The 55134-nt window shown below is 63.0% G+C and carries 54 protein-coding genes, 2 tRNA genes and 2 pseudogenes; 34 read left to right on the top strand and 24 right to left on the bottom strand.

Translation table 11 applies throughout. The annotated features are described in order from the left end of the window. Positions 1 to 276: 276 nt before the first annotated feature. Both AC1D05_RS06305 and AC1D05_RS06300 read right to left on the bottom strand, forming a co-directional pair. Positions 277 to 345, bottom strand: a tRNA-Asn gene (locus AC1D05_RS06305). A 2-nt stretch (positions 346 to 347) separates the two neighbouring features. After that, positions 348 to 422, bottom strand: a tRNA-OTHER gene (locus tag AC1D05_RS06300). 254 nt (positions 423 to 676) lie between these two features. Between AC1D05_RS06300 and AC1D05_RS06295 the strand changes: the two genes are divergently transcribed. Together AC1D05_RS06295 and AC1D05_RS06290 are read left to right on the top strand one after the other, a co-directional pair. Then, positions 677 to 928 carry a hypothetical protein gene (locus AC1D05_RS06295; RefSeq protein ID WP_477439242.1) on the top strand — a complete coding sequence of 84 codons (252 nt, stop codon included), beginning with the start codon at positions 677 to 679 and terminating at the stop codon, positions 926 to 928. A gap of 16 nt (positions 929 to 944) precedes the next feature. Further along, positions 945 to 1415: a hypothetical protein gene (locus AC1D05_RS06290; protein ID WP_477439240.1), complete on the top strand. Its 471-nt coding sequence runs from the start codon at positions 945 to 947 to the stop codon at positions 1413 to 1415. Here AC1D05_RS06290 and AC1D05_RS06285 read toward each other — a convergent pair. Then, entirely contained in the window at positions 1412 to 1960 is a 549-nt protein-coding gene (locus AC1D05_RS06285) for a histidine phosphatase family protein (protein WP_477439238.1), read from the bottom strand. The two genes, AC1D05_RS06290 and AC1D05_RS06285, sit on opposite strands and share 4 nt — an antisense overlap. Before the next feature lie 101 nt (positions 1961 to 2061). Then, positions 2062 to 5082 (bottom strand): caspase family protein, encoded by a 3021-nt coding sequence (locus AC1D05_RS06280; protein ID WP_477439236.1) that lies wholly within the window; start codon positions 5080 to 5082, stop codon positions 2062 to 2064. A 111-nt stretch (positions 5083 to 5193) separates the two neighbouring features. On the opposite strand from AC1D05_RS06280, the gene AC1D05_RS06275 reads away from it, so the two are divergent. From AC1D05_RS06275 to AC1D05_RS06265, 3 genes are all read left to right on the top strand, one after another. After that, positions 5194 to 6144, top strand: coding sequence for an AEC family transporter (locus AC1D05_RS06275; RefSeq protein WP_477439234.1), 951 nt, complete (start codon positions 5194 to 5196; stop codon positions 6142 to 6144). A gap of 304 nt (positions 6145 to 6448) precedes the next feature. After that, positions 6449 to 7906 (top strand): NAD-dependent succinate-semialdehyde dehydrogenase, encoded by a 1458-nt coding sequence (locus AC1D05_RS06270; RefSeq protein WP_477439233.1) that lies wholly within the window; start codon positions 6449 to 6451, stop codon positions 7904 to 7906. 92 nt (positions 7907 to 7998) lie between these two features. Beyond that, entirely contained in the window at positions 7999 to 9021 is a 1023-nt protein-coding gene (locus tag AC1D05_RS06265; protein WP_477439231.1) for an aldose epimerase family protein, read from the top strand. A gap of 12 nt (positions 9022 to 9033) precedes the next feature. Here AC1D05_RS06265 and AC1D05_RS06260 read toward each other — a convergent pair whose 3' ends face one another. Continuing rightward, a complete protein-coding gene (locus tag AC1D05_RS06260) occupies positions 9034 to 9954 on the bottom strand; it encodes a sugar kinase (RefSeq protein ID WP_477439229.1) in 921 nt (306 codons plus the stop codon). A 151-nt stretch (positions 9955 to 10105) separates the two neighbouring features. On the opposite strand from AC1D05_RS06260, the gene AC1D05_RS06255 reads away from it, so the two are divergent. Both AC1D05_RS06255 and AC1D05_RS06250 read left to right on the top strand, forming a co-directional pair. Continuing rightward, positions 10106 to 10555, top strand: coding sequence for a FixH family protein (locus AC1D05_RS06255; RefSeq protein WP_477439926.1), 450 nt, complete (start codon positions 10106 to 10108; stop codon positions 10553 to 10555). Between the two features lie 7 nt (positions 10556 to 10562). Then, positions 10563 to 11762, top strand: a complete 1200-nt coding sequence (locus AC1D05_RS06250; RefSeq protein ID WP_477439227.1) for a cytochrome-c peroxidase — start codon at positions 10563 to 10565, stop codon at positions 11760 to 11762. A gap of 1 nt (position 11763) precedes the next feature. Here the strand turns inward: AC1D05_RS06250 and AC1D05_RS06245 are convergent, their stop codons facing one another. After that, the gene (locus tag AC1D05_RS06245) at positions 11764 to 12216 is read right to left on the bottom strand and encodes an Lrp/AsnC family transcriptional regulator (protein ID WP_477439225.1); all 453 of its coding nucleotides are present in this window, start codon (positions 12214 to 12216) and stop codon (positions 11764 to 11766) included. A 164-nt stretch (positions 12217 to 12380) separates the two neighbouring features. Between AC1D05_RS06245 and putA the strand changes: the two genes are divergently transcribed. Next, positions 12381 to 15989, top strand: a complete 3609-nt coding sequence (gene putA, locus AC1D05_RS06240; RefSeq protein ID WP_477439924.1) for a bifunctional proline dehydrogenase/L-glutamate gamma-semialdehyde dehydrogenase PutA — start codon at positions 12381 to 12383, stop codon at positions 15987 to 15989. 81 nt (positions 15990 to 16070) lie between these two features. Beyond that, the gene (locus AC1D05_RS06235) at positions 16071 to 17138 is read left to right on the top strand and encodes a glycosyltransferase (protein ID WP_477439223.1); all 1068 of its coding nucleotides are present in this window, start codon (positions 16071 to 16073) and stop codon (positions 17136 to 17138) included. Between the two features lie 43 nt (positions 17139 to 17181). On the opposite strand, the gene hmuQ is transcribed toward AC1D05_RS06235, so the two are convergent. The 3 genes from hmuQ to AC1D05_RS06220 all read right to left on the bottom strand — a co-directional run bounded on the left by hmuQ (position 17182) and on the right by AC1D05_RS06220 (position 20358). Beyond that, entirely contained in the window at positions 17182 to 17496 is a 315-nt protein-coding gene (hmuQ, locus tag AC1D05_RS06230) for a heme-degrading protein HmuQ (protein WP_477439221.1), read from the bottom strand. Between the two features lie 220 nt (positions 17497 to 17716). After that, a complete protein-coding gene (locus tag AC1D05_RS06225; protein ID WP_477439219.1) occupies positions 17717 to 18160 on the bottom strand; it encodes a hypothetical protein in 444 nt (147 codons plus the stop codon). 5 nt (positions 18161 to 18165) lie between these two features. Continuing rightward, positions 18166 to 20358, bottom strand: coding sequence for a TonB-dependent hemoglobin/transferrin/lactoferrin family receptor (locus AC1D05_RS06220; RefSeq protein ID WP_477439217.1), 2193 nt, complete (start codon positions 20356 to 20358; stop codon positions 18166 to 18168). 199 nt (positions 20359 to 20557) lie between these two features. Here AC1D05_RS06220 and hemP point away from each other — a divergent pair, with 199 nt between their 5' ends. The 5 genes and pseudogenes from hemP (at position 20558) to AC1D05_RS06195 (ending at position 24663) form a co-directional block, all read left to right on the top strand. Continuing rightward, positions 20558 to 20767, top strand: a complete 210-nt coding sequence (gene hemP, locus AC1D05_RS06215) for a hemin uptake protein HemP (RefSeq protein WP_477439216.1) — start codon at positions 20558 to 20560, stop codon at positions 20765 to 20767. A gap of 22 nt (positions 20768 to 20789) precedes the next feature. Further along, positions 20790 to 21851 (top strand): hemin-degrading factor, encoded by a 1062-nt coding sequence (locus AC1D05_RS06210; RefSeq protein WP_477439214.1) that lies wholly within the window; start codon positions 20790 to 20792, stop codon positions 21849 to 21851. 11 nt (positions 21852 to 21862) lie between these two features. After that, positions 21863 to 22759: a heme/hemin ABC transporter substrate-binding protein gene (locus tag AC1D05_RS06205; RefSeq protein ID WP_477439212.1), complete on the top strand. Its 897-nt coding sequence runs from the start codon at positions 21863 to 21865 to the stop codon at positions 22757 to 22759. 5 nt (positions 22760 to 22764) lie between these two features. After that, positions 22765 to 23865 carry a FecCD family ABC transporter permease gene (locus AC1D05_RS06200; RefSeq protein WP_477439210.1) on the top strand — a complete coding sequence of 367 codons (1101 nt, stop codon included), beginning with the start codon at positions 22765 to 22767 and terminating at the stop codon, positions 23863 to 23865. A 7-nt stretch (positions 23866 to 23872) separates the two neighbouring features. Continuing rightward, positions 23873 to 24663 (top strand): annotated as a pseudogene (locus tag AC1D05_RS06195) (heme ABC transporter ATP-binding protein). A 27-nt stretch (positions 24664 to 24690) separates the two neighbouring features. On the opposite strand, the gene rirA reads toward AC1D05_RS06195, so the two are convergent. Then, complete coding sequence (gene rirA / locus AC1D05_RS06190; RefSeq protein ID WP_477439209.1) at positions 24691 to 25152, bottom strand: iron-responsive transcriptional regulator RirA; 462 nt, start codon at positions 25150 to 25152, stop codon at positions 24691 to 24693. 291 nt (positions 25153 to 25443) lie between these two features. On the opposite strand from rirA, the gene AC1D05_RS06185 reads away from it, so the two are divergent. The 3 genes from AC1D05_RS06185 (at position 25444) to AC1D05_RS06175 (ending at position 28012) form a co-directional block, all read left to right on the top strand. After that, positions 25444 to 26739: a DUF445 domain-containing protein gene (locus tag AC1D05_RS06185; RefSeq protein ID WP_477439207.1), complete on the top strand. Its 1296-nt coding sequence runs from the start codon at positions 25444 to 25446 to the stop codon at positions 26737 to 26739. Between the two features lie 98 nt (positions 26740 to 26837). Further along, positions 26838 to 27266 (top strand): phasin family protein, encoded by a 429-nt coding sequence (locus tag AC1D05_RS06180; RefSeq protein WP_477439205.1) that lies wholly within the window; start codon positions 26838 to 26840, stop codon positions 27264 to 27266. 248 nt (positions 27267 to 27514) lie between these two features. Then, positions 27515 to 28012, top strand: coding sequence for a MaoC family dehydratase (locus tag AC1D05_RS06175; protein ID WP_027043813.1), 498 nt, complete (start codon positions 27515 to 27517; stop codon positions 28010 to 28012). Between the two features lie 192 nt (positions 28013 to 28204). Here AC1D05_RS06175 and AC1D05_RS06170 read toward each other — a convergent pair whose 3' ends face one another. Then, on the bottom strand, positions 28205 to 29665 hold the full coding sequence (locus tag AC1D05_RS06170) for an MFS transporter (protein WP_477439203.1): 1461 nt from the start codon (positions 29663 to 29665) through the stop codon (positions 28205 to 28207). A gap of 124 nt (positions 29666 to 29789) precedes the next feature. On the opposite strand from AC1D05_RS06170, the gene AC1D05_RS06165 reads away from it, so the two are divergent. Then, complete coding sequence (locus AC1D05_RS06165) at positions 29790 to 30680, top strand: LysR family transcriptional regulator (RefSeq protein ID WP_477439201.1); 891 nt, start codon at positions 29790 to 29792, stop codon at positions 30678 to 30680. Positions 30681 to 30682: 2 nt separating this feature from the next. Here the strand turns inward: AC1D05_RS06165 and AC1D05_RS06160 are convergent, their stop codons facing one another. After that, positions 30683 to 32101 carry an aminotransferase-like domain-containing protein gene (locus tag AC1D05_RS06160; RefSeq protein WP_477439199.1) on the bottom strand — a complete coding sequence of 473 codons (1419 nt, stop codon included), beginning with the start codon at positions 32099 to 32101 and terminating at the stop codon, positions 30683 to 30685. Between the two features lie 105 nt (positions 32102 to 32206). Between AC1D05_RS06160 and AC1D05_RS06155 the strand changes: the two genes are divergently transcribed. Then, positions 32207 to 33070 carry a DMT family transporter gene (locus AC1D05_RS06155; RefSeq protein ID WP_477439197.1) on the top strand — a complete coding sequence of 288 codons (864 nt, stop codon included), beginning with the start codon at positions 32207 to 32209 and terminating at the stop codon, positions 33068 to 33070. Between the two features lie 22 nt (positions 33071 to 33092). Here AC1D05_RS06155 and AC1D05_RS06150 read toward each other — a convergent pair whose 3' ends face one another. Next, a complete protein-coding gene (locus AC1D05_RS06150; protein ID WP_477439195.1) occupies positions 33093 to 34133 on the bottom strand; it encodes a zinc-dependent alcohol dehydrogenase family protein in 1041 nt (346 codons plus the stop codon). 98 nt (positions 34134 to 34231) lie between these two features. Then, positions 34232 to 34693, bottom strand: coding sequence for a winged helix-turn-helix transcriptional regulator (locus AC1D05_RS06145; protein ID WP_477439194.1), 462 nt, complete (start codon positions 34691 to 34693; stop codon positions 34232 to 34234). Positions 34694 to 34792: 99 nt separating this feature from the next. On the opposite strand from AC1D05_RS06145, the gene AC1D05_RS06140 reads away from it, so the two are divergent. Continuing rightward, positions 34793 to 36037 carry an MFS transporter gene (locus tag AC1D05_RS06140; RefSeq protein ID WP_477439192.1) on the top strand — a complete coding sequence of 415 codons (1245 nt, stop codon included), beginning with the start codon at positions 34793 to 34795 and terminating at the stop codon, positions 36035 to 36037. A gap of 4 nt (positions 36038 to 36041) precedes the next feature. Here the strand turns inward: AC1D05_RS06140 and maiA are convergent, their stop codons facing one another. Both maiA and AC1D05_RS06130 read right to left on the bottom strand, forming a co-directional pair. Then, complete coding sequence (maiA, locus tag AC1D05_RS06135) at positions 36042 to 36692, bottom strand: maleylacetoacetate isomerase (RefSeq protein ID WP_477439190.1); 651 nt, start codon at positions 36690 to 36692, stop codon at positions 36042 to 36044. A 4-nt stretch (positions 36693 to 36696) separates the two neighbouring features. Next, complete coding sequence (locus AC1D05_RS06130; RefSeq protein ID WP_477439188.1) at positions 36697 to 37392, bottom strand: fumarylacetoacetate hydrolase family protein; 696 nt, start codon at positions 37390 to 37392, stop codon at positions 36697 to 36699. Between the two features lie 226 nt (positions 37393 to 37618). On the opposite strand from AC1D05_RS06130, the gene AC1D05_RS06125 reads away from it, so the two are divergent. Beyond that, positions 37619 to 38302, top strand: a complete 684-nt coding sequence (locus AC1D05_RS06125) for a response regulator (protein ID WP_027043803.1) — start codon at positions 37619 to 37621, stop codon at positions 38300 to 38302. Between the two features lie 99 nt (positions 38303 to 38401). Here the strand turns inward: AC1D05_RS06125 and AC1D05_RS06120 are convergent, their stop codons facing one another. Next, the gene (locus tag AC1D05_RS06120; RefSeq protein ID WP_477439186.1) at positions 38402 to 39742 is read right to left on the bottom strand and encodes a hybrid sensor histidine kinase/response regulator; all 1341 of its coding nucleotides are present in this window, start codon (positions 39740 to 39742) and stop codon (positions 38402 to 38404) included. A gap of 18 nt (positions 39743 to 39760) precedes the next feature. After that, the gene (locus AC1D05_RS06115; RefSeq protein ID WP_477439184.1) at positions 39761 to 40897 is read right to left on the bottom strand and encodes an FIST N-terminal domain-containing protein; all 1137 of its coding nucleotides are present in this window, start codon (positions 40895 to 40897) and stop codon (positions 39761 to 39763) included. A gap of 310 nt (positions 40898 to 41207) precedes the next feature. Here AC1D05_RS06115 and AC1D05_RS06110 point away from each other — a divergent pair, with 310 nt between their 5' ends. The 4 genes from AC1D05_RS06110 (at position 41208) to AC1D05_RS06095 (ending at position 46273) form a co-directional block, all read left to right on the top strand. Continuing rightward, complete coding sequence (locus tag AC1D05_RS06110; RefSeq protein WP_477439182.1) at positions 41208 to 41708, top strand: (2Fe-2S)-binding protein; 501 nt, start codon at positions 41208 to 41210, stop codon at positions 41706 to 41708. Between the two features lie 105 nt (positions 41709 to 41813). Continuing rightward, on the top strand, positions 41814 to 44165 hold the full coding sequence (locus AC1D05_RS06105; protein WP_477439180.1) for a xanthine dehydrogenase family protein molybdopterin-binding subunit: 2352 nt from the start codon (positions 41814 to 41816) through the stop codon (positions 44163 to 44165). 12 nt (positions 44166 to 44177) lie between these two features. Beyond that, complete coding sequence (locus AC1D05_RS06100; protein WP_477439179.1) at positions 44178 to 44975, top strand: FAD binding domain-containing protein; 798 nt, start codon at positions 44178 to 44180, stop codon at positions 44973 to 44975. A 275-nt stretch (positions 44976 to 45250) separates the two neighbouring features. Further along, on the top strand, positions 45251 to 46273 hold the full coding sequence (locus tag AC1D05_RS06095; RefSeq protein ID WP_477439177.1) for an acyltransferase family protein: 1023 nt from the start codon (positions 45251 to 45253) through the stop codon (positions 46271 to 46273). Position 46274: 1 nt separating this feature from the next. Here AC1D05_RS06095 and AC1D05_RS06090 read toward each other — a convergent pair whose 3' ends face one another. The 3 genes from AC1D05_RS06090 to AC1D05_RS06080 form a co-directional block, all read right to left on the bottom strand. Then, on the bottom strand, positions 46275 to 46772 hold the full coding sequence (locus tag AC1D05_RS06090) for an SRPBCC family protein (protein WP_477439175.1): 498 nt from the start codon (positions 46770 to 46772) through the stop codon (positions 46275 to 46277). Between the two features lie 61 nt (positions 46773 to 46833). Then, positions 46834 to 47322 (bottom strand): GNAT family N-acetyltransferase, encoded by a 489-nt coding sequence (locus AC1D05_RS06085; protein ID WP_477439174.1) that lies wholly within the window; start codon positions 47320 to 47322, stop codon positions 46834 to 46836. Beyond that, positions 47319 to 48077 carry a copper homeostasis protein CutC gene (locus AC1D05_RS06080; RefSeq protein ID WP_477439172.1) on the bottom strand — a complete coding sequence of 253 codons (759 nt, stop codon included), beginning with the start codon at positions 48075 to 48077 and terminating at the stop codon, positions 47319 to 47321. The genes AC1D05_RS06085 and AC1D05_RS06080 overlap by 4 nt, the downstream gene beginning before the upstream one ends. A 264-nt stretch (positions 48078 to 48341) precedes the next feature. On the opposite strand from AC1D05_RS06080, the gene AC1D05_RS06075 reads away from it, so the two are divergent. Then, on the top strand, positions 48342 to 48797 hold the full coding sequence (locus AC1D05_RS06075; RefSeq protein WP_477439170.1) for a carboxymuconolactone decarboxylase family protein: 456 nt from the start codon (positions 48342 to 48344) through the stop codon (positions 48795 to 48797). A 94-nt stretch (positions 48798 to 48891) separates the two neighbouring features. On the opposite strand, the gene AC1D05_RS06070 is transcribed toward AC1D05_RS06075, so the two are convergent. Further along, entirely contained in the window at positions 48892 to 49320 is a 429-nt protein-coding gene (locus AC1D05_RS06070) for a cupin domain-containing protein (RefSeq protein ID WP_477439169.1), read from the bottom strand. Between the two features lie 349 nt (positions 49321 to 49669). Between AC1D05_RS06070 and AC1D05_RS06065 the strand changes: the two genes are divergently transcribed. The 3 genes from AC1D05_RS06065 to AC1D05_RS06055 all read left to right on the top strand — a co-directional run bounded on the left by AC1D05_RS06065 (position 49670) and on the right by AC1D05_RS06055 (position 51334). Further along, positions 49670 to 50035, top strand: coding sequence for a hypothetical protein (locus AC1D05_RS06065; RefSeq protein ID WP_477439167.1), 366 nt, complete (start codon positions 49670 to 49672; stop codon positions 50033 to 50035). A 564-nt stretch (positions 50036 to 50599) separates the two neighbouring features. Beyond that, entirely contained in the window at positions 50600 to 50995 is a 396-nt protein-coding gene (locus tag AC1D05_RS06060; RefSeq protein WP_477439165.1) for a hypothetical protein, read from the top strand. A 117-nt stretch (positions 50996 to 51112) separates the two neighbouring features. Beyond that, the gene (locus AC1D05_RS06055; RefSeq protein WP_477222248.1) at positions 51113 to 51334 is read left to right on the top strand and encodes a hypothetical protein; all 222 of its coding nucleotides are present in this window, start codon (positions 51113 to 51115) and stop codon (positions 51332 to 51334) included. 235 nt (positions 51335 to 51569) lie between these two features. Here AC1D05_RS06055 and AC1D05_RS06050 read toward each other — a convergent pair whose 3' ends face one another. After that, positions 51570 to 51794 carry a hypothetical protein gene (locus AC1D05_RS06050; protein ID WP_477439164.1) on the bottom strand — a complete coding sequence of 75 codons (225 nt, stop codon included), beginning with the start codon at positions 51792 to 51794 and terminating at the stop codon, positions 51570 to 51572. Between the two features lie 234 nt (positions 51795 to 52028). Between AC1D05_RS06050 and AC1D05_RS06045 the strand changes: the two genes are divergently transcribed. The 5 genes from AC1D05_RS06045 to AC1D05_RS06025 all read left to right on the top strand — a co-directional run bounded on the left by AC1D05_RS06045 (position 52029) and on the right by AC1D05_RS06025 (position 54180). Then, positions 52029 to 52250: a hypothetical protein gene (locus tag AC1D05_RS06045; RefSeq protein WP_477439162.1), complete on the top strand. Its 222-nt coding sequence runs from the start codon at positions 52029 to 52031 to the stop codon at positions 52248 to 52250. Between the two features lie 433 nt (positions 52251 to 52683). Further along, positions 52684 to 52842, top strand: coding sequence for a hypothetical protein (locus tag AC1D05_RS06040; RefSeq protein WP_477439160.1), 159 nt, complete (start codon positions 52684 to 52686; stop codon positions 52840 to 52842). A 237-nt stretch (positions 52843 to 53079) separates the two neighbouring features. Beyond that, positions 53080 to 53253, top strand: a complete 174-nt coding sequence (locus AC1D05_RS06035) for a hypothetical protein (RefSeq protein ID WP_477439158.1) — start codon at positions 53080 to 53082, stop codon at positions 53251 to 53253. A 196-nt stretch (positions 53254 to 53449) separates the two neighbouring features. Then, positions 53450 to 53980: a hypothetical protein gene (locus tag AC1D05_RS06030; protein ID WP_477439157.1), complete on the top strand. Its 531-nt coding sequence runs from the start codon at positions 53450 to 53452 to the stop codon at positions 53978 to 53980. After that, the gene (locus AC1D05_RS06025) at positions 53977 to 54180 is read left to right on the top strand and encodes a hypothetical protein (protein ID WP_477439155.1); all 204 of its coding nucleotides are present in this window, start codon (positions 53977 to 53979) and stop codon (positions 54178 to 54180) included. The genes AC1D05_RS06030 and AC1D05_RS06025 overlap by 4 nt, the downstream gene beginning before the upstream one ends. A gap of 811 nt (positions 54181 to 54991) precedes the next feature. On the opposite strand, the pseudogene AC1D05_RS06020 reads toward AC1D05_RS06025, so the two are convergent. Beyond that, positions 54992 to 55134, bottom strand: a pseudogene (locus AC1D05_RS06020) (AhpC/TSA family protein); the annotation flags it as partial.

Below are 55134 nucleotides of genomic sequence, written 5' to 3'. Positions count from 1 at the left end.
GTCCGGGCACGAATGATCCGGGGACTGGTGGCATCAAATCGCAGCGGGCCTTCGGGAGCGGATCGCGGGGCAGTGAAGCGGGCGCCTGAGGCCTTGGCCTCTCTTGCCGGCGACGCTGCGCCTTGATCGTCACCGCGGACCTGGCCGCGAGCTGATGGCGTCGGACCTTTCGATACGGCCTTGGCCCGAAGGCTTCGGCCGTCCCGTGAGGTCTTCAGCATTCCAGTCCCCGGACCGTTTTCAGATAACACCGTGGCAGGGTGCTGGCTTATCAGGCCAATGGAGAAGGAATCGAACCTTCGACAGTCAGATTAACAATCTGATGCTCTACCAAACTGAGCTATCCGTGGTGTGGATGAAGGGACTCGAACCCTCGACCTCCGGACCTAAATCCGGCGCTCTCACCTCTGAGCTACACCCGCAATCCCAATCCCCAAAGCGGCGCCGTATACAGGGCGGCAAAGCCGCCTGCACGGGCGGAGACGAAAGCTCCAACCGTTGTGCTCGCTTCGGTTTTCGTGACCGGGTGCGCGCCTATAGCCCCTGCGACGGGTTGTCGCAAGCGGCATTGTCGCGGCGAATTTGCGGCTTCTTTCGGCGGTGGCATTTCGGCAACAGTGCCAGTCGGCGCCAGCGCGAATATTGATTGTACCAATGTACCATGGTACAAACTGCGATGAACATCGAACGTATACAAACCGGCGTGCGCCTGGAGAAACGGCTGGTGAAGGTGCTCAAGGCGCTGGCCGAGCATCGCGACATGAGCCTCGGCGATCTCATCGAGGGTATCGTGCTGCATGCTTTCGAAGGGCAGGCGCCGTTTTCACCGGAGACGCTCGAAACAATCAGCCAGTTGAAACGCATCTACGGGCTGGAGCTTGGCGCGGCCGACAGCCACCGTCTGACTGAAACGCCATCCTCTGACTGAATGGAAGGGAAGGCGGATGACGTCCCATCTTGAGCGCAGCCACAGCATCGTCCTTTCCGGTCCGGTCGACCGCGTCTTCCCGCTGTTTACGCCGATCGGCGAGACTTTGTGGGTGGAGGGCTGGGATCCGGAATTTCTGCATCCGCAAGGTGGAGAAACGCGGCAAGGCATGGTTTTCCGAACCGTCCACGGCGACGAGACGACGCTGTGGGCCTGCGCCGATTGGGATCCGATCGCGCATCGTGTCCGCTATGTCAGGGTCACACCGGACTCACGTTTCGGATTTGTCGAAGTGACCTGCCATTCGGCTGTCGATGGCGGCACCGAGGCATCGATTGCCTATACGTTCACGGCTCTGAACGCGGCGGGAGAATCCTATCTGTCTGAACTGACGGAGGATGCCTTCGCGCAAATGATCGAGACGTGGAAAGTCCTCATCGATGCGTGGCTGCTCGCTGAGACGTCAGCTGGCGCTGGTCATCGTTAGAAGGTGACGCGGCCGAGCACGCGCAGGCCGTCGCCTTGCGGTTCGACGACCACGGCCTCACCCTCGCGCGGCGAGATGCCGGTGAGCGCCACGATGTCTTCCAGATGGGTGACCATGACCAGATTGTCGGAGCCTGAATAGGCGCGGATTTCTTTCATGATCGCGGCGATCTGTGCCGCCTTCTGGGCTTCGTCGCCTTTCAGCAGATCGAGCGGCGCAAACAGCTCCGGCTCGGCCTCGAAGGCGATGCGCGCGGTGTCGAGGCAGCGGCAATAGCGGCTGGACAGGACGCGCTCGATGGGCGCGGCGCGGGCGGCAAACAAAGCGCCGATCTTGCTCGCCTGCTGCTTGCCGCGCGCCGACAGGTTCATCTGGCTGGCGCAGCTGTCGATGTCGAAATTGGCCGGATCGGTGGTGCCGGTGACCATGGCATGGCGCAGCAGCACGACATGGCCGCCATCGCGCAGCAGCGCCCAGCCGGCATCCGTGGCATGGGCGGCGACGGGAATGACGAGCAGGAACAAGGCCAGGGCAAATCGAATCATCGCAGTCCTTCCAGGAGCCTGGCATCAGACTCCGACCATTCGCATATAGGGATTGGAAAGCGGGCACAAAGACAAGCCAGAAGCCGGCCGCGTCTCAAGTCTCACTTTTTGGCGATTTGCTTTTTCACCAGATCGATCTTCTGGTCGGTCAGCGGGATGGGGAGGGTGTAGCCGGCCTCGGTAAAACCCCGCTTGGCGTTCTCGAAGAACTCGATGGCCTTGAGATACTCAGCCTTGCCGCCGCCATAGCTGGCGCGGTTCCAGTGGATGTCGCCAAGATTATTCTGCTCGAAGGCCCACTGCATGGGCTGGGTTTCCCTGGTGAAGACTTTCAGCGTCGCCGTGAAAGCCGCCTCGGCCTCGTCGAGATATTTGCCGGTCCGTTCGATATTGCCGAGGTTGAGCAGGCTCATGCCGATGCCGTTCTGCGCGTTGGCCCAGTCGACGGGCGCCGTCTCGATGGTCAGCACTTCGAGGGCCGCCCGCCGGGCTGCGATAGAATCCCGCAGGGTTTTCGGATCGGCATTGCTCATGCTCAGCCAGTGCAAAGTAGAGCCGAGGCCGGCCTGGGCCAGCGCCCATTGCCGCGGATTTGTCTCGCGCTTGTACTCGCGCAACGCATTGCCGTAGGCGTCGACCGCCTCGTTGTAGTGCTCGGGCTTGTCCGTCACGCCGCCAAGCAGCTGCAGCGTGTTGCCGAGATTGTAATAGCTCATGGCCCAATCCTGCGGGAATTTCCGCCTGACATAGACCTGCCGCGCCGCCTGGAACGCTGCGGCCGACTGCTCCAGCTTGGCCGCGTCACGGGTCCTCTGGCCAAGCGTCTGGTAGATCGAGCCGAGATTGTTCTGCGCCGACGCCCAATCCATGGGGAAGCGCTGCCGGGTAAACACCGTCAGCGCGTCGTCATAGGCCGCGGCGGCCTCTTCGAGCGTGCCCGTGCCCATATCGAAGCGGGCGACACCGCTCAACGCATTGCCGAGGTTGAGCCGGCTGGTCGCCCAGGAGACCGGAAAGGTCTCGCGGGTTCGCACCTTCAGCGCGGCGCGGAAGGCATCGACCGCGTCGTTGATCTTCGCCTTGTCGTTGAGCTGGATGCCAAGCGTCACCAGCGTGTTGCCGAGATTGTTCTCGACCATCGCCCACTCCACGGGCGCTTTCTCGCGCGTGTATTCTTCGAGCGCCAGCCGGTAGGCGGCTTCCGCGTCCTTTAGATGCTCGCCGGCGGGATCACGCTCGGAGAGCGCAAAGAGCGCCAGGCCGAGATTGTTCTGCGAAGCGGCCCAGTCGAGCGGCAGCTTGTCGCGCGGTCGCTTTTCCAGCGTGGCACGCATCGCCGCCACCGCCTCGTTGAGGCGCTTCGGGTCGCTCTCGCGTTCGCCGATCTTCAACAACACATTGGCGAGATTATTCTGCGCGGCGGCCCAGTTGCGGTCGTCCTTCTCACGCTCAAAGACGATGAGCGAATCGCTGAAAATCTGCGCTGCTTCTTCCAGATGTGCGGTTTCGGTCTCTCGCTCACCGATGGTCTGCAGCACAACCGCCATGTTGTTGCGGGTGATTGCCCAGTCGCGGTTCTGCTCGCCATTGGGAATGAAATTCAGGATGACGCGATATGCTTCGATCGCGTGTTGCAGTGCATCGAGATCGCCGGTGGCGTAACCGTAAGAATTGAGCGCCTCGGCTTCCTGGTTCTTGTAATTCCAGCGCAGCTTGTCGTCCCATTTCTCGGCCAGCGAGAAGGCCTTGGCATAGTCGTTGGCGGCGGATTTGTAGTCGAAGACCAGTGCGGCGGCGTCGGCGCGTTTGGCATAGATGGCGGCGTCGGCGATGCGTTTCTGTCGGACCTGTTCCTCGGCCTCGTCAACCGCACCGCTGTTCTGCTCGACCCTGCCGACCGCGTCATCGAGGAATTTGCGCGCCGTCACCATGGCGCCCTGGCCGATGGCCTTGTCGGCGGAGGCGACGAGGCGCTTGATCTCCGGATCATCGGTGCGCAGTGCGGCGCGTTCCGACATCATCTTCTTCAGGCGCTCGGCCTGGCTGTCCAACACCTCCTGCAGGTCGGTCGGGTCTTCCGGGATATTGTCGGTGCCGAGGGCCCTCAGCACGCCATAGAGCGCGTCGAGCGGTACGCCGTCTTGCAGAGAGGCCAGTTCCACCTGCGCCCGCTTCGGGTCCGGCAGGTCGGATATGGTCAGGAGCAGTTGCCGCCTTTCGCCGGTGATCAGCCCGTCGTCGCCGGTCGGTTCCGGTGGCGCCACGCCAAAATAGAGCAGCCGGCGCAGGCTTTCATTGACCCATGGGCGCTGCTTCGCCTTGGTGTCGAGATAGACCTCCTCCGTCACCATGCGCATGACCGAGCCGAACTCCGTGCCTTTCATCGCCGCGAGGTGGCGCAGCAGCGCGGCCGCGTAGGGGCTGTTTTCGCCGGCGGCCCCATCGAGCGCCGGGCGGCCCGGTTCGGCGGCGAAGCCGACCACCGTGCCGAGGCTCGCATCTTGCGCCGGCGCATTGCCAAGCGCCTTGGCGCCGCGCACCGGTTCCAGCCCGCCAGCGCCAATCGGCTCGGCGGAAGCGGTCGGCGCCCGGCGCACCACGGCGTCCGCCGGAAACGGATTGGTACGGCAGGCATCGAGCAGCACGATTGTTACCGGCACGGTCTTCTTCAACTCATCCATGACGGCTGATATCGGCACCAACGCCTGGCCTGCATCCTTGAGCGACGAGACGTCGGCATCGACCGGAACCAGATAATTCTCGCCGCCGGCTTCGATGCCATGGCCGGAGTAATAGATGAAGGCGACGTCAGCGCCCTCGGCATCCTCGACGAAGCGTTCGAGGTCGCGCTTCAATTTCGACGCATCGCGATCGGTGACGTTGCGGGCGTCGAAGCCGAGGTCGGTCAGCATCTTGGCCATATCGCGGGCATCATTGGCCGGGTTGGGCAGGGCGGCGATGTGCAGGTAATTCGACTGGCCGATGATCAGCGCCACGCCCTTGAGGCTCTTCGTCTCGGCAAATGCAAGCGCCGTCGCGGCAAGACAAAACAGCGCGGCGACGAAGGCCGTCAGCCACATCCGCGCTAGAAAATTGCGTCCTGAGGTTTCGACAAAGGTCATTTGTCGTTCGTGTCCGCCCAGATATTCCAAACCCTCTATAACGCTGCCAGCATACCATGATCAAATTCGGGCGCGATTGCGCCGCGCGCGTGGCTCGCCTATCCCTGAAAAATGTCTCCGCTCACAGAAACCGTGCTTTTCGTCTTCAGCCTGGTTGCGCTCGGCTATCTCGCCGGGCTGACCGGCTATCTCAGACCGGCAAGCGGCGAGGGGATATCGGACTTCGCGGTCTCGGTGGCGATGCCGCTGCTTCTGTTCCAGACGATGGTGAATGCAGATTTCCACGGCGTGGCGCCTTGGCCGTTATGGGGGGCTTATTTCATGGCGGTGGCGATCACCTGGGCCGCCGGCCATCTCGTCACCACGCGAATTTTCGGACGCGACGCGCGTGCCGGTGTCGTCGGCGGCGTGTCGTCGGCCTACTCCAATGTGGTGCTGCTCGGCGCTCCCTTCATTCTTGGCATCTTCGGCCCGAGCGGCTTCGAAGTGCTGTCGCTGCTGGTTTCCGTGCATCTGCCTGTGATGATGATGGCCTCGATCGTGCTGTTCGAGATGTTCGGCCGCAGCGGAGGTGACCCCGTCCATCCGTTGCGCATCATCCGCAGCTTCCTGAGGCGGCTGTTCATCAATCCGCTGATCATTGGCATTCTGCTCGGGCTGGCATGGCGGCTCAGCGGCGTGCCGCTGCCGGACCTCCTCATGCGGCTGGTCGATGCGCTGGCCGACACGGCAGGGCCGGTGGCGCTGTTTGCCATGGGGCTCAGCCTGCGCCGCTTCGGCGTTTCCGGCAATGTCCGACCGGCACTGGCGCTATCAGTGCTGAAACTGTTCTTGATGCCGGCACTGGTGCTCGTCTTCGTCTGGCTGCTCGGCCTGCCGCCCCTGACGGCCAAGGTGGCGGTCGTGGTGGCGGCGCTGCCGTCCGGCATCAATTCCTATCTCATCGCCGTACAGTTCAACACCGGCCAGGCGTTGGCATCGAACCAGATGACCATCGCCACGGCCTGTGCCGCCGTCACCACGGCTTTCTGGCTGACGGTGGTTCTCCACGTCTACGGCTAGAGCAGTTCACCGTTTCACGGAAACGGCGAACCACTCTAGCTCTTTGTTTTAACGCAATTCCCAAGGGAAAGCGCTATGCGCTCTTCCCGGGAAAACCGCTTCACACTTTTCCTGGAATTGCTCCAGTTCGTCTTCGGCTGGTTTCGCGCTGGCCCAAAGCCTATATGCCATCTTGCAATTGATTGCGTGGCTTGCCCTAGGTAAAGAGCACTGGCTCCAGTGTCCCGGCCTCGTTACCATCGGGCACGTTCATCGAAGAAAATCCAGATACCGGCCCGTCAGTGCGCCGAGCGGAGGCTAAACCATGCTTCAGAAAACCAGCCATTTCATGCGGCAGGCCAATCTCATCAACGGCGAATGGGTGCAGGCCGACAGCGGCCAGACGGTCGACGTCAACAACCCGGCCACCGGCCTCAAGATCGGCACCGTGCCGAAATCGGGCAAGGCCGAGACCCGCCGTGCCATCGAAGCCGCCGCCGAGGCTTTCAAGACCTGGCGCAAGACCACTGCGCTCGAGCGCTCGAAGCTGCTGCGCAAGCTGCATGACGCGATGATGGACAATCAGGACGTGCTGGCCGAGCTCTTGACCATCGAGCAGGGCAAGTCGCTGTTCGAATCGAAGGGCGAGATCGGCTCGGCCGCGGCCTACATTCTGTGGTTCGCCGAGGAAGGCCGCCGCACCTATGGAGACGTCGTGCCCTCGCCATGGGCGGACCGCCGCATCCTGGTGACCAAGGAGCCAGTCGGCGTCATAGCCGCGATCACGCCGTGGAATTTCCCGTCCTCGATGCTGGCCCGCAAGCTTGGCCCCGCACTTGCCGCCGGCTGCACCGCTGTCGTCAAGCCGGCCTCGCAGACGCCGTACTCGGGTCTTGCCTGGGGCGCGCTGGCCGAGGAAGTCGGCTTCCCCAAGGGCGTCGTCAACATCCTGACCGGTTCGGCCAGCGAGATCGGCGACGAAATCTGCGCCAACCCGCTGGTGTCGAAGATCACCTTCACCGGATCGACCGAGGTCGGCAAGTTGCTCATCCAGAAGTCGTCCGTCACCGTCAAGAAGGTGTCGATGGAGCTCGGCGGCAATGCGCCGTTCATTGTCTTCGACGACGCCGACCTCGAGCGTGCCGTGGCCGGTGCCATCACCGCCAAGTACCGCAATTCCGGCCAGACCTGCGTCTGCACCAACCGCTTCCTGGTTCAGGCCGGCGTCTATGACAAGTTCGTCGAGAAGCTGGCCGCGGCCAGCAACGGGCTGAAGGTCGGTTCCGGCCTCGAAGAGGGCGTGCAGCAGGGACCGCTGATCGACGAGAAGGCGGTCGAGAAGGTCGAGGAGCTGATCGGCGACGCCACCTCGAAGGGTGGCAAGATCGTCGCCGGCGGCAAGCGCCATGCTCTGGGCGGTTCGTTCTTCCAGCCGACGGTCATCGCCAACGCGACGCCGAAGATGCGCTTCATGAAGGAAGAGATCTTTGGCCCGGTCGCTCCGGTGTTCAAGTTCGAGACTGAAGCGGAAGCAATCGCGCTCGCCAACGACACCGAATTCGGCCTCGCCTGCTATTTCTACACCGGCGACCTCGGCCGCGCTTTCCGCGTCATGGAAGGGCTGAAATACGGCATGGTCGGCGTCAATGAAGGCCTCATCACCACGCCCGAGGCGCCGTTCGGCGGCGTCAAGGAATCGGGCCTCGGCAAGGAAGGCGGCCATCAGGGCATCGAGGATTACCTCGATACCAAATATGTGTGCATCGGCGGCCTCGGCCTCTGATAGACTGGTCTTGAGATGGGGAGGCTAATTGCCTGCCCATCTCTTATGGGAAAACCAGCCGAAGTCCTCTGGATCTACTGGCATTTGCGGGCATGGCGATGAAGGACGGCGAGGTTTTCGGCACGACGCAGGCGGGCGAGGCGGTGCGCCGCTTCACCATCAGGGGCGGCGGTATCACTGCCAACATCATCGGGCTCGGTGCTGTCATCCAGGATTTGCGCCTGACCGGGCACGATGCGCCGCTGGTGCTTGGCTACGACAATCTGGAGGCCTATGAGACCAATAACACGTTCTTTGGCGCGGTCGTCGGTCGCTACGCCAATCGCATCCATGATGGCCGTTTTACCATCGCCGGCAATCGCTACCAGACCGAACAGAACTTCCTCGGCAAGCACACGCTGCATGGCGGCTCGCAAGGCTATTCGCACCGGCCGTGGACAGTTTCTTTGCACGGCAGGGACTTCGTCACGCTGACTCTGCACGATCCCGACGGCACGATGGGTTTTCCCGGCGCGCTCGACGTCACCTGCACCTACCGGCTGAAGATCCCCGGCACGCTCAGCGTCGAGCTGACGGCGACCTGCGAGGAGCCGACGCTGTGCAATCTCAGCCAGCATTCCTATTTCAACCTCGACGATGGCGGCGCCGGCGACATTCTCGACCACAGAATGATGCTGAATGCCGGCGCCTATCTGCCTGTCGACGGCGACATGATCCCGACCGGCGTGGTCAAGCCGGTTGACGGCACGCCTTTCGACTTTCGCCAGGCGCGGCCACTCCGCATGGAGACCGAGGGCGAGCAACTGCCCTACGACCAGAATTTCTGCCTTGCTTCGGCGCGCGGGCCGCTGCGGCAAGCCGCATGGGCGCAAGGGGCAAGCTCCGGCGTCGAGATGGAGGTCTGGACCACGGAGCCTGGCGTCCAGCTCTATACCGGCCAGTATGTGACGCCGCGCAAGGGGCTGGAAGGGCGGGACTACAAGGCTTTTTCCGGCTTCTGCCTGGAGCCGCAAATATGGCCGGATGCACCGAACCGGCCATACTTCCCGCAAGCGACGCTGTGGCCAGGCGCGATCTACCATCATGTGACGGAATACCGGTTCCGCCTACCGTAGTTTTCCAGACGGCTAGTTTTCGAACGCCGCTCGTAGTGTCTCGAATGGCGCCAGCGCGCCGCGGACCTGCACCACGGCGGCGGCGACGCGATGGGCCCGGCTTGCCGCTTCCTGCGGGCCATGGCCGGCAAGACGCGCCGCGAGATAGCCGCCATTGAAGGAATCGCCGGCGCCGGTGGTGTCGACAGGGGCCGCGACATGGATCGCCGGCACGTCGTGCAGTGTCCTGTTTTCAGCAATCAGCGCCGGCTGCTCGCCGTTCTTGACGACGACCTCGCCGACCCATTGCCGGAGCCGGTCGGCGGTCGCCCGCGGCGTTGCATCCTCAAACAGCATCTGCTCGTCGGGGAAGGTTGGCAGCGCGATGTCGGTGACGCCGAGCGCTTCGACGATCGCCGCCTGCGCGTCCTCGCGCCGGTGCCAGAGGCGTGGCCGGTAGTTGGGGTCGAAGGCGATCAGCGAGCCCGCTGTGCGGGCTCTGGCTACGGCAGCCAACAACGTTTTGCGCGCGGCATCGTCCAGAATTGCCAAAGTGATTCCGGAAAAGTACACAAGCGCCTGATTTTCCAGGTTTTTCGACAATGCTGTGGGATCCGAAGCAAGCTGTCGCGCGGCGGCGTCGCCGCGCCAGTAAGTGAAGGAGCGCTCGGCCCCTGTCAGCGTGATCGCATAGAGGCCGGGCCGCGCGCCTGGTACCACCGGACTGGAACCGATGCCGATGCCGTTTTCGGCGAAGAAGGCGATCTGGCCCCGCGAGAAGGGGTCGTCGCCGAAGGCGGAGACATAGGTCGCCGGCCGGTCGCCGCTCAGCGCATGCAGCGCCCACAGCGTGTTGAACGTGTCGCCGGCAAAACCCATGCGCCAGTTCGGGCCGGCCTGGCCCGACAGTTCGAGCATGCATTCGCCGATCGAGGCGACGCCGTTTCCCGCCATCTGCAATCCTCCGATGATTTCGGTGCTGTAGCTTTTTGCCGGCGGCAGCGCCATGCTTGGCAAGCAGGCTTTTTTGCGTCACAGCGTTTTCCCACAGGCTGGCGGGATGCGATCCACCCGGCAGAACGTTATCCGCAGAAGAGGAACCGGTTTGGCATCGATATGGCGTTATCTCCTGGCGGGTCTTGGTCTGGCTGCTCTGCTGGTCGGCGTTCTCGCGGTTGTCTATCTGACTGCGCCACAATCGGCGCAGCTTGCCGGCCCGGATGTCTCGCGGACGAAGAAAACCGACAACGGGCTATACATGGCGAGCTTCGTGCCGGAACGGGGCGTGGTGCGGCAGGGCGAACTGGAATCCTGGCTGCTGACCCTGAAAACAAAGACAGGGGCTTCGGTGGAGCGCGCCGCGATCGCCATCTCCGGCGGCATGCCGCAACACAATCACGGCCTGCCGACCAGCCCGCAGGTCACCGATTATCTCGGCGACGGACGCTACCGGATCGAAGGGGTCAAGTTCACGATGAGCGGCTGGTGGCAACTTCGTTTCGCCATCTCGTCCGGCGCCGGCTCCGACACGGTACTGTTCAACGTGGTGCTGTGAGCGATCGATGAAGCGCCTTTTCTGCTTTCTGGCGCTGATGGTCGCCGTCATCCTCGTCGGCTGCGGCAAGCCGGACTTTTCCGACGCCGAAAAGAAGACCATCGCTTCGCTGGCGTTGAACACGTTGCCGTCGCTGAAGCCCGACACCACCAACCGGTTCGCCGACGTGCCGGCCGCCGCGGCGCTCGGCTCGACGCTGTTCTTCGACCTCGGCATGAGCCGCGACGGCACGGTCTCGTGCTCGACCTGCCACAAGATCGACCGGCAGTTCCAGGACGACCTACCGCAAGCGGTGGGCGTCGGCCGCACCAACCGTCGCACCATGGCGCTGGCGGGCGTGGCGCGTGCCCCCTGGTTCTTCTGGGACGGCCGCCGCGACAGCCTGTGGGCGCAAGCACTGACGCCGCTCGAAAACCCGCTGGAGCAGGCTGGAAACCGCACCGCCTACGCACGCTACATCAAGACGCGCTTTGGCGAGCGCTACGAGCGCATCTTCGGGCCGCTGCCCGACTTTGCCGGCATGCCAGCAAATGCCAGCCCGCTTGGAACCGATGCCGAGAAGGCGGCCTGGAACGCCATGAGCGGCGCGCAGCGTGACGCGATTAACGGCGTCTATGCCAATATCGGCAAGGCGATTGCCGCCTTCGAACGCTCGATCGAGCCGGCGCAGACGCGCTTCGACCGCTTTGCGCTGGACCTCGCCACTGGCGCCGAACCGAAGGGCGATGCGGTTTTTACGCGCGAAGAAATCCTTGGGCTGAAACTGTTCATCGGCAAGGCCAATTGCGTGACCTGCCACAACGGCCCGCGCTTCACCGACAACAGTTTTCACAACACCGGCGTGCCGCCCGTTGCGGGTTTGCCGCCGGATCACGGGCGTATTGATGCGGTGGCACAGGTCGAGGCCGATCCGTTCAACTGTCTTGGCGCCTTCCGCGATGGCGACGCGAGCGCCTGCGGCGAGCTGCGTTTCATGGTCAAGGATGCGCCGCAACTGATCCGCGCTTACAAGACGCCGTCGTTGCGCGGCGCAGCCACTCGACCACCCTACATGCATGCCGGGCAGTTTTCGTCGCTCGACGAGGTGGTGGCGCACTACGCCAAGGCTGCGCCCAGCGTCGAGGGCACATCCGAAATTCACCCGTTGCAGCTGTCGGATCGCGAACGCGCAGCACTGGTGGCGTTTTTGAAGACTTTGGCGGAATGACCTATCGATCCTTCACTGTCTCCATCGCCACGAAGGTCGAGGTCTGGGCGACATGCGGAAGCGCCGAGATACGCTCGCCCAGAACGCGGCGGTAGGCGGCGATGTCCTTGGTGCGGACCTTCAGCAGATAGTCGAAGCTCGACGCCATCATGTGGCACTGCTCGATCTCCGGTACGGACTGCACGGATCGGTTGAAAGCGTCGAGCGCGGCGGAGCGGGTATCGGACAGTTTTACCTGCACGAAGGCGACATGGCCTTCGCCCATGCGCTCGCGGTCGATGATCGCCTGGTAGCCCCTGATATAGCCGTCCTTCTCCAGCCGCTTGACCCGCGCCTGCACCGGCGTCTTCGACAGGCCGACCTTTGCTGCCAGTTCCGACATGGAAAGCCGGCCATTGCTTGCCAGTGCCGACAGGATGTTCCGGTCGATGCGGTCCAATTGGTCTTCCGTCATCAAAAGGGCAGTCCATTCGTTGATCTTGCGTCGCTATGATGGATCAAATGGCCTGTGATGTCGATTTCTTTGGACCGACTGAAATTCGCGCCTGTGCTAGCTTGCGCCATTCGGTCCGGTGACCGCCGGACCGCTCCCTGATGCTCGCTCCACGGGACCCCGCCATGCCGCTCGACACCATCCGCCAGCAGATCCGTGCCAACTATTTGCCTGACGAAGACGAGGCCGTGAAACGGCTCGCCGAAGCGACAGGGCTTTCGGCTCGGGATCGCGATGCGATCTCGGCGCGCGCCGTTGATCTGGTGCGGGCGGTGCGCGGCTCGTCCGATCCCCGACTGATGGAAGTCTTCCTCTCCGCCTACGGCCTGTCGACCAAGGAAGGCGTGGCGCTGATGTGCCTGGCCGAGGCGCTGCTGCGCGTGCCGGATACCGAGACGATGGACGATCTCATCGCCGACAAGATCGCGCCGCATGACTGGTCAGCGCATTCCGGCGGTTCGAGCTCGATCTTCGTCAACGCCTCGACCTGGGCGCTGATGCTGACCGGTCGCGTGTTGGATGAGGGCGAGGGCGGCATCGAAGGCACGCTGCGCTCGATGGTGCGACGGCTGGGCGAGCCGGTCATCCGCAAGGCGGTGGCCGCCGCCATGCGCGAGATGGGCGAACAGTTCGTGCTCGGCCGCACCATCGCGGAAGCCGTCAAGCGCGGCCGGCCGATGATTCAAAAGGGCTATCTCTATTCGTTCGACATGCTGGGCGAAGCGGCCCGCACCGAGGCTGATGCCTTGCGCTATCTCAAGGCCTATGCCGATGCGATTTCGTCGCTCGATTCCGGCTCCAACGGCCCAGACATCCGCCAGAATCATGGCATCTCGGTCAAGCTCTCGGCGCTGCATCCGCGCTACGAGGTGGCGCAGAAGGAAGAGATGCTGCCGGTCATGGCCGAGCGGCTGTTGTCGCTGGCGCTCGCAGCGAGGCACTCGCGCATGGGCCTCAACATCGATGCCGAAGAGGCCGACCGTCTCGATCTGTCGCTCGATGTCATCGAGCGGGTGCTGGCCGAGCCGGAGCTCGCCGGCTGGAACGGCTTTGGCGTAGTGGTGCAGGCGTATGGACCACGCGCGGCCTTCGCCATCGACTGGCTTTACGCGCTGGCCAAGAAATACGACCGCAACATCATGGTGCGGCTGGTCAAGGGTGCCTATTGGGACACCGAGATCAAGCGAGCGCAGACGCTGGGGCTCACGGGTTATCCCGTCTTCACCCGCAAGGCCAACACCGACGTCTCCTACATGGCTTGCGCCAAAAAACTGCTTGGCATGACCGACCGCATCTATCCGCAATTCGCCACCCACAACGCGCACACCGTCGCCGCCATCCTGTCGATGGCGGAAAGCCGCGACTCCTTCGAGTTCCAGCGCCTGCATGGCATGGGCGAGGCACTGCACGAGACCGTGCGCCAGGCCGAAGGTACGCGTTGCCGCATCTATGCGCCGGTCGGCGCGCATTCGGACCTGCTGGCCTATCTGGTCCGTCGGCTGCTGGAGAACGGCGCCAATTCCTCCTTCGTGCACCAGCTGACCGATGAGGATGTCGAGCCGGAGGACATCGCTCGCGATCCGCTCGAAACGGTCGAGGACCAGGGTCCTGCAGCCAATCCGGCGATTGCCCGGCCGTCCCAAATCTTTGGCTCCAGCCGCCGCAACTCCAAGGGGTTCGACATCACCGACACGGTGACGCTGGCGGCGATCGACAAGGCCAGGGCGGCCTTTGCGGGTCCCGACCGCTGGCATGCCAAGCCGATCACGCGCGCCGCCGGCTACGGCAAGCAGCGTCCGATCGTCAATCCGGCCAAGCCTGACGAAGTGGTCGGCACCGTCAGCGAGGCCGCCGCCAAGCAGGTGGCCACCGCCGTACGCTTCGCAGTGGAGGCGCAGCCTGCCTGGGCAAAACGTCCGGTTGCCGAGCGTGCCGCCATCCTCGACCGTGCCGCCGACCTCTATGAGGCCAATGCCGTCGAGTTCTTCGCGCTGGCAACCCGCGAGGCCGGCAAATCGCTGGCTGACGGCGTCGCCGAGGTCCGTGAGGCCGTCGACTTCCTGCGCTACTACGCTGCCGAAGCGGCCAACAACGAAGCCGGCACGCAGGCGCGCGGCGCCATCGTCTGCATCTCGCCGTGGAATTTCCCGCTCGCCATCTTCACCGGCCAGATCGCGGCGGCACTGGTCACCGGCAATTCGGTCATCGCCAAGCCGGCCGAGCAGACGCCGCTGATCGCCTTCCGCGCCGTCGAGTTGCTGCGCGAGGCCGGCGTGCCGGAAGACGTCATCCAGTTGCTGCCCGGCGACGGCCCCTCGGTCGGTGGCCCGCTCACCGCTGATCCGCGCATTGCCGGCGTCTGCTTCACTGGCTCGACCGAGGTCGCCAAGCTGATCGAGAAGCAGCTGGCCGAGACCGCGGCACCCGACGCCATGCTGATCGCCGAGACCGGCGGCTTGAATGCGATGATCGTCGATTCCACCGCGCTGCCCGAACAGGCGGTGCGCGACATCCTGGCCTCGGCCTTCCAGAGCGCCGGTCAGCGCTGCTCGGCGCTGCGCGTGCTCTATGTCCAGAAGGATGTCGAGAAGAAGATGCTGGAGATGCTGAAGGGCGCCATGGAGGCGCTCAACATCGGTGATCCCTGGCAGATTTCAACCGATGTCGGTCCGGTCATCGATGATGAAGCGCAGGCCTCGATCCGCGACTATTGCACGAAGAAGGGTCTCGAGGGCCGGCTGATCGCCAAACTCGAGGCGCCGAAGGACGGCCGCTTCGTCGCGCCGCATGTCTTCCGGGTCAAGGGCATCGAGGAGCTGGACCGCGAAGTGTTCGGGCCGGTGTTGCATGTCGCCACCTTCGACTCCGATGAGATCGACGCGGTCATCGCCGCGATCAATCGCAAGGGCTATGGCCTGACCTTCGGCCTGCACACCCGCATCGAAGGCCGTGTGCAGCATTTCGTCGACGGCATCCATGCCGGCAACATTTACGTCAACCGCAACCAGATCGGCGCCGTCGTCGGTTCGCAGCCATTCGGCGGCGAGGGATTGTCCGGCACCGGTCCGAAGGCCGGCGGCCCGCACTATCTCCGGCGTTTCCGCAAGGGGCCGGAGGCCGGTACGCATGTAGGCGAAGGCCACAAGGTGACGGCGACCGAGTTGGCCGACAATCTGCCCGATCCGGCGCTTGGCGGCTGGTCGACGCGCCCGGACCGGATCGCCATCCTGAGGAAGCATCTGCGCGGCAAGGGGGCCGCCGCCATTGGCGCCGCCGCTGCAATCGATTTCGGTCAGGTCGACCTGCCCGGGCCGACCGGCGAGGCCAACACGCTGTCGCTGTCACCACGCGGCCGTGTGCTGTGCCTGGGGCCGGATGCCGACACGCTGCTTGCCCAGACGATCCAGGCGCTTGCCGCAGGCAATGCGGTGCTGGCTGTGGCGCCAGGAGCGCCGGCCGCACTCTACGCATTGACCGGCAAGGGCTTGCCATTGGCTGCTATAGATGGCCGGCCTGATCCGGTCGAAGCGCGCTCGCTGCGCGTCGATGTCGTGGCTTTTTCGGGCACACCGGAGGCTGCGCGCATCGTGCGCAAGGTCATCGCCGACAGGACTGGCCCGATCGTGCCGCTGGTCAGCGAGGTGCTCAACCCGGCGGCCTATGCGCATGAGCGGGCCGTCTGCGTCGACACCACAGCGGCTGGCGGCAATGCCAGCCTGCTGGCTGCGGCATAAGGACTGTTCGCACCTCGCTTGCTTTGTCTCGAGTTGCCGGGGATAAACACGGGCGGCAATTCGAGCGGGGCGACCAATCAGATGAATGACAAGTCCCCACCGTTTGAGCTGCCTTGCGTGGCGGTGATCATCACCTGCTACAATTACCGGCCTTACGTCGAACAGGCGATCCGCTCGGTGTTGGCGCAGACCTACCGGAACTGGGACTGCGTTATCGTCGACGACGCCTCGACCGACGGTTCGGCCGACCATATCCGCCAGCTTCTGGCAGCCATCGATGATCCGCGCCTGCGCCTGTTGGCGCGCTCACAAAATGGCGGGCAGATCGCGGGATTCCGCGATGGCTTTGCCGCGACCGACGCGTCTTTCGTGGTATTTCTCGATGCCGACGATGCCTGGCTGCCGGATTTTCTCCTGGCGCATCTGTCCGCCCACCTCAACGCGACACATTCGGCCGCGCTGTCGAGTTCCGATGTGTTCCTGGTCGATGGCAGCGGCACCTTGGTGAGCGGCACTTTCCTTCCCTTGCGCAAACCGCGCTCCGGGTCCGATGGCAATGGCCTCGCCATTGCGCCTGGTGGCCAGCTTGCCGGCATGGCGTCCGGGATTGCCCACGCATCGGAGCATCCGGTGACCTATTTCGCGCCTGCGACAACCGGCTGGCTATGGTCACCATGCTCGGCGATCATGTACCGGCGTGGCGCGCTGGAATCGGTCTTGTCCTTCCCGTTCAAGGCCAAGGTGGGGACGGATTATCTGACGGCCACATGCGCGCATCTGGCCGGCGGCAGCCTCATCCTGTCCGAAGGACTCGGCCTCTATCGCCTGCACGGGTCGAACGTCTCCTCCACCGGCGCTGGCTTTGCCGGCGGCCATGTTGGGCAAACGCCTGCCTACCGGGCCTACAGGACCACATTGGCGGCGGATGTCGTCGACTATGTGTTGGAGAATTCAGCCTGGCTCAGTGATGTCAACGGGCGCAAATTCATACCCGCATTCCTGACGCAGCATGTGCGTCAGTTCAGGGAGCTGGCCGATGATCCGCGGCTGATGCGACACCTGACCCGGGGACGGCCCTGGCAGTGGCTGCGCTTGCACATTGCCAAGTGGTTGCGTCGGCTGGGTGGGCGCGGTTCCACGCGATCATGACGAGGGCGCCGGAGGTGCTTGCATTTGCTCCGGCAAGGCCACGTCAGGCGCCTTCGACGACCGAAAATCCTTCGAACTGCGGGTGGCCGAGATAGTGGACTTTCGTCGTGCCGACATTCCTGTGCGCGGCGCGGAAGTTTTCCGACTTGGTCCAGGCAACGAAATCGTCCTGGCTCGCCCACACCGTGTGCGAGGCAAACAGCGTGTAGCCTTCGGTCTCGTTGATCGGGCCGCGCAGCAGATGGAATTCCCGAAAGCCCTTCATCTCGGCAAGGCTGGAATCGCGGTTCTTCCACACGGCCTCGAAATCGGCTTCCGAGCCGTTCTGCACCTTGAAGCGGTTCATGGCGATGTACATGGGGTTCCTTTCGGCTATTCGCGAGCGTTGATGTTGGGTAGTTGCTTGAGCGGTCAAGGCGAGAAGGGGCCGATCGGCATGTCGCGGGCCGGAAATTGCAGCGACCAGCGGGCAAAAGTCAAATCAAGATCGTTTGCCTCTGGTATCAGCGAACCGTGGCCGGCCATTGGCTAGGCCACGGTGTTTCCTGTGAATGCGGGATGCAGTCCCAACGCCGTTCTCAGACGCCGAAAGCGATGCCGGTCTTGGTGTCCGTCTTCAGCTTGCGCATGCAGGCGTTCGGTTCGACGCCACTGCCGGCACACTCGGTCGCGCTGTTGATCAGCACGCGGCTGACCTTGGTGCAGTCGGTGCCGGCGAGATCAAAGCGCGTCACCTTGGTCTTGCCTGCCGGCAGGTCCTTGAAGTCGAGCACGGTCAGCCGGTCGACGACGCCGGCCTCGTTGAACAGCGCGATCTCGAACGCTGCCTTGGAGAGGTCGGCGCCGAGATTGTTGTTGACCAGGAAGGTCAGCCGGCAGCCCTTGTCCGAGGGTTGCGCGGCATTGAGTTCGAGGGTCAGCGCGGGGACCGGCGCGGACCCTTCAGCCGACGCCGGAACCATCGCAAGCGACATCGCCAGCGTCGAGGTCAGCAGACGAAGGGATGTCGTCAAGCTCATCATGATCATCAGCCTCCAAATCGCATTGTTGCCGCCAGCTTCAGCGTGATGCCCGGCTCATAGACGGCGACTGTCGTGGTGCCGTTCAGCGGGTTGGCGTATTTGACATCGAACAGATTGTCGGCGCGGAAATCGACCTTCAGATTGTCGGTCGCCTGATAGCTGGCGAAGGCATTGACCAGCGTGTAGTCCTCGGCCACCGCATTGCTTTTCGGCTTGCCGTTGTATTGCACCTCGCCGCCGACGGTCAGCTTGTCCTCGAGGAAGCGCAGGCCGAGTTGGGCGGTGACCTGCGAAGAGGGGATTGTGGCGAGATCGGCTTCAACACCCTTGTAGGAAATGGTGTGGCCATTCGTGATCGATGCCGAAAGCCCGGCATAGCCCCATCCGGCGTCGTAGACGCTTTCAAATTCAAAGCCGTGGATCTTGGCCTTGGCGAAATTCTGGTACTGATAGCAGATAGGAATGCCGGGGCCGAACGGACAACCACTGCCTGGGGCGAACGGCGACAGTGTCACGCCTTCGATGTAATCGTCGACGTCGTTGTTGAAATAGGCTGCCTTGATGCGGAGTGCGTCGCCAGCCTCCAATAGATCGTTCTGCTTGTAGTTGATGCCGAATTCGGTCGTCTTGCCGGTCTCTGGTCGCAGGTTCGGATTGGGCAGGAATGGGAAGGTGACACCTGCCGGATGGTTGCCGCTGATCAGCGTCTCCGTGAGGGAGGGCGAACGGTAGCCCTCCGCGTAAGTGCCATAGAATTGCAAGCCGGCAAGGCTGGCGTTGTCGAAGGGCGAGACGCCGACGGTGATGCGCGGCGACAACCGGTCGCCCGATGTATCGTGGGTGTCATCGCTAAGGCTGTAGCTGTCGTAACGCAGCCCGGCGATCACCTCGAGCCAATCCCAGGTGAGCTTGTCCTGGACATAGGCGCCGGACACATTCCGCTTGCCCGACGGCGTGTAGAAACTGTCGCCACCGGCGGTGCCGCCAGTCTTGACGTCGTCATTCACCCAGTCGCCGCCATAGGTCAATTCGTGCGCAACGCCACCGGTCTCGAATCGCGAGGTGTTCCAGATGTCGATTGCGGCCGTGCCGATATCGAAAGTCGACGTCGAGCCTGTTGGCAGCACCACCGGAAGACCTGTGACCGGATCGAAGCGGTTTTGCGGAACAAGGCTGGTCAGGTCGAGATTGGTCTTGTTGTAGGAGGTGTTGATGTGCAGATCGAGCCAGCTCTTGTCTTCGTCTGATATGTTGTAACGGGCCGTGAAGGTGTTCGACTTCAGGTCGACATCATTCACCGGCACACCGCCGCTGGTTTCGTCCCAGCTGTCGCTTGAGCCGACCCAGCCGAGCTTCAGCTCGCTGTTGTCGGTCGGACGGATGGTGGTCTTGAGCAGGCCGCTCAAGACGTCGAAGCCGGTGCCGTTGACGGTGTCGCCGCCGCCATCCCTGTAGTTGTCATAGTTGCGGTAGACGATGTTGCCGAGCGCATCCCAGTTTTCATTGAAACGGTAGGCGCCGGTGGCGCTGGTGGTCCAGCCCTTGCCGTTGCTCTCATAGCGCCCGGTTACCGAAGCGCCCCATGTTTCCTCCGGCTTGAGGACGTCAGCGGCGTCCTTGGTGTCGAAGAAGACGACGCCGCCGATGGCGCCCGAGCCATAGGTGTTGGCGACCGGACCGCGGATCACATCGACGGATTTGATGAGCTCGGGATCGATGTAGAAGGTCGACTGCGTGCCATGGTCGGAGCGCTGGAAATCCTGGCGCGCGCCGTCGACGATGACGGCGACGCGGCCGAAATCCTGCAGGCCGCGTATGTTGATGCTGGTGCTGACACGCCTGGCGTCGGCTTGTGCTGCGACACCGGGCACGCCGAACAGCATTTCGTTCGGCGTCGTCGCCATGCGGCGGTCGAGCTGTTCCTGATCGAGATGGCTGGCCGAGGCCAGCGATTCGATCGCTGTCTCGCCGGTGCGGCTGAGCACCAGGATCTTGTCGAGCAGCGTCGCGCCTGCGGGGGCTGCCTTCTCCTGGTCAGCCTTCTTCGATTGATCCGTCTGCTCGCCCACCGGCTGCGTTGCTTGTTGGGCATGCGCCGATGGCGCGGACAGGGCGATCGCCGCCACGCTTGCCAACAAAGCCGCCACACCGTTCGCCGCCGACCGGCCGCGCCATTCCCAGTTCACCAACAACCCCATGCCCCAACTCCAGATTCCAGGTTTCGTGCTGGCTGGCCCGTGGCTCGCTGGCATTTTTGATCGTGTCCGGCGTGTTAAATGTTGACTCATTTAATCCGGTATTGCACTGACTAATAAACATGATTATTCAAGTCAAGAAATGAATCGGATCTTCGCAACGCCTAGCCAGACGCCCGGCACAGGAAAGGGATCGACCCAGATGAACACGCACAATCCCAATGACTTTCGCTACCGCGTCCGCCGTTCCGACGAGGCCCCCATCACCCGCTTCGACCGGGTTCCGCTGGCGGTCAGAACATTGTCCAGCAACACGCTGTTCCAGGGCGAGCACGAGATCGGCATCGAGCATCACGGCGCGCTCTACCGGCTGAAGATCACCCGGCAGGGCAAGCTCATTCTCAACAAGTAAGGCAAGGCAGTAGGAACGAGACATGGACCAGCGCGTAAAACCCGCCCCGCATGAAATCCGGCGGGCACGGACGGAAAATCCGAAAACGCGCGAGCGTGACCTGGCCGCCCAACTCGGCATTTCGGAGGCCGAGTTGGTCGCCGCGCATTGCGGCGATGGCGTCATCCGCGTCGAGCCGCGCGTCAACGACCTCTTGACCGGTCTCGAGGCCATCGGCGAGGTGATGGCGCTGACCCGTAACGAAAGTGCGGTGCACGAAAAGATCGGCGTTTACGACAAGGTCGTCACCGGCAACCACAATGCCATGGTGCTCGGCGAGAACATCGACCTGCGTATCTTCCCAAAGGTCTGGGCACATGGCTTTGCCGTGGAGAAGCGCGAGGGCGACGACATCCGCCGTAGCCTGCAATTCTTCGACACGGCGGGCGAAGCGGTGCACAAGGTGCATCTGCGGCCGGCCTCCAGCCTCTATGCCTACCAGAAGCTGGTCGCCGCGCTGGAATCGTCCAACCAGGAACCGACAGTCGCCATCTCCGGGCAAGCCTCCGACGATGAGGGCGAAGCCACGGCGACGACCGCCAACCTTGACGATCTGCGCGACCGCTGGAGCCGGCTGACCGACGTGCACCAGTTCTTCGGTATGCTGAAAACGCTGAAGCTCAGCCGCCGCCAGGCGGTGCGCATGGTCGGCACGGACTATGCCTGGCTGCTCGACAATGATGCGGTCCGCGCCATGTTCCACCATGCCGCCGAAGGCGAGATGCCGATGATGTGCTTCGTCGGAAATCGCGGCTGCATCCAGATCCATTCCGGACCGGTCAAGTCGATCAAGCCGATGGGGCCGTGGATCAATGTGCTGGACGAGACCTTCCACCTGCACCTGCGGACCGACCACATCCATGAAGTCTGGGCGGTGCGCAAGCCGACCAAGGATGGCCATGTCACATCGCTCGAGGTCTACGCCGCCGACGGCGAGATGATCATCCAGTTCTTCGGCAAGCGCCACGAAGGCGAAAGCGAGCGAGACGATTGGCGCTTCCTGGCCGAAAACCTGCCGCGCATCCCGAACCCGACGGCAGCCTGAGGAACAAAACGATGTCTTTTCTTTCGAAATCGCCGACCATGCGTGGCGCAGTGGTCGGCCTTTCCCTCGTTTTCGCCATGCTGCAGCCGGCTGCCGCCACCGAAGGCGTTTCGATTTTCACGGACACCTCGAAGATCGTCGCCATAGGCGGTTCGATCACCGAGATCGTCTATGCGCTCGGCGAGGAGAAACATCTGGTGGCGCGCGACTCCAGCAGCCGCTATCCGAAGGCGGCGTTCGATCTGCCGGATGTCGGCTATATGCGCGCGCTGTCGCCGGAAGGCGTATTGTCGGTCAATCCGACCGGCATCCTGGCGCTGCACGGCAGCGGTCCCAAGGAAGCCGTCGACGTGCTGAAGAAGAGCAGCGTTCCGTTCATCGAAGTGCCTGAACATTATAGCCACGAAGGCATCCTCGATAAGGTCCGCATCGTCGGTAAGGCGCTGGGCGTCGACGCCAAAGCCGAGGTCTTGGCCAAAGAGCTCGATGCCAAGCTGACATCAGCCGAAAGGCAGACCGCCTCGATCAAGGAGCGCAAGCGCATCCTGTTCGTGCTGTCGATACAGGGTGGCAAGATCCTGGCGGCCGGCAGCGAAACCGCGGCCGACGGCATGGTCAAGCTGGCGGGCGGGGTCAATGCCGTCGAAGGCTTTTCCGGCTACAAGCAGATGTCCGACGAGGCGATCGTCACCGCCAGGCCTGATGTCATCCTGATGATGAGCAATGCCGGACCGCCGGTGTCGGACGACGAATTGTTCGGCAACCCGTCTGTTGCCTCGACGCCGGCCGGGACCGCGCGCAAGCTGATCCGCATCGATGGCGGCTATCTGCTCGGCTTCGGGCCGCGCACGGCTGAAGCCATCCACGACCTCGCTGTCTCGCTTTATGGCGCGCAGATCACGGACTGAGCATCATGGTCGACCAATCGATCGCCGGCCCGGTGAAGGCGATGAGTGCATCTGAAGGCGACCGCTCGGGTCGCGCCCGCATCGTCATCCTGCTGCTGTGCCTCGGGCTCGCGGCTGCCGCGCTTTTGTCGCTCACGTCAGGGGCATCGGATGCTTCGGCCGTCAACGTTCTCAAGGACTGGCTGCTTGGAGCCATCCCCAGTGATGCAGCGCTGAGCGCCCGTGACAACCTGATCGTCTACGACATCCGCCTGCCGCGCATCATCCTCGGCATGCTGGTCGGCGCGGCGCTCGCGGTCTCCGGCGCGGTCATGCAGGGGCTGTTCCGCAATCCGCTGGCCGATCCCGGCCTGATCGGCGTTTCCGCCGGCTCCAGCCTCGGCGCGGTCGCCGTCATCGTGCTTGGCACCACGGTGCTGGCGCCGGTGACAGCCTTGTTCGGCACGCTCGCGCTGCCGCTGGCCGCCTTCTTCGGCGGTCTTGCCACGACACTGGTGCTCTATCAGGTCGCCACGCGACGCGGGCAAACCTCGGTCGCCACCATGCTGCTGGCCGGCATCGCGTTGGCAGCGCTTGCCATGGCCTTGACCGGCATCCTCATCTTCATGGCGGACGATCGCCAGTTGCGCGACCTGACCTTCTGGCAGCTCGGATCGCTCGGTGGCGCGACCTGGCAGAAGATCGGTTCGGTCGGGCCGATCATCATACTGGCACTGGCGGCGATGCCGTTCCTGGCGCGCGGCCTCAACGCGCTGGCGCTCGGCGAGGCGACCGCCGGCCATCTCGGCATTCCGGTGCAGCGGCTGAAATACACGGCCATCATCGGTGTCTCGGCGGCGGTCGGTGCATCCGTCGCCGTCAGTGGCGGCATCGGCTTCGTCGGCATCGTCGTGCCGCATCTGCTGCGCCTGCTGATCGGTCCGGACAACCGCTATTTGCTGCCGGCCTCGGCGCTGCTCGGTGCCTCGCTGCTGCTGTTGGCGGATGCGGTCGCCCGCACCATCGTGGCGCCAGCCGAATTGCCGATCGGCATCGTCACCGCGATGGCTGGCGCGCCGTTTTTCCTTTGGATCCTGCTGCGCAAGCGCGGTGTGATTGATCTGTGAGGCTGGGATGATTGAGGCAAAGGATGTTTCTGTTGATATCGCCGGCAAGTGCATTGTCAGCGGGGTCGATTTCGATGCGCGACCCGGCGAGATCGCGGCTATCGTCGGCCCCAACGGCTCCGGCAAGACGACCTTCCTGAAAGCGTTGTCGGGCGAACTTGCCTTTAGCGGGCGCGTCGCACTCAACGGCCGCGACCTTGCAACGATGAAGCCGGTCGAGATTGCCGTGCATCGCGCGGTGCTGCCGCAGGCGACGACGCTGTCCTTCCGTTCACGGTGCGCGAGGTGGTCAAGCTTGGCCTCGTCGGCGGACGCTCGGGTGCCTTGCCGGGCGAGGATGCGCGATTGCCGGAGTGGGCGCTGGCGCGCGTCGACCTCGACGGTTTTGCCGGGCGCTTCTACCAGGAGCTTTCGGGCGGCGAGCAGCAGCGCGTCCAGCTTGCCCGCGTGCTGTGCCAGGTCTGGGCGCCAGTGCTCGACAGCAAGCCGCGCTATCTGTTCCTCGACGAACCGGTTTCGAGCCTCGACATCAAGCACCAGCTGATCATCATGAACATCGCCCGCGATTTCGCCAGAAGGGGTGGCGGCGTGGTCGCCATCCTGCACGACCTCAATCTGACGGCCATGTATGCCGACCGCATCTTCGTCATGCATCGCGGCCGGCTCGCGGCCACCGGTTCGCCAAACGATGTGCTGAGCGATGACCTGATCGAAAAGGTGTTCGACTGCCGGCTCAGGGTCGGCGTGCTGCCGACAGGGAACGTACCCTTCGTCTTGCCGCAATCGTCGGTCGGTTGATATTCAGGTGAGGCCGGTCTGTCCAGGTCAGGCGGCGGGGGCGCGGCGCTCCAGCATGTCGATGCCGAGCAGGTTGCGCACATTCGGCCGTGCCGCCACCATGTCGGCGACCGTGTAGCGGGCAAGCACGGCGAAGAAGGCATTGAGAGCCTCGCGCAGCGCTGAATTCAGCGCGCAGCTGTCGACCAGCGGGCATTCGGCGGCATCATTCTCGAAGCATTCGGCCATTGCGAAGCTTTCCTCGGTGACGCGCACGACGTCGAACAGGCTGATCGCCTCCGCGGCACGGCCAAGCCGGACGCCGCCATTGCGGCCGCGCACAGTCGCCACCAGGCCATGCTCGACCAGTGGCTGCAGGATCTTGAACAGGAACAGTTCCGACACCGAATAGGCGGCCGCGATTTCGGGAATGCGGCTCAACCGGTCATCATTGGCGGCACAATACATCAGGATGCGCATGGCATAATTGGTCTGGCGTGTAAGCCGCATTTTCGTCCTCACTAGGCGCCGGCGCGGTGCAACCACGCCGGATTCCAGAACTTTGCTGGCGCGGCTCTCTGACCCGGAATTTCGGATTCGCCACACTGGCCTGGGGCGAATATGGCCTATACCTTGGAATAATTCCAGACTAGCAGTGCGTGATAGATGAATATTCTCGTCAACTTTATGTGCGCAACCCGGCAAAACGCGGGAAAAACCCTGTCGTCGCGGGCATTTCGGCGGTCGAGGCACTAGATAGTCCGAGATCGCCCCCTGGGTTCGACGAGGAGCAGTTCATTCATGTCACAATCGGCTCCGTCCCTGGCGCCTCTCCGTTTCGATGCCGACGGGGCCGCCAAGCTCTCCGCGCTGCGACGCACCAAATTCATCGCCACGGCTGCGCTGGCGCTTTGCGTGCTGGTGTTTGCCCTGGCCAAGTCGTTCCAAGGCACCTATCCGTGGCTGGGCTTCGTTGCGGCCTTCGCCGAGGCGGCGACCATTGGCGGCCTTGCCGACTGGTACGCGGTGGTGGCGCTGTTCAGGCGGCCGCTCGGGCTGCCGATCCCACACACCGCCATCATCCCTGAAAACCAGAACCGCATCGCCGACAATCTCGGCCGCTTCATCGAGGCCAATTTCCTGGCGCCGGAGCCGGTGCGTGAAAAACTTGCCGAGGTCGATTTTGCAGCGCTTGTCGCTGACTGGCTGACTGATGCCGAACGCGCCGCCGGCCTGTCGCGTTTCGTCGTGCGGCTGGTGCCGCAGACGCTTGCCGCGGTTGAGCAATCCGGCCTGCGCGGCTTTGTCACCAGCCGCATGCTCGAGCAGATCGAAAAGGTGCCGCTGGCGCCGCTGGCGGCGGAACTGTTGTCGGCACTTACCGACGACCGCCGCCACCAGAAACTGTTCGACGAGTTCATCAAGGTCATCGGACGGTTTCTCAACGACGAGCAGGCACTGGCGACGATGCGCGAAAAGATCCGCGAGGAGCTGCCGTCGCTGTTCAACCTGTTCAGAGCCGACGCCTATCTGCTGAAGAAGATCGTCGCCTCGGCGGGTTCCTTGCTCGACGAGGTGCGGGCCGATCCCGAGCACCCGATGCGCGCCGAGTTCGACCGTTTCGCTCAAGGCTTCATCGAAAAACTCAGGACATCGAAGCAATATGCCAAACGCGCCGAGCAGATGAAGCGGGATTTTCTGGCTCGGCCGGAGGTCAAGGGATTGGCCGGAGACATGTGGGAGAGCCTCAGCCTGTTCATCGAGCAGGACGCCAAGGCGCCGAATTCGGTGATCCGCGCCCATCTCGCCAACATGTTCGTCGAGGTCGGCCGTCATCTCGCCGGCGATGCGCAGATCCGGGCGGACATGAACCAGGGGTTTGTGGTGGCGCTGGCCTCGTTCGTCGAGAGCCAGAAGAGCGGCGTGTCGAAGTTCATCGCCGACCAGGTCAAGCGCTGGGATCTGGCGCAACTGACGCGGCTGATCGAGATGAACATCGGCAGGGACCTGCAATACATCCGTTTCAACGGCATGATCATCGGCGGGCTGGCGGGTATCGTGCTCTACGCGATCGAGCTGCTGCTCCCTGTCCATTGATGCACGCCGATTGCCAGGTTCGAAATGGACACGCGGCGCGCGAGTGATATGCTCCCCGGCGAGGGCTGCCGCATTTGCGGCAAAGGGGAGAAGACATCATGGCCAAGCAACCGGAATCCGATTCCTTCATGGACATGTTCGGCAGGTTTGGCCGCGACCTGAAGGTGCCCAATGTCGATGTCGAGGCGATCCTTGCCCATCACCGCAAGAACCTCGAAGCCTTGGAGAAATCGGCGCGAGCCGGTGCCGCCGGAGCGACCTCGCTGTTGTCAAGGCAACGCGAGCTGCTGCAGGACACGCTGCGCGAGGTTGCCGATATGGCGCAGAGCTACCGGGCGCCGGGCAATCCGCAGGAGTTGATGGCCAAACAGACGGAGTTCGCCCGCAAATCCTTCGAGGCTGCGCTGAAGAATGCGGGCGAGGTGGCCGAACTGGCCCGGAAATCCGGCACCGAATCGATCGAAATCCTGCGCGAGCGCATCAAAGCGGCGATGCAGGAAATTCGCGCCGGCTATGGGCAGAAATAGGCCTGCCGTTTCGCCTTCGCAGGGCACGCGGCCTCCTGACTTTGCAACCTTGCCCATAGTTGCATTAGCGCCACGGATAGGCTCCTGGCAGCCTTGGAACGTCCAAGAATCCGAATTTGGCCTGCCATTGCATGGTAGAGCATGGCACGATTCAGCCGGAATTCGGCGGAACGGATTCACGCAGGGCGAATTGACAGGGGCCGTCCGTTCGTGGTCCGGAGGCGCGGTAAGTTATCGGGAAAGCAGGAATGACAGAAGTACGGCCTAAAACGCCGCCGACCTACGAGCAGTTGAGGACGATGTCCGGGCAGGAGCTCGGTGTCTCGGAATGGACAACGGTCGACCAGAACCGTATCAATCAGTTCGCCGAATGCACCGGCGACCATCAATGGATCCATGTCGACCCCGAACGGGCGCGACGGCAAAGCCCGTTCCGCACGACGATCGCGCATGGCTATCTGACGCTGTCGATCATCGGCGCGCTGGCGCTCGGCATGGGCATCGTGCCGGAAAACACCCAGGCCGCCTTCAACTATGGCTTCGACAAGGTGCGTTTCCTGGCGCCGGTCAAGGTCGGCGCCCGCATCAGGCTGCGCACGGTGCTGCTTTCCATGGAGGACAGGGGCCCCGGCCAGTACCTGATGAAGGCTGCCAACACGGTCGAGATCGAAGGCGAGGAAAAGCCGGCACTGACGGCGGAAACGCTGGTCATGCTTTATGAACGCCGCAAACGGGCAGGGGCCTGAGAGCCTGTTTGGAAATTCTACTCTGGCGGCCATCTGATGGCGTTTTCTGCGCTTCCGTTGCTCACGGACCAAATGTCCGCTGCGCTACGGTTCTCGAAACCACCACCATATGACTCGCCAAAGCGAATTTCGAAACAGCCTCTGCGCGGCGTCTAATGGACATTACGCTTCCATCGCCAAGCAGGTCGTGCCTCATGAAACAGTGGGTTCCACACGACTGGCTACGCGGGCCGAGAGCAGCGCGAGGACAAGCGCGACCAGCGCCAGCGCCGTTGCTGTCTGAAAGGTGACCTGCATTCCGCGGGCCGCAGCCTCGGAACTCAGAAGCTGCTGACCGATTCCTTGCCGACCATCGACCGATGTAACCGCAAACACCGCTCCCATCAGGGATGCGCCGGTGATGAGGCCGAGATTGCGCGACAGGTTGAGCAGGCCTGATATGACGCCGCGCTCGCCGGCAGCGACACCGGTCATCACGGAAGCATTGTTGGAGGTCTGGAACAGGGCGTAGCCGAAGCAGGTGACGGTGATGGGAACGACATAGCTGGCAATGCCGAGCCTCGTCATGGCGAGCGACAGAAGAAATGTGCCGATGGCGAGACTGAACAGCCCGGCGACCATCATCCTGTGGGCGCCGAAGCGATCGGCAAGCCGCCCGGCCAGCAGCGATGACAGGGTCGACACGAGCGGTCCGGTCGAAAGCACCACACCGACCATCGCGGCATCGAGCCCGAGCCCCCGCGACAGATAGAACGGCGCGACCACCAGGGTCGCCATCATCACCGTGGCGACGATCAGGCTCATCGCCAGACTGGCGCTGAGCCGCGGATCCCGGAAACTGGCAAGCTGGATCAGGGGGTTCTTCACGCGCCTCTGCGCGATGACGAACAGACCGACGCCGGCGGCGGTCGCAGCCAGCAGGCCGATGTTGAGCAGACCGAAATTGCCCCGGCCAAGCGTCATGGCCAGTGCATAGGCGGCCAGCGTCAGCGCCAGCAGGACAGTGCCTGTCGCGTCGAATTTGCCTTGGGCGGCCTGCACGCTCTTGCCGTGGGCGGGCAAAGCGCGCCAGGCGAGGGCGAAGGTCAGGAGGCCCAGCGGTACATTGACGAGAAAGATCGCCCGCCACCCGAGGCCGGCGATCAGCAAGCCACCGAGCGAGGGGCCGAGCGTCGTGCCGATGGCCGACATGGCGCCGAGCAGACCCATGGCGCTGCCGGTCCTGTCCTTGCTCACGGTTTCGGCGACAAAGGCCAGCGTCAGCGCCATCATCAGCGCCGCGCCAAGCCCTTGCACGGCCCGTGCCGCGATCAGCAGCCACAGCGTCGGCGCCAACCCGCACAGCACCGATGCCGATGTGAACAGCGCGATGCCGCCAAGCAGCAACGGCCGGCGCCCGAACATGTCGGCCAGCCGCCCGGCGCTGACGATCAGCATGGTGATGGCAAGGAGATAGGCGAGAACCACCCATTGCACGGCCTGGAACGACGCCCCGAACGCCTGCATCAGCGAGGGCAGCCCGACGCTGGCAATGCTGGTTCCGAGCGACGACAACAATGTGGCGAGCGACAGGCTTGCCAGCGCCCAGCCAACCGATTGGCTCTGTTGCTGGGCTGATATCAGCCCATCGTGATTTTGCTCGGCGACTGCCATGGCGATCTCCTTTCCGTTCACTCCGAAAGCGGAGCCGATGGAGATTTAGTCGTGCGGCTGATATGGCGGAAGGCGCAGCATTTGCATCATATCAGTGTATGAGGCGCTATGTTATGATCCGCGGATGACATCGCCCGACCTCAATCTGCTTTTCGCCCTCGACGTTTTACTGGCCGAAGGCAGCGTGGCACGCGCGGCGCGCCGTCTGCGCCTCAGCCCCTCGGCGATGAGCCGGACGCTGGCGCGGCTGCGCGAGGTGACGGGCGATCCTTTGCTGGTTCGCGCCGGACGCGGCTTGGTGGCGACGCCGCGCGCGGAAGAATTGCGCCGGCAGGTTGGCCCTGTCGTCCAGGATGCGGAGGCGCTGCTGCGCCCTGCCGAGTTGCTTGATCCCGCAAGCCTGGACAGGGTGTTCACGCTGCGCACCAACGAAGGATTCGTCGAGGAGTTCGGGCCTCGTCTGGTCGCGCGCATCGAGGCCGACGCGCCGGGAGTGCGGCTGCGTTTCGCGCCAAAATCCGACAAGGATGTGATGTCGCTGCGCGATGCGGCGATTGACCTGGAAATCGGCGTTGCCGGCGAAACCGGGCCTGAGGTGCGCATCCAGGCCTTGTTTCGCGACCGCTTCATTGGCGCCGTTCGAGCCGGCCATCCCTTGAGCAAGGGCACGGTGACGCCAGAGCGCTATGCGGCTTGCCGGCACATCAGTGTTTCGCGGCGTGGCCGCGAGAGGGGACCGATCGACGAGGCCCTGAGCGGGCTTGGCTTGCAGCGGACGGTGGTTTGCATGGTCTCGGGTTTCTCGGCCGCGCTCGCCATGGCGCGCGCCTCGGAGCTGATCGCCAGCGTGCCGGAGCGGCATACGGCCGGCGCGCGCACCGGCATGCACAGTTTTCCGCTGCCGGTCGCCACGATGGAGGTCACCATCTCCATGCTCTGGCATCCGCGTCTCGATGCCGATCCGGCGCAACGCTGGCTGCGCGACTGCGTGCGGGAGGTTTGCGTGGGGCGCTGAGATCAGCGCGCCATCGCCGCCTCAAGCACCTTGAAGATCCGCTGGTCTTCGCATTGGGCGACGTTGAAGCGCAGGAAACGGCTGGCCGTTCCGGACAGGCTGAACGCATTGCCGGGCGCCAGCACGACATTATCGGTAAGCGCGCGGCGCGCGACTTCGGCCGCGTCAACGCCATCCGGCAGGCGGCACCACAGGAACAGGCCGGCCGGCTGGTCGATCCAAGGCGTGACGCCGATCGCCTTCAGCCGGGCACTGGTCTCGGCCATGGCGCGCGCCAGCTTGGCGCGCAGCAAATCCATATGCTTGCGGTAGCTGCCGTCCTTCAGCAGGGTCAGCACCAGTTCGGCCGCCAGCCGTCCGCCGCCGAAAGTGGTGGCGATCTTGAGGTCGGTCAGGCCCTCGATCCAGTCGCGCGGCGCGGCGATGAAACCGCAGCGGATCGACGCCGACAGCGTCTTGGAGAAACTGCCGATCTGGACAACACGGCTGAGGCCATCGAAGGCCGCGAGCCTTGGCGCGGGGGCATGTTCGAAATCGGCGAAGATGTCGTCCTCGACGATGGTCAGGTCCGACTGGTCGGCGAGCTTGAGCAAACGATGCGCGGTGACCGGCGACAGGATCGCGCCGGTCGGATTGTGGATGGCGGAGTTGGTGATGTAGAGGCGCGGCCGGTGCTCGGCGAGCGCTTGCGCGAACAGCTCGATATCAGGCCCCGACGGCGTGTAGGGAACGCTGACGACCTTGGCGCGGTGGGCGCGCAGCAAAGCGTGGAAATTGAAATAGCAGGGATCGTCGACCAGCACCGTGTCGCCGGGTTCGATCAAAAACCGGCACAACAGGTCGATGGCCTGCGTGCCCGATTCCGTCAGCATGATCTGCTCGGGCGAGACTTCGATGCCTTGCCCGGCCATGCGCCGCGCCAGCAACTGCCGCAGCGGCGGCAGGCCAAGCGGCGTGCCGTAGTCGGCCAGCGCGACATCGTCGGCACGCGCCACCGTGCGCAGCGCGCGGCGTAAGCCCGCCTGCGGCATCCAGGAGGCAGGCAGCCAGCCACAGCCGGGTTTCAGGGTCTCGTCGCCGGCATCCAGCGACTGGCGCGAGACCCAGAGCGGGTCGACGGCACGGTCGAGCCGGGGACCGATCTCGGCCAGCGACAGCGGCGCCAGCGAGCCGGCGGCATAGAAGCCTGAACCCGGCCGGGAGCGGATCGTGCCTTCGGCGGCGAGCCGCTCATAGGCTTCGACCACGGTGGATTTCGACACTTGCATGGATTGGGCGAGGGCACGGATGGAGGGCAGTCGTGCACCCGGTGTCAGGCTGCGCGCGGCGATCCGCTGGCGGATGGTCGCCATGACAGTCTCGACCAAAGTGGGGGCGCCCAGGGTTCGCACGCCGTTGGTTTCCAAGGCCAAGCCCGTCATCCGTACTGCTCAATCATCCATTACAGTTTCGCTGAATTGTACCCCATTGTCTCTGGCTGCGCCATGGCATCTGCCCGATAGAGGGCGAAAGACATGGAGCCTGGAATGGACAAGACCGCGAGCGGCTGGCTGAACGGATTTATCGGCGTGTTGATCTTCTCAGGCTCACTGCCGGCGACGCGCGTGGCCGTGATGGACTTCGATCCGACATTCGTGACATCGGCCCGCGCCGCGATTGCAGGATTGCTTGGCCTGGCGATGCTGCTCTTGTTCCGGCAGAAACGCCCGGAGCGGGGCGATCTGCTGTCGCTGGTGATCGTCGCGCTGGGCGTGGTGGTCGGTTTTCCCTTGCTGACCGCGCTGGCGCTGAAGCACGTCACCTCCGCCCACTCGATCATCTTCGTCGGCCTGCTGCCGCTGGCAACCGCGATCTTCGGCGTGCTGCGCGGCGGTGAGCGTCCACGACCGGCGTTCTGGCTGTTTTCCTGCATAGGCAGCGCGCTGGTCGCGGGCTTCGCGCTGATGCAAGGGGTGACGGCTTCGCCGGTCGGCGATGGTCTGATGCTCGCCGCCATCGTCGTCTGCGGCCTGGGCTACGCCGAGGGCGCCGCGCTGTCGCGCAAGCTCGGCGGCTGGCAAGTGATCTGCTGGGCGCTGACGCTGTCGCTACCGATCATGCTGGTATTGACTGTTGCGACGCTGCCACCGTCCTTTGCCGCCGTCGGCTCCCACGCCTGGATCGGTCTGGCCTACGTCTCGCTGTTCAGCATGCTGATCGGCTTCGTCTTCTGGTATCGCGGCCTGGCGCAAGGCGGCATTGCGGCCGTCGGGCAGTTGCAGCTGCTGCAGCCCCTCTTCGGCCTGGCGCTCGCGGCGACGCTGCTGCACGAGCAGGTCAGCCCGCTGATGGTGGTGGTTACGCTCGGTGTAGTGGCCTGCGTGTTCGGCGCGAAGAAATTTGCGCGATAGGCCGGGAAGCGAGGCCGCCAGCTTAAAACTTCGTCACCACGCCAATGCCGATGCCTTCGAAACCGCCCATCGCCATCAGCGCCGCGGGTGCTTCGTCGAGGCTGATCTTCTTGCCGACCAGAAGCTCGGGCTTGAGCTTGCCATTGCGGATCATGTCCATCATCGCCTGGTAGCGATAGGCCTGCATGCCGTGGCTGCCGAGGATTTCGAGCTCGAAGGCGATGACCTTGTCCATCGGCACCTGCGGGCGAGCGTGTTCGCCCAGCATCAGGCCGACCTGCACATGGCGGCCGCGCCGGCGCAGATTGGCGATCGAGTTGAACGAGGTGGTGGGGTGGCCGAGCGCGTCCATCGACATATGCGCGCCGCCATTGGTGATCTGCTTGACGGCCTTGACCACATTCGGCGTCGTTGACGCGTTGATGGTCGCGACGGCACCGATCTTTTTGGCGAAGTCCAGTTTCTCGTCGGTGAGGTCGATGGCAATGACATTGGCGCCCATGGAACTGGCGATCATGATCGCCGACAGGCCGACGCCGCCGCAGCCATGCACCGCCACCCATTCGCCGGGCTTGACCCGGCCCTGGTCGACGATGGCGCGAAACGAGGTGACGAAGCGGCAGCCGAGGCTGGCGGCTGTGGCGTATTCCATCTCGTCAGGCAGACGCACCAGATTGGTGTCGGCATGCTCGATACCGACATATTCGGCGAACGAGCCCCAGCCGGTGAAGCCGGGCTGCGTCTGGTGTTCGCAGACCTGGTGGTTGCCCGAGTTGCATTCGAAGCAGCGGCCGCAGCCGACGGCAAACGGCACGGTGACCCGGTCGCCGGCCTTCCAGCGGCTGACCTGCTTGCCGGCCGCGACGACGACGCCGGCCAGTTCATGTCCCGGGACGTGCGGCAAGGTGATGCCGTCATCATGGCCCATCCAGCCATGCCAGTCGCTGCGGCAGAGCCCGGTCGCCTCGACCTTGATGACGACGCCATCGGCAGCCGGCTTCGGATCGGGAACGGTCTGGATCGTCGGCGCTTCGCCGAATTTCTCGAAGACGACGGCTTTCATCGATAACTCCACGCTTCCTACATTGCCAGAAACGATAGCCGATTCCCTGTCCGGTCAAGCGGAAATCGATTCCGCCAGGCCGAACCAGCCCAGGGCGGTCAGCTGTTTTCCCGGTTGCGGAAATCGGCGAGCCTTGTGTCGCCAGGGACAAGCCGCCGCCCGTCCTCGGCATGCACCTCCAGGCGCCTGATCGGCCGGCCGCTCTGCGTGTCGACCATGAAAGTGTAGGGCTCGCCCGGTCCGGAGAAATAGGTCTCGCCCCACTGCCGCAAGGCAACCAGCACATAGAACAGGCCACGTCCCTTTTGCGTCAGCACATATTCATGATGCGCGCTGCCGTCGGGTGCGGGAACCGTTTCCAATATGCCATGCGCGACCAGATTGCGCAGCCGCGCCGACAGGATGTTCTTGGCAACGCCGAGGCTCTTCTGAAACTCGCCGAAGCGGCGCAGCCCGTCGAAGGCGTCGCGCACTATGAGCAGCGACCACCAGTCGCCGATCGCGTCCAGCGGTCGCGCGATCAGGCAATCGGCTTCGTGGTGGCTCGTTCGTTTCACCATGGCAATCGTTGGTCCAGATCCGTCATTTCGGTTGCAACATAAAACTGTTCTCTCTATCCAGCAAGTGGTTTCAAGTTGAAACCTTTTGCGGAGAGCGACATGAATATGCAGGTGGTCAACAGCGAGGCAACAGGCCTGGAGCGGTCAGACGGGCCACCGCGGACCACACCAGAGTCACCACCGAGACTGTCAGGAATGACCGCGCTGGTCTTCGCCATCGCCTGTGGCCTGAGCGTTGCCAATGTCTATTTCGCCCATCCGCTGCTCGACGCCATGGCGCAAGATTTTGCCATTGCGCCGGCCTCGGTCGGCATCGTGGTCACGGTCACGCAGATCGGCTATGCGCTCGGCCTGTTCTTCATCGTGCCGCTCGGCGACCTGTTCGATCGCCGGAAGCTGATCGCCGGGCAGGCGGTGCTTTCCGCCGTGGCGCTAATCGCGGTCGGGGTCGCGCCGAACGCCGCGATGCTGCTGGCCAGCCTCGCAATTGTCGGGCTGCTTGCCGTGGTGGTGCAGGTGCTGGTGGCTTACGCCGCCGATCTCGCGGTGCCGTCCGAGCGCGGGCGGGCGGTCGGCACCGTCACCAGCGGCGTCATCCTTGGCATCCTGCTTGCCCGCTTCGTCGCCGGTGTCGTCGCCGACCTCGCCGGCTGGCGCTGGGTCTATCTGATCTCGGCTGTGCTGACGCTCATCATGGCGGTGGTTCTCTTCCTCATCCTGCCGCGCCACGAGGCAAAGCGGCCACGCACATCCTATCCGCGCCTGTTGGGCTCGGTGGTGCTGCTGTTCGTGCAGGAGCCGCTGCTGCGCGTACGCGCGGTGCTCGCCATGCTGATCTTCGCCACCTTCAACGTGCTGTGGGCGCCGCTGGTGCTGCCGCTCAGCGCTGCGCCATTTTTTCTCTCGCACACCGAGATCGGGCTGTTCGGCCTGGCCGGCGTCGCCGGAGCGCTTGGTGCCCGCTGGACGGGCGGCCTTGTCGATCGCGGGCGCGGGCAACTGGTCACCGGCCTCAGCCTGCTGCTGATGACGGCAGCCTGGCTGCCGATCGCGTTCATGGGGCAATCACTGTGGCTGCTCGTCGCCGGCATCGTCATGCTGGATCTGGCGATCCAGGCCGTCCATGTCACCAACCAGAGCCTGATCTTCGCGCGCCGGCCGGATGCGCGCAGCCGCCTGGTCGGCGGCTACATGATCTTCTATTCGCTTGGCAGCGCGCTCGGCTCGATCGCTTCGACCATGGTCTATGGCGCCATGGGCTGGAGCGGCGTCTGTATGCTGGGCGCCGGCATCGGCCTGTTGGCGCTGGCGTTCTGGGCCCTCACACTGCGCGTGGGCAGATGAAGACCTACTCCGCGTCGATCTGGTTCTGCGGTGCTGCTTTCTGAAAAGCCGGCAGCGCCATGCAGGCGGCGTTGATGCGGGTGATGGTCGGGTAGGGCGCCAGGTCGACGCCGAAGCGAGCGTTGCTGGCGATCTGCGCCGCCAGGCAGATGTCGGCGAGCCCCGGCGCATCGCCATGGCAGAATGTTCCGGTCTGCGGCGAGGACGCCAGAATCTTTTCAAGCGGCTGAAAGCCCTCGTTGACCCAGTGGCGGAACCAGTTGGTGATGTCCTGGTCGCCGGCGCCGAACAAAGTGCGCAGCGAGGTCAGCACGCGCAGATTGTTCACCGGGTGGATGTCGCAGGCGATCATCTGCGCCAGCATTCTCACGCGCGCCCGGCCAAGTGCGTCCTTCGGCAGCAGGGGCGGCGCGGGCTGGATCTCGTCGAGATATTCGATGATCGCCAGCGACTGCGTCAAAAGCGTGCCGTCGTTAAGCACCAATGCCGGCACCAGCCCCTGCGGATTGACCGCGAGATAGGATGGTTCCAGATGGTCGCCGTGGCGCAAATGATGCGGGACGTAGTCATAGCTCAGCCCCTTCATCTCCAGCGCGATCCGCACCCGGTAGGAGGTGGAGGAACGATAGTAATTGTGCAGGATGAGTTCGCTCATGCGCTCACTTCGGTTGGCCAATGGTTACCTCGATCGTGCCGATGCCGTCGACGCCGCCGGTCATCGTCTCGCCCGGCTTGACCGCGCCGACGCCGGCCGGCGTGCCGGTGAAGATCAGGTCGCCGGCCTGCAACTCGACGCCCTCGCTGCAGATCGAGACGATGTCGGCGATCGGCCAGATCAGCTCGGTGAGGTCGGCATCCTGCCTGACCTTGCCGTCGACGGCGAGCCGGATGCGGCCTTTCGTCGGATGGCCGGTCTTTTGTGCAGGAACCAGCGGGCCGCATGGGGCGGACTGGTCGAAGGCCTTCGACCAGTCCCAGGGCCGCGCCGCCTTCTTGGCCTCATCCTGGAGGTCGCGGCGGGTAAGGTCGATGCCCACGGCATAACCCCAGACATGATCGAGCGCCCGGTCACGCGCAATGCGGAAGCCGGGCTTTCCGATCGCGGCCACCAGCTCGATTTCGTGGTGCAGATTGGCCGTCAGCGGCGGGTAGGGGATCACTGTGCCGGAATCGACCACCGCATCGGCTGGTTTGGTGAAGAAGAAGGGCGGATCGCGCTCGTCATTGCCGAATTCGCGCGCGTGCGCCGCATAGTTGCGGCCGACGCAGAAAATGCGCCGCACGGCAAAACGCTCTGGCGAGCCGCTGATGGCGACGGAAGGCGTTGGCGGCACGGGAAGGATGAAGGCGGTCATGCTGGTCTCTGCGTTCGGGGTGATGGCGGCACCTTCGACCGATTTCGGAGACCGGGCAAGGCGTCGCTTTTCATAAAGCAAAGGCTTTGCCGGGCCTGTATAAGGGAATTCAGGGTTCCCAGCACTTTTGCAGCAGTGCGTCCTATCAATTGGCGATAGACTATTTGCCAATAATCCGGCCATGGTCACAGGACTATGGTGTGGCGGGTAAACCGGAACGAGCCACATGACAGTATCCAATGATCGCGCCCGGTTCCTGATCATCGACGATCACCCGCTGTTTCGCGAGGCGCTGCACAGCGCCGTGCAGATGGCCTATCCGGAGGTCGACACGGTCGAGGCGCGCTCGATTGCCGAGGCGCTCGATCTCCTGGCAGGGATAAAGCCGTTCGATCTGGCGCTGCTCGACCTCAACATGCCCGACGTGCATGGCTTTGACGGGCTGCTGCAGCTCAGGACCCGCTATCCACGGCTGCCGGTCGTTATCGTCTCGGGCTACGAGGAACCGCGGATCATTTCCGAGGCCTTGTCCTATGGCGCTGCCGGCTTCATCCCGAAATCGGCGCGCAAGAGCGATCTGGCCGCCGCCATCCGCTCGGTGATGGACGGCGCGATCTACGTGCCGGAGACCTATGAAGGCCAGCCGGCGGACGCCGACAGCATCGACCGCGCCGACATGGTCCAGCGCCTGTCCAAGCTGACGCCGCAGCAGCTGCGTGTGCTGCAGATGCTGCGCCAGGGCCTGCTCAACAAGCAGATCGCCTATGAGCTGCAGGTCGGCGAGACCACGGTGAAGGCGCATGTCTCCGAGATATTGCGCAAGCTCAACGTCTACAGCCGCACGCAGGCCGTGATCGAGGTTTCGAAGCTGGACAATGCCGAGCTGTTTCGGGATCAGGCGGGGTTTTGAGCTTTTACCCTCGGGAAGCGGAGCGGGGTGGGGAGCTTGGCGCCGCACCCCACCCCGGCGCTGCGCGCCGACCCTCCCCATCAAGGGGAGGGTAAGCCTCTAAGCCAGCAAATGCGCCAGCAGCGCGCGTAGCTGCGCCGGCTTCAGTGGTTTGCGCATCAATTCGATGCCGCCGGCTCGCGCTGCCTTGGCGACGGCTTCGGAACTGTCGGCGGTGACGATCAGCGCCGGCACGGCGCGGCCGAGATAGTCGCGGACTTCCGATATGGTGGCGGTGCCGAGATCGCCGCCGTCGAGATGCTGGTCGGCAATGACGATGTCGGGCACCCAGTCAGTGTCGCCGAGCAGGTCCAGTGCATCGTCGGTCGAGGTCGCGGACCGCACCAGGCACTGCCAGCGCTCGAGAAGAAAGGTCATGGCCTCGAGCACCTCGATGTCGTTCTCGACCAGCAGCACCTTGGTGCCGAACAGGCCGTAGCCGCGCGAGCGCTCCAGGCTGGTGGCGCTGGCGATGGCGTCGGCGGGCGCGCCGATGCCGACGGGGACATCGATGTGGAAGATCGTGCCGCGCCCGACCTTCGACGAGAAGGTCACGGGATGGCCGAGCGCGCCGGCCATGCGACGCACGATGGCAAGCCCGAGCCCGAGACCGTTGCCGTCGCGTTCCGAACTGGCCGGTGAGGTGCCGCGATGGAACTCCTCGAACACCGCCTCGCGCTGGTCCTCGGGAATGCCGCAGCCGGTATCGGCGACATCGATGCGGATGGTGTCGCCGCGATGTCTGGTGCCGACCAGGACGCCACCCGAACGGGTATAGCCCAGCGCGTTGGAGAGGATGTTCTGCAGAATGCGGCGCAGCAGCGTCCGGTCGGAGCGGACCACGGCATTGACTGGCCGGAATTTCAGCGACAGTCGCTTCATTTCCGCGACCGGCTGGAAATCCGAGCGTAGCGACGAGAACAGCGCTTCCAGGCTGACGTCGCCGATATCGGGCTGCACCACGCCGGCGTCGAGCTTGGAAATGTCGAGCAAGGTGCGCAGCAGGTCCTCCATCGTTTCCAGCGAGCGCTCGACCTGGCGAACCAGCTTCCTGCCTTCGTCGCTGGTCTGCACCTCGGCGAGCGCCGAGACGGAGAGGTGGGCCGCGTTCAGCGGCTGCAGCACGTCATGGCTGGCGGCGGCGAGAAACCTTGTCTTGGACAGGTTCGCCAGCTCGGCATTTTCCTTGGCAGCGCTGAGATCGATGTTGGACTGCTCCAGCCGGCGCAGCGTCGAATGCAACTCCTCGGTGCGCGTGCGCACGCGATTCTCGAGCGAGATCGCGGTCTGGAACAGCGAGAAGGCATTGCCTTGCTGGTCCATAGACCGCTCGACGCGGCTGACCAGGGCGGCGTTGATCTTCTTCAGCTTTTCGAGGTCGTTTATGTCCTTGAGCGGCATCTTGTCATTCCGCGGCCCCTATTCCGCCGCTTGCCGTTCGCCAAAGGCAATGCCGGTGAAGGTCTGGTTCAAATGCATTGACCGATACTGTTCGCCATAGGTGCCGAAGCCGATGACATTGTTGACCCGGTAGAGTTCCGAGATGTCACGAAAGACCTGTCGGTTGAGCGCATCGAGCCGCCGCAGCACGCAGTCGAAGCCGAGGATGAGGTCGATGCCACCCAGCCTGTCCTCGACCTCGCGCAGGGCCGCGCGCGTCGATTCCACCATGTCCTTGGGCTGGGCGATCGACAGCACGACACCGTCGTCGATGGCGCAGAAGAACGACAGCGAGCCATCCGCGTGCATCCTCTGGATCGAGCGGCAGTAATATTCGCCACCCACCTTCACCACCACCGGATGCGAGGCGAAGCTCAGCGGCGTCAGGGTCTGCGGCATGATGCCGACGGAAGCGGCATATTCCTCCGCCGCATTGGTGGCGTTGAACTCGCGCACGATGCGGTGATCGGCATCGGACGCGGTCACCACCAGCTTTTCGTCGGTCGGAACGAAATTGTCGGTCTTGAAGACATGGAACGGAATTTCCGTGGCGATCAGCACGATGATGGCGCTGTCCGAGGTGACCCTGCCATTCGAGATCAGGCGCGTCGTCTCGAATTTCAAATCGTCGCCGGCCGAGCCGCCCAGCAGCGGTATGTCGTCAAGGCCCCAGTGGATGGCCGAACTGACCGCTTCCTCGGCATAGGAGAGACCATCGATGAAGCAGAGTGCGAAGGTGTTGCCGGCCTGCTCGCAGCCGAGCCGGGCGCGTAGCGTGCGCCGCAAGGCCTCGACCTCGCCGGTGATGCTGTCCATGCCCGATGAGGACAAATTGTCGACCATAGTGCTGACCGCGGTGAACGACGCCGAGGGAAGCAGCATCGCCAGTATGTGGCCTTCCTCGAGCCCCCGCGGCGTGATCTCGCCGGCGGTGGAGCAGCCGGCATGGTGGAGCGCCGGCGCGTGGGCCGAGAGTGCCCGCGACAGGGCACCGGCCTCGACGAGGCTCTGGGAAAAGAACACGAGGGCAAAGCCGGCGTTGATTGCGGCAGCCTCGCTGGCTACCGCGCGTGCGAAAACGTCCGGGTCGGGCTCGTCCGTGGTCAGCGCCGACAAGCCGCAGGCGTAGCGCGTCGTTGAACTGGTCAGCGGCGTTCTCCCGCATTTCCTCCGACGCTGTTTTTATGCGCTGTTTTAAAGACTTCTGGCGCGCGGGCGTCGGACGGTATTGTTGCTTCCAATAGGCGTTTTGGCAATGGGGCGAGGGGAATGCGCCTTTGGCCGTAGCCATGACCGAAAGTACAATGATCCGCCTTTTCCGTCGCGCTGTTTTTTGTGCGTTGTGCGGTGTACGAATAACGCATGGCCGAAGTGCCAGCGGCGCGTCGGCAGCGTGATGACCAAGGTTGATACCCAGGGAGGATTCATGTCGGACGTTTCGTTGATGGTGAACGGGAGAAGGGTCAGCGGGGCCGCCGAGGATCGAACGCTGCTGGTTCACTTCCTGCGCGAGAATCTCGGCCTTACCGGCACGCATGTCGGCTGCGACACCTCGCAATGCGGGGCCTGCGTCGTCCATGTCGACGGCAGGGCGGTCAAGTCCTGCTCGATGCTCGCAATACAGGCTTCAGGGTCGACCGTCGTGACGATCGAAGGTCTGGCCAACGGCGCCGACCTGCACCCCGTGCAGGCCGCCTTCAAGGAACATCACGGCCTACAATGCGGCTTCTGCACGCCAGGCATGATCATGACGGCAACCGACATGATCGCCCGCCATCCCGAGGGCCTCGACGAGGCGACGGTGCGGGCCGAGCTGGAAGGCAACATCTGCCGCTGCACCGGCTACCACAACATCGTCAAGGCGATCCTCGCCGCATCGAAGACGATGTCGAAGGTGTCGAAGGGCAAAGCGAAACAGGCGGCGTGAGAAAACCAGTGAGTAGTGAGTAGTCAGTAGTCGGTCTCAACCGGCGACGATCCTCACTATTCACCTACTCACTACTTCCTACTCACTATTTCGGGAGGAATTTCTATGGGCATTGAAGGTGTTGGCGCTCGGGTCGCGCGCAAGGAAGACAAAAGGTTCATTACCGGCGCCGGCCGCTATGTCGACGACATGGTGGTTCCCGGCATGAAGCATGCGGCCTTCGTGCGCAGCCCGCACGCGCATGCGCAGATCAAGAAGATCGACGTCAAGAAGGCTCAAGGCATGCCCGGTGTCATCGGCGTGCTGACCGGGAAGGAGCTCAAGGCCGACGGTATCGGCAATCTCATCTGCGGCTGGATGATCCATTCCAAGGACGGTTCGCCGATGAAGATGGGCGCCTGGTCGCCACTGGCCTTCGACAAGGTCCGTTATGTCGGTGACGCCGTCGTCATCGTCGTCGCCGAGACCAAGGGCCAGGCGCGCGACGCGGCCGAGGCGGTCGAGATCACCTACAAGGAATTGAAGGCTGTCGTCGACGCTTCCAAAGCAATGGACAAGGGCGCGCCGCAGATCCATCCGGAGGCCGAAAACAATCTGATCTTCGACTGGGACATCGGCAACGCCGACGACACCGCCGCCGCCTTCAAGAAGGCAGCCCATGTCATCAAGATGGACATCATCAACAACCGGCTGGTTCCCAATGCCATGGAGCCGCGCGCGGCACTCGGCCACTATGACAAGGCCGAGGACCACTACACCTGCTGGACGACGTCGCAGAACCCGCATGTCGCTCGGCTGGTGATGAGCGCCTTCTACAATGTCGCGCCGGAAAACAAGCTGCGCGTCATCGCGCCGGATGTCGGCGGCGGCTTCGGATCGAAGATCTATATCTATCCGGAAGAGATCGTCTGCCTGTGGGCCTCGAAGAAGACGGGCGTTCCGGTTAAATGGGTGGCTGACCGCACCGAAAGCTTCCTCACCGACGCGCATGGCCGGGACCACCACACCCATGCCGAAATGGCCTTCGACGCGGACCACAGGATCCTTGGCCTCAAGGTCGAAACAAAAGCCAATCTCGGCGCCTACATGTCGCTGTTCTCGTCGGCGACCCCGACCTATCTCTACGCGACGCTGCTGTCGGGCCAGTACAACATCCCCGCGATCCACGCGAATGTGAAGGCGATCTACACCAACACCGCACCCGTCGATGCCTATCGCGGGGCAGGGCGGCCGGAAGCAACTTTCGTCATGGAACGCATGATGGAAACCGCCGCACGCCAGTTCGGCGTTTCGCCGGCGGACTTACGGCGCAAGAATTTCGTCACCACCTTCCCGCACCAGACGCCGGTCATCATGTGTTATGACGCCGGCGACTACGCGGCCTCTCTCGATGCCGCGATGAAGGCGTCGGATTATGCCGGCTTTGCCAAGCGCAAGGCCGCCGCCGCCAAGAAGGGGCTGCTGCGCGGCATCGGCATGAGCTGCTACATCGAGGCCTGCGGCATCGCACCGTCGGCGGCGGTCGGCTCGCTCGGCGCCGGCGTCGGCCTGTGGGAATCGGCGGAAGTGCGGGTCAACGCCGTCGGCACGATCGAGGTGCTGACCGGCTCGCACAGCCATGGCCAGGGTCACGAGACGACCTTCGCGCAATTGGTCAACGAGCGTTTTGGCGTGCCGATCGATTCGGTTTCGATCGTCCATGGCGACACCGACAAGGTGCAGATGGGCATGGGCACTTACGGGTCGCGCTCGGGCGCGGTAGGCATGTCGGCCATCGTCAAGGCGCTCGACAAGGTCGAGGCCAAGGCCAAGAAGATCGCGGCCCACCTGCTTGAGGCCGACGAGGGCGACATCGTCATCGAGAACGGCGCGCTGAAGGTCGCCGGCACCGACAAGAACGTGCCGTGGTTCCAGGTGGCGCTTGCCGCCTATACCGCCCACAATCTGCCGGCAGGCATGGAGCCTGGGCTGAAGGAAACCGCCTTCTATGATCCGTCGAACTTCACCTTCCCGGCGGGCTGCTACATCTGCGAGGTCGAAATCGATCCGGAGACCGGAACGACCGAGATCGTCCAGTTCGTGGCGGCCGATGATTTCGGCAACATCATCAATCCGATGATCGTCGAAGGCCAGGTGCATGGCGGCATCGCGCAAGGCGTCGGCCAGGCACTGCTGGAAGGTGCGCATTACGACGCCAGCGGCCAGCTGCTGACGGCGAGCTACATGGACTACACCATGCCGCGTGCCGGCGACCTGCCATCCTTCAAGGTCTCGACCTCGAACACGCCATGTCCGGGCAATCCGTTGGGGATCAAGGGCTGCGGCGAGGCGGGCGCCATCGGTTCGCCGCCGGCGGTGATCAACGCCATCACCGATGCCATCGGCAGCAACGATCTCGCCATGCCAGCATCGCCGTCCACCGTGTGGGCCGCGATCCGCGCCGCGACGAAGCACTGAGGAGGAACAACCATGTACTCGGTCAACTATCACCGTGCCGCCTCGGTCGCTGATGCCGCCAAGCTCTTGAAGAGCGGCGACGCCAAGCTGCTCTCCGGCGGCATGACCTTGATCCCCGCCATGAAGACGCGGCTGGCGGCCCCCTCCGACCTTGTTGATCTGTCACGCATCAAGGATCTGCACGGGATAAAAGTGTCGGGCAAGACGGTCACCATCGGCGCCGCCACCACGCATTTCGAAGTCGCCAGTGATGAGAAGCTGCGGAAGGCCTGTCCGGCGCTTGCCCATCTGGCGTCGCTGATCGGCGACCCGGCGGTGCGCCACAAGGGCACGATCGGCGGTTCGATCGCCAACAATGATCCGGCGGCGGACTATCCGGCGGCACTTCTAGCGCTCGGCGCCACCATCGTCACCAACAAGCGCGAGATATCAGCCGACAAGTTCTTCAAGGGCCTCTTTGAAACAGCTCTGAAGGATGGCGAGATCGTCACGGCGGTTACCTTCACCGCACCGGCAAAGGCGGCGTACGAAAAATTCCGCAACCCGGCCTCGCGCTACGCGATCGTCGGCGTGTTCGTGGCCAAGGGCAAGGATGGCGTCAGCGTCGCCGTCACCGGCGCCGGCGATGACGGTGTCTTCCGCTCGAAGGAGATCGAGGCCGCACTGGCGAAGAATTTCGATGCTGCATCGCTTGCCGGCGTAAAAGTGCCGGCGAAGAACCTGATGACCGACATCCACGCGTCCGCCGATTACCGCGCCAATCTGATCACGGTCATGGCCAAGCGTGCAGTGGCGGCAGCCAACGCCTGACAGCATCAGTTGCCGACATGGAAAGGGGCCGTCTCGGCCCCTTTTTCGTATGCGGCAAGCTGTAGCCGTGCGGCTCTTGAAGGAAATACCGCCGCGCGACCGGTCCTTTGCTTCAAGCAATTCCGGCAGCTTGCTGCCCAAGGAACTGCTCTGGCGGCAATCTCGCACTTGCACAAACCGATATTGCACTGCAATATGAATTTGGGCGGGAATGCGAGCCGGGTTCGGAGAATGCATCGCCGTGCCCTTTCGCATGCCAATGCGAAGGGATCCGCATGTCCGAAATTTCCGCGACCCATTTGGTTCCGTCCCGATCCGCCGTCGACAGAGCGGTCCGGACGAGACTGGCCTATCTCGATGGCTGGCGCGGCCTGTCGATCGCCCTGGTGCTGATCGGGCACTTTTTTCCCGTTCCCGGAATCAATCTCGGCGTGCTGGGCGTCGAATTCTTCTTCGTGCTCAGCGGCCGGCTGATGGGCGAAATCCTGTTCATCGAACGCTACCCGCTGAAGAAGTTCTTCAAGCGCCGTTTCTCGCGCATCTACCCGGCACTACTGGTCTTCGTCGTCGTTGCCATGGTCGCGCTCTCCGGCACGTTCATCGCCTTCAAATGGAAGGCGGCCCTGACGGCGCTGACATTCACCTACAACTACGCCGGAATTCTCGTCACCCGTGCCGGTGCGCTCGACCATATCTGGTCGCTCTGCGTCGAGGAGCATGCCTACATCATCCTGGCGCTGATCAGCGCGCTCGTCTCCAGCCGCAACCGCGTCATCCCGCTGCTTGTGGCGCTGGCCTTGGTCGCCATGGCCAATGGCGCGATTTCGTACTGGGTGTTCAAGCTGGACTACGAGGCCACTTACTGGCGCACCGATGTGCACATCGCATCGATCCTGTTGTCGGCTTCGATCTGTCTGCTCAAGGCCGACGGCAGGCTGCCGGCCGTGCTGAAGGGACCCTATGTCGCCCTGGCCGCGGCGCTTGGCGCGGTTCTGCTGTTCATGGACCCTGTGCCGACACCGATCCACTATCTCCTGGCGGTGCCGCTGCTGGCGCTGGCCGTCAACGCGCTCGATTTCAGCACATCGATTTTTTCGAATTTGCTGTCGTCCTGGCCAATGGCGACGTTGGGCCTGTGGTCCTATTCGCTCTATCTGTGGCAGCAGCCCTTCTACAAATTCGTCTACGAGCAAGGCGGCAACCCATGGTCGATGCTGGCCGGGGTCTTTGCCTGCGCGCTCTGCAGCTACTACCTGATCGAGCGGCCGGCGCGCGAATGGTTGAACCGCAATTGGTGATTCAGGCCTCATCGCGCCGTGACACTGTTGTTCCGAGCCTGAGAAAGCGCCGAAGGCCGGCTTCGCCGCGCGGTGTCGTCCAGCGATGGTTCCATGCGAAGGCCGGCCACAACAGAGGGGCCAGGAATTTGAGGATCGGCCTCTCGACCGTGACCTGCCAGGTCAACTGGACATGGGTGCCGGTGCCCGCCGGCGACAGTTCGGCCCGCCACAGCCCGTCGAAGTCGCCATGGGTTTTCACCACGACCAGCCGGCCAGGTTCGAGTTCGGCGGCCTCGATGATGAAGTTCAGCTCATAGGGCAGGGCGCCGCGCGCCCGTGCCCTTGCCCGCGAACCAACTGAAGCCTTGCCCTTGCCGTCGAGCGGCACCACTTCCTTGTAGACGTCGCTCCACCATAGCGGCAGCAATTCGGCGTCGGAGAGCACGTCCCACACTTGTTGCGGCGTGCCTTCGGGAATGTGCCAGCTTTCTTCGAAGCGGAAGACGTTGCTCGGCATCGCGGTTCCTCTGGTTGGCGGAACGGCTATATTAGGAGCAGCTTCTTTATGTGGCCAGCGATTAGGCGACGATCTGCTTGACGTAATAACGTACCGCTTTCTTGCCGCCATGGATCACCGCGTCGCCGACCTCAGTGAAGCCCAACGCGGCATGGAATGCATCCGAGGCGGGGTTGGGCGGATCGGCATTGACCTCGCAAGTGACCAGCGTGTGGCCGGCGCGCTCTGCATGTTCGAACAGGTCCTGATAAAGCCGGCGCGCATGGCCGCGGCCTCTTGCGTGCGCCGCCACGACGACGCGGTCGACATAGATGAAGCGTTCGTAGCGTTCGCGGAACCAGACGAAGTTCGGGCTGTCGTAGTTCGCCTCCTGGTCGAAGGTCATGATGAAGGCTTCGAGATCGCCGATGCGCCGCGCATAGAATGCCTCGCCGAGCAGGAATGACAGCCGCTCGGCTTCGAGCCAGGACAATTCCGCGGCATGCTCATTATTGAGCGCCAGTATGTCGGCTTCGTCGCCCGGCGCTATGCGGTCTATATCAGAGGTCATGCCTTGGCCGCCGTGATCGTCGCCGCCACCAGCGGTGTGTCGGTCAGTGTGTTGCGGTATTCGCGATCGAGATCGGAACCGCCCATGCCGACCTTGGGATTGCGGTAGCGCATGGCGCTTGGCACGTCCTTCAGCGCGGCGAAATGCATTTCGGCCAGCCCGGTCTTTCCGCGCACCTCGGCGATGTTGGCGAGATCGAGCCCGCCGCAGCCGAGGATGATGATGCGGTCGCCGGCCTGACGCACCAGATCGGCCAGCAACGGCAGGCCTTCGATCGCGGTGTCGCGCTGGCCGCTGGTCAGCACACGGCCGACCTTGCAGCGGATCAGCGCTTCCAGCGCCTCGGCCGGATCGCGCGTCATGTCAAAGGCGCGGTGGCAGGTGACGTTCAGGGAGCCGGCGGCTTGCGTCAGTTCGCCCATGCGCTTCTCGTCTATGGTGCCGTCGGCGTTCAGGCAACCGAACACCACGCCGGGCACGCCGAGATCGCGGAGCGCTGTGATATCGGCGAGCATCGAGCGGTACTCGGTCTCGCTGTAGAGAAAATCGCCGCCGCGCGGCCGCACCATGACATGGAACGGCACCGTTGCCTGGTCCAGCGCGGCGCGCACCGTGCCGAGGCTCGGCGTGATGCCGCCCTCGACCAGGCTGGCGCACAGTTCGACCCGGTCGGCGCCGGCAGCCTGCGCGGCAAGCAGGCCATCAATGCCTTCGACACAAATTTCGATCAGCGGCGGACGGGTCTGTGTGGTCAAGGCGCGATCCAGTTCATGATATTTCGGACAGCCCTAGCACCCGGGCGGCTGACGCGAAAGCGTGAACGGTGCCCCGCCATTTGGACCAGATGACATTTCCCGGCTTGACAGTCTTATAACTGCATGGTTATGAGTTAACCCATAGCCATCGGGTTATTGATTGACCGTTGGCGGCACGGCGGCAGCCGAAGATTCCATCAAGCTGAGAACCTGGATGCGCTCCATCCGGGCTCGGCAAAACACGCCCTCGAAAGGAGAAAGACCATGCAAGCAAGAATCAAGAATCCGGTTATGCTCATCCCCGGCGCCCTGCAGGCGCTGCTGGCGCTGGACAAATCGACGGAGGCGGCCGATGTGCCTTATGTGACGCGCAAGCTCATCCATTTGCGCGCCAGCCAGATCAACAACTGTGCCCTCTGCGTCGACATGCATGCGCGCGAACTGAAGAAGGCTGGCGAAAAGGACGAGCGCATCTTTGCCCTCGCCGCATGGCGCGAGACGCCATACTTCACCGATGCCGAACGGGCGGCCCTGGCGCTGGCGGAGGCCGGCACGAGGCTCGCCGACCGCCCGGACGCCGTGTCGGACGATGTCTGGGATGAAGCCGCCCGGCACTATGACGAAAAGGGACTTGCCGCGCTGGTTGTCCAGATCGCGCTGATCAACGCCTTCAACCGGCTCAACGCGACGACCCGCCAGATGGTCGGCGCCTGGGGCTGAGCGCCGGGTTCGAGTTCTTGGTGGAGTAGTTATCAGCCATGGCGGGAAGGCGGACGGCACATTGCCTTCCGCCTTCGGGGCATAGCCTTGGTGGCTACTGGCGCAATTCCGTGTTCTTGGCGCCTTCCTCGACCTGATCGATGACCAGGAGCTTGACCGGGCCATCGCCGATATTGGTGGCCTGATGCCACTGCCCTATCATTTCGATGATGAAATCGCCGGTTTTGTAGGTGTTGCTGTTGCCGGTCTCGACATTGGTGACCTTCAGCGTTCCGGCCTCGACATAGGCGTAGCGCGGGAAGGGATGCCGGTGCACCGGCAAGGTTGCGCCAACCGCGATGTCGTAGGTCGACACCAGCACCTGGACGTTTTTCTGTGGCAACGTGATCGGCTGGCCGGAAGCGGTGGTGGTGCGTGATGCCAGCGGGGTGACGACAGGCGTGCTGCTGCTGTCCAGCGCCAGAGCGCAATTCGCATAAAGCCCAGCCGCGGCCAGCAGTACCGAAACCAGGATTTTGCGCATGATTCCTCCCTGAACCGCCGCATCTATCGCGCGGCGGATATCCAAGCGCAAGCGGGAGCGACGCGCGACGTTCCAATGAGTGGCTCCATCGATCCACCGAGTCTTCCTTCATATTCCGCCTCCTCGACCGGGTTCGGGCCATGTCCATGGCGACATGGTCGTGCGGCGAGGCGGAAAGCATCTTCAACGGTTCGATCGGCGGGCGACCAAGTTCGGTCGGTTTATCACCTTCGTCCGGAGACAGGGCTGGTTTCTACCCCGGCTTTCGGCGTTGCCGGATTTGACGCAGCGCAATGCGGCATCGGATCGACAGCCTTAGAAAGTTGCCTTCAGTCGTAGGAACTCGGACATGATGTTTGATGCAATGACCAAACGCGCGGTGGTAGGCACAACTGTCTCCTTTCCGCCCATCGGGGCCGTGGCTGCAGCGGAAAAGATTTTTGCCGCAAACTCGAACGAAACTCCCATCTTGGCGAGGTTCAGGCGCTGGGAGGCGCTGATGAATTCGATCTCCCCGGACATTTCCGACCGCGATCTGAAACGCGCCTATCAAGACATGTCGGAGATCGTGCAGTCCATGCTTGTCATCCCGGCTACAAATACGCACGAGTTCGCGGCGCAGTTCCTGGTTGTTTGCAGCGGTGATGGGATCGAACACCGGTCGGCCGCTCGACAGCTCCATACCCACGCGCAAACCCTTGTCGGTATCGTGTAAGGGGAACCGCCGGATGATATCGGACGTGTGGGAATGAAGACTTTTGTCCAAATCCTGAACGCACCGGGAAGGTGCCTCTGAGACACGAGTTCCAATGCTGCCTGGGATGGTTGGCCGTTGGGGCCAAGGTTGCTAGGGTCCAGCCCAAGGAGGCCGGATGAGTCCGAAGAGCCTGTCTCACCTGGGGCAGTGAAGGTTGCTTCCGGCATCGAGATATCATCGTCACCGTATGCAGTTGATGAAAGGGTCAAAAAAGTGCGGCTAGAACTCACTTGTTCAAGGCGTTCACTTTCCGGCTTCCGGGCAACCTTGTCGTTCGATCGATCCGCCGATGGCTATGCCTCGGCGTTCGCTTCGGATCACGGGTAGGGAGCGCAATCGCGACTGGAAACCTACGTTCGGTCGAGGGACTTAGGGACTTCAGTCTTAATTGAGCTATTGCTAATATGCATTTAGCTTGGGCAATGCTGGGACGCTCCCAAAGGACTGACCCGCCATGGCCGGTGCGGCTCGCTTCACCCAAACTGGCGCTCGTAGCTCAAACTGGACAGCGCGGAGGCTCAAATGGCCGGCGATAAGCGCAGGCAGGATGCTATTCACGACCATCAGGTCGAATATTTCGCCACAGAGAACGGTTTAACGCCGGACCTGGCTTGGGACTTAATCTTAAAACACGGCAACAGCCGCAAGGCCGTGATTAAAGCTGCGCAGGGTTTGAAAGGTGATGTCAGGCAACACGCGTCCGACGAGCCCCCTACTTTCCCGGTAGAAGTCCGCGCCACTGGCCGAGAGCGCGGGCGTTCAAACTCTCACCAGGGGCGGACGGCCGATAAGCCAGCCACAACCGGCATCGTGAGCGTGTTCGAGAAACCGCACTGGCGCACGGTGCTGACCACTACTGACGAACAGGCGGCCTTCGATATGGCGAAGGAGATCGGCCGCAAGGTGAAGAAGCGCTAGGCTTCTCACTGTTTCGCAAATTAACCTTGACCGAAGGAGGCAGTGATCTACCGCCAGTCATTACTTGCGTGATTGCTAATATAATGAAACGCTCCGCCCATATTGGGGAACGGGGCGATGGAAGAAAGCCCAGGTAGATTTAGTTGCTTTCTCGAGCCGACAGGCGACTGGACGGTTTGGGATGAAGTCACCGGCGAGCCGGCAAACTTGGGCGGGAAAATACTGATCGGCTGCACACGGGAGCGCGCCGAGTCTGCTCGCGACGTGCTCACGCGGATCTACAAAAACGGGCTGCACGCGCAACACCGCGACTGGAAGCCGACATTCGTTCGAAGGTGAAGAGGCCCGACAGTCTCTCGGGTTACCTTCTGGCTATCGGGGCCTCGTGATCCGCTACCTTTAATCGCTCGATTTGGTCTCGCTGGAACGAAACGCTTTTTGTGTCGATTCCCGGAAGCTGGGCAATTCGCGTACATCTGCCGTACATAACCGAAAAATCTCCGGTTTTGCGAGATTGCTAAGTGTTTGAAAATAGTTGGCTCCCCGGGCCGGATTCGAACCAGCAGAGACGCTGTCACTTGCAATCTGGAAGCTTCTTCAAGGCATTCTTCGCTTCCGCCTCGGTCTTATACGTGGCCTTCGTAAGGTCTATGACCAGGGTCCCATCTGGCTTCTTTGTGACCACCTCGCACTGCTTTGAAACGGCATCCTTAGCGGCCCAATATTGGGCGGTGTCTGCAAATGCCGAAGCTGAAAACTGAATGAGCAACGCTATGGTGATTGCGATTTGGCGTACCATTTTTATACTCCCTTGATCACATTAGAACGTGCGGCTTTGGGCTTCTGTTCCCCTGAAGGGATTTACTCTTCACGCAAGCCACAGGGACGCACCAGGACGCGCGGGACGCCTCGGCGGCGTAGGACAGCGGCGGAGAGAAACGCGCGCTGGCGGGGTTCTAATCGCCATCGACTCCTTGGCCAATCAGCGTGATACTTTTGGATAGCAAAGGTTCGGATGCGGCAGGAGGGTGCCATGCGCGAATTGCCATCCAACGTTGATGCAGATGCCGTTATTGAAGTTGGCCGATATCTGGATGATCACGCGAAGACCACCGCAGTTTCGATATCTGAAGCGCTCCGTGTAATCAGGCGTCGCGTCAACAAATCGCGCGTCGGCGACAGCGGTTTGGAGGAACTGATTGTAGAAAGCGCCGCAACCAGAAAGCTTGCTCTCTTGTTGGACAACCACAACTAAAGGGCAGAGCCGGCTTAGGCGGGCGCCCAGACGCGCGCGGATGAGGCTTTTTCCTGCGGCCCGACAGTCCGTTGGGGTGCATTCGACTGACCGCCGGGCCTAACCGGCTTGGGGCTCTTCTTGGGGGGCGGGCAAGCCGGCTAAGGCAGACCCTAATATTAGTAACTCTGCAACATAACCCTCTTCCGAATGTTTTCCCCCGTTAATGGCCGGGCAGCCTTCGTATGGTTATTGGCAAGCTAAGGTCATCAGGAATATATTCCTCCCGTTGCGGCGATCCCTTTCAACGGAGATCGCCATGCCCCAAAGACCCTCGCCGACACCCTGGCCGCCCGCGAAAGCGTTCACGTCAACTGCTCTCATCCCGCATGCGATAGGTCGACCAAGCTCGATATCCGGGCGCTCATTGACCGTCTCGGGCCGGATCATGGCAATGCATCAGGATCTCGTCGGGCTGTTCGTCTGCTCGCACTGCAAGGCCGCCGGCCGCGATCGCAGGCCGGTTTTCTTTACCTTCGTGCCTGATTATCAGGGCCAAGATGCGTGGCGCATAGCAGGCGGCCCGGCAACCTCCGGCAATAACAAGCAATGACGCTGGCAGCTTACGCGCGAGATTTCCAAACCTTCAAAGCCCTGACGTTTGGATCAGGTTGGCAACTCGCATACCAAGCCTAGTGGTGAATCCCCCATCGTTGGCGCCGAAATCCCAACAGAAGAAGGCTCCCAAGCAAAAAAGCAGAATGGAGAATCTCATTAGCGTATTCTAATATAAGGCAGGTTGAATAAGCGTTAAGGCAGAGGTGCCGCCATTGAGTGCACAGGGGAAGAGATGACCGACCAGCCGGCCACCACCTACATCATCAGCGTCTTCGACAAGCCGCATTGGCGCACCGTGCTTACCATCAAGGACAAGGCCGAAGCGGAAGCGATGGAACAGGCGATGGTCCAGGATAGCGTTAAGGCGCAGATTGAAGACATCACGCCGAAGGCGAACAGGCGTTAGTTCAGTTCGCAGGGATGCTGAAGCCGAAATTTCAACAGATCAGCCACGACCTTTTGGTTTTCATCGTAGGCAAGCGGCGTGGAACGCAAAATTGTCAGAAGTGGCGGACTGCAGTCGAAGATAATGTCCCTCGCTATCAAATCTGCACGGCCGCTATGCCGCCTCCTACAGGCAGCGCCCGATCGAGTTCCAAAACTTGGACGATCTGCCCGAACACAACGAGCAGGCGCGGATCCATGCCGAGGCCTTTGCCGCGGCCTTGAGGGAAGTGCACGGGGGACTTGGCGGGTCACCCAAGAGCACGATTTGGCCCTGTTCGCGCGGAGGGCATCATGAACGTCCCACGCGCATTCTGAAGCCCCTTGGCATGCCGAAGGGGATGGACCCGCGCGAATGGCGCCAGTCGGTCGAGAAGCGCCTCAACGACCTGCTGGATCGCGCCATGTCGCTGATCACCGCGCTCGACCTAATGGAAGTCGATTGCGACCTGGAGGACACGGCCGACGACGAGCCATCGCTTGGCTGGGGACATCGCGGCGGGCAGTCATTCCTGTCTGGCACCGCGCCAAACCTCCCGCCAGGCGACACGACCGACCTGGAGCTCGACAACTGCGATGACGAGTGCGGCGGTGACTTGGAGGGCTGCTGTCCGGGCGACTATGGCGAGGTCATCATGTGGCCCGACGATCTGGAATCGCAGGAAGTGCTTGTGAGGTCGGGGCTATGATCGCGCTCAATCCACGCGCCGCGCTCTACCCGCTATCAGCGGCGATAGAGCCGAGCAACGAGATGATAGTCGTGCCGTTCCATCACGCTTACCGCAACAACTTTGGCATGATTCCTGTCCGCACCGGCGAAGATTTCATGCTCGTCTCGTCGTCACACTACGACGCTGAGCACTATCCGCCGGGCTCTTGCATTCAATAGGGTCCGACGCCGACCCGTTGGCCCGCTGCCGCCGGTGGCGGGCTTTCCTTATCATGTTGCAGAAAAGTCACGGAGCTTGAATATGCAGAGCTTCAACCTGCGCGAGCTTATTATCCAGGTAAGCGGGGCGTACCGTTAATTCACGGGCAAAGGGGGCCCGTCCTCCCGAACTAGCGCCCGCTGCCTCAGGGTGGCGGGCCTTTTAGGGGCAAGTACGGAACAAAGAGACCGGCGGCGAGGTTTCTTTGATTATGGCAAACAAGATTAGAGATCCGCCACCGAAGCCCGACCCGAAGACGACGCCAGTCCGTCATCCCGCGAAGGAAGGTTCGCCAGAGCCGCAGCATGTCAATCCGCCACCGCGAGATGTGCGAGAGGCGCCGTCACCAAATCCAAACGGGGATAAGAAATCCTGCACCCGGCAGCCGGAGATCGAGGGTTACGGGATTGCCGCCAGGCATTCGCGGTCCTTTCCAAGATGCGAGCGGTCCCTGGCCGTGAGGTGTACGCGTTGATCCACGACGGTCCAAAAGCCGCCTTTCGGCTTTCGGCTCCAAAAGCTGCCTGCCAGCAATGCGCCCAATGTCGGCTGTAGAACCCAGTCCTGCCAACCACTGAAAGCAGACACTAGCGGCAACCCCGCTGGAGGTCGCAGTTGCGCCTCATGTCAGCCGAAGAGGCACGCAGTTGCTCGAACCGGCAGCCGCGGCCTTTGCCGCAACCAATGCCAGCGCAACCGAACTGAACGGGCCCTATAAACGGCCGCCAACTCGCGTAATCCTGCGCCTAGCCCCACTACCGAAGCTGCGCCTTACCTTCCGATTTGCGACGCTGCCGACATCAGCTCCTGAGTGTTCGGGGCGCCGAATAGGCCGCCATCGAGTACCTCGTTGGAAGTCCAGCGAACGACGCCATCGCGGTCCAGCAAGAACTGGCCGACGAGCTGCGCAATGC

It is taken from the genome of Mesorhizobium sp. P2_E9, from assembly GCF_056403815.1.
The sequence above is the reverse complement of the archived record's forward strand: the minus strand, read 5'-3'. Positions and strand labels throughout refer to the sequence as shown.

Bases quoted from the DNA above. Each gene is read 5' to 3' on its own strand.
- AC1D05_RS06295 (WP_477439242.1), top strand. From the start codon at position 677: ATGAACATCGAACGTATACAAACCGGCGTGCGCCTGGAGAAACGGCTG.
- AC1D05_RS06290 (WP_477439240.1), top strand. From the start codon at position 945: ATGACGTCCCATCTTGAGCGCAGCCACAGCATCGTCCTTTCCGGTCCG.
- AC1D05_RS06285 (WP_477439238.1), bottom strand. From the start codon at position 1,960: ATGATTCGATTTGCCCTGGCCTTGTTCCTGCTCGTCATTCCCGTCGCC.
- AC1D05_RS06280 (WP_477439236.1), bottom strand. From the start codon at position 5,082: ATGACCTTTGTCGAAACCTCAGGACGCAATTTTCTAGCGCGGATGTGG.
- AC1D05_RS06275 (WP_477439234.1), top strand. From the start codon at position 5,194: ATGTCTCCGCTCACAGAAACCGTGCTTTTCGTCTTCAGCCTGGTTGCG.
- AC1D05_RS06270 (WP_477439233.1), top strand. From the start codon at position 6,449: ATGCTTCAGAAAACCAGCCATTTCATGCGGCAGGCCAATCTCATCAAC.
- AC1D05_RS06265 (WP_477439231.1), top strand. From the start codon at position 7,999: ATGGCGATGAAGGACGGCGAGGTTTTCGGCACGACGCAGGCGGGCGAG.
- AC1D05_RS06260 (WP_477439229.1), bottom strand. From the start codon at position 9,954: ATGGCGGGAAACGGCGTCGCCTCGATCGGCGAATGCATGCTCGAACTG.
- AC1D05_RS06250 (WP_477439227.1), top strand. From the start codon at position 10,563: ATGAAGCGCCTTTTCTGCTTTCTGGCGCTGATGGTCGCCGTCATCCTC.
- AC1D05_RS06245 (WP_477439225.1), bottom strand. From the start codon at position 12,216: ATGACGGAAGACCAATTGGACCGCATCGACCGGAACATCCTGTCGGCA.
- putA (WP_477439924.1), top strand. From the start codon at position 12,381: ATGCCGCTCGACACCATCCGCCAGCAGATCCGTGCCAACTATTTGCCT.
- AC1D05_RS06235 (WP_477439223.1), top strand. From the start codon at position 16,071: ATGAATGACAAGTCCCCACCGTTTGAGCTGCCTTGCGTGGCGGTGATC.
- hmuQ (WP_477439221.1), bottom strand. From the start codon at position 17,496: ATGTACATCGCCATGAACCGCTTCAAGGTGCAGAACGGCTCGGAAGCC.
- AC1D05_RS06225 (WP_477439219.1), bottom strand. From the start codon at position 18,160: ATGATGAGCTTGACGACATCCCTTCGTCTGCTGACCTCGACGCTGGCG.
- AC1D05_RS06220 (WP_477439217.1), bottom strand. From the start codon at position 20,358: ATGGGGTTGTTGGTGAACTGGGAATGGCGCGGCCGGTCGGCGGCGAAC.
- hemP (WP_477439216.1), top strand. From the start codon at position 20,558: ATGAACACGCACAATCCCAATGACTTTCGCTACCGCGTCCGCCGTTCC.
- AC1D05_RS06210 (WP_477439214.1), top strand. From the start codon at position 20,790: ATGGACCAGCGCGTAAAACCCGCCCCGCATGAAATCCGGCGGGCACGG.
- AC1D05_RS06205 (WP_477439212.1), top strand. From the start codon at position 21,863: ATGTCTTTTCTTTCGAAATCGCCGACCATGCGTGGCGCAGTGGTCGGC.
- AC1D05_RS06200 (WP_477439210.1), top strand. From the start codon at position 22,765: ATGGTCGACCAATCGATCGCCGGCCCGGTGAAGGCGATGAGTGCATCT.
- rirA (WP_477439209.1), bottom strand. From the start codon at position 25,152: ATGCGGCTTACACGCCAGACCAATTATGCCATGCGCATCCTGATGTAT.
- AC1D05_RS06185 (WP_477439207.1), top strand. From the start codon at position 25,444: ATGTCACAATCGGCTCCGTCCCTGGCGCCTCTCCGTTTCGATGCCGAC.
- AC1D05_RS06180 (WP_477439205.1), top strand. From the start codon at position 26,838: ATGGCCAAGCAACCGGAATCCGATTCCTTCATGGACATGTTCGGCAGG.
- AC1D05_RS06175 (WP_027043813.1), top strand. From the start codon at position 27,515: ATGACAGAAGTACGGCCTAAAACGCCGCCGACCTACGAGCAGTTGAGG.
- AC1D05_RS06170 (WP_477439203.1), bottom strand. From the start codon at position 29,665: ATGGCAGTCGCCGAGCAAAATCACGATGGGCTGATATCAGCCCAGCAA.
- AC1D05_RS06165 (WP_477439201.1), top strand. From the start codon at position 29,790: ATGACATCGCCCGACCTCAATCTGCTTTTCGCCCTCGACGTTTTACTG.
- AC1D05_RS06160 (WP_477439199.1), bottom strand. From the start codon at position 32,101: ATGACGGGCTTGGCCTTGGAAACCAACGGCGTGCGAACCCTGGGCGCC.
- AC1D05_RS06155 (WP_477439197.1), top strand. From the start codon at position 32,207: ATGGACAAGACCGCGAGCGGCTGGCTGAACGGATTTATCGGCGTGTTG.
- AC1D05_RS06150 (WP_477439195.1), bottom strand. From the start codon at position 34,133: ATGAAAGCCGTCGTCTTCGAGAAATTCGGCGAAGCGCCGACGATCCAG.
- AC1D05_RS06145 (WP_477439194.1), bottom strand. From the start codon at position 34,693: ATGGTGAAACGAACGAGCCACCACGAAGCCGATTGCCTGATCGCGCGA.
- AC1D05_RS06140 (WP_477439192.1), top strand. From the start codon at position 34,793: ATGAATATGCAGGTGGTCAACAGCGAGGCAACAGGCCTGGAGCGGTCA.
- maiA (WP_477439190.1), bottom strand. From the start codon at position 36,692: ATGAGCGAACTCATCCTGCACAATTACTATCGTTCCTCCACCTCCTAC.
- AC1D05_RS06130 (WP_477439188.1), bottom strand. From the start codon at position 37,392: ATGACCGCCTTCATCCTTCCCGTGCCGCCAACGCCTTCCGTCGCCATC.
- AC1D05_RS06125 (WP_027043803.1), top strand. From the start codon at position 37,619: ATGACAGTATCCAATGATCGCGCCCGGTTCCTGATCATCGACGATCAC.
- AC1D05_RS06120 (WP_477439186.1), bottom strand. From the start codon at position 39,742: ATGCCGCTCAAGGACATAAACGACCTCGAAAAGCTGAAGAAGATCAAC.
- AC1D05_RS06110 (WP_477439182.1), top strand. From the start codon at position 41,208: ATGTCGGACGTTTCGTTGATGGTGAACGGGAGAAGGGTCAGCGGGGCC.
- AC1D05_RS06105 (WP_477439180.1), top strand. From the start codon at position 41,814: ATGGGCATTGAAGGTGTTGGCGCTCGGGTCGCGCGCAAGGAAGACAAA.
- AC1D05_RS06100 (WP_477439179.1), top strand. From the start codon at position 44,178: ATGTACTCGGTCAACTATCACCGTGCCGCCTCGGTCGCTGATGCCGCC.
- AC1D05_RS06095 (WP_477439177.1), top strand. From the start codon at position 45,251: ATGTCCGAAATTTCCGCGACCCATTTGGTTCCGTCCCGATCCGCCGTC.
- AC1D05_RS06090 (WP_477439175.1), bottom strand. From the start codon at position 46,772: ATGCCGAGCAACGTCTTCCGCTTCGAAGAAAGCTGGCACATTCCCGAA.
- AC1D05_RS06085 (WP_477439174.1), bottom strand. From the start codon at position 47,322: ATGACCTCTGATATAGACCGCATAGCGCCGGGCGACGAAGCCGACATA.
- AC1D05_RS06075 (WP_477439170.1), top strand. From the start codon at position 48,342: ATGCAAGCAAGAATCAAGAATCCGGTTATGCTCATCCCCGGCGCCCTG.
- AC1D05_RS06070 (WP_477439169.1), bottom strand. From the start codon at position 49,320: ATGCGCAAAATCCTGGTTTCGGTACTGCTGGCCGCGGCTGGGCTTTAT.
- AC1D05_RS06065 (WP_477439167.1), top strand. From the start codon at position 49,670: ATGATGTTTGATGCAATGACCAAACGCGCGGTGGTAGGCACAACTGTC.
- AC1D05_RS06060 (WP_477439165.1), top strand. From the start codon at position 50,600: ATGGCCGGCGATAAGCGCAGGCAGGATGCTATTCACGACCATCAGGTC.
- AC1D05_RS06055 (WP_477222248.1), top strand. From the start codon at position 51,113: ATGGAAGAAAGCCCAGGTAGATTTAGTTGCTTTCTCGAGCCGACAGGC.
- AC1D05_RS06050 (WP_477439164.1), bottom strand. From the start codon at position 51,794: ATGGTACGCCAAATCGCAATCACCATAGCGTTGCTCATTCAGTTTTCA.
- AC1D05_RS06045 (WP_477439162.1), top strand. From the start codon at position 52,029: ATGCGCGAATTGCCATCCAACGTTGATGCAGATGCCGTTATTGAAGTT.
- AC1D05_RS06040 (WP_477439160.1), top strand. From the start codon at position 52,684: ATGCATCAGGATCTCGTCGGGCTGTTCGTCTGCTCGCACTGCAAGGCC.
- AC1D05_RS06035 (WP_477439158.1), top strand. From the start codon at position 53,080: ATGACCGACCAGCCGGCCACCACCTACATCATCAGCGTCTTCGACAAG.
- AC1D05_RS06025 (WP_477439155.1), top strand. From the start codon at position 53,977: ATGATCGCGCTCAATCCACGCGCCGCGCTCTACCCGCTATCAGCGGCG.